Source organism: Candidatus Poriferisodalis sp. (genome assembly GCF_965208895.1).
Lineage (GTDB): Bacteria > Actinomycetota > Acidimicrobiia > Acidimicrobiales > Poriferisodalaceae > Poriferisodalis.
The window spans coordinates 1,370,487-1,428,157 of sequence record NZ_OZ242363.1 but is presented as its reverse complement, the minus strand read 5'-3'; the positions used below and the strand labels follow the sequence as shown (position 1 = coordinate 1,428,157).

Annotated in this window: 42 protein-coding genes (2 of these 42 cut by a window edge); 28 read left to right on the top strand and 14 right to left on the bottom strand. The window is 66.9% G+C overall.

The window, feature by feature from the left end; genetic code table 11:
- On the top strand, positions 1-1,079 hold the 3' portion of the coding sequence (locus tag ACOGJB_RS06390) for a leucyl aminopeptidase (protein ID WP_419839978.1). The gene continues 418 nt to the left of window position 1, outside the view; only the last 1,079 of its 1,497 coding nucleotides appear in the window; its start codon lies off the left edge, out of view; the stop codon is at positions 1,077-1,079.
- Between the two features lie 52 nt (positions 1,080-1,131).
- Here ACOGJB_RS06390 and ACOGJB_RS06385 read toward each other — a convergent pair whose 3' ends face one another.
- Positions 1,132-1,707 carry a hypothetical protein gene (locus ACOGJB_RS06385; RefSeq protein WP_419839977.1) on the bottom strand — a complete coding sequence of 192 codons (576 nt, stop codon included), beginning with the start codon at positions 1,705-1,707 and terminating at the stop codon, positions 1,132-1,134.
- A gap of 489 nt (positions 1,708-2,196) precedes the next feature.
- On the opposite strand from ACOGJB_RS06385, the gene ACOGJB_RS06380 reads away from it, so the two are divergent.
- The 7 genes from ACOGJB_RS06380 (at position 2,197) to ACOGJB_RS06350 (ending at position 13,000) form a co-directional block, all read left to right on the top strand.
- On the top strand, positions 2,197-3,015 hold the full coding sequence (locus ACOGJB_RS06380) for an SIR2 family NAD-dependent protein deacylase (protein WP_419839976.1): 819 nt from the start codon (positions 2,197-2,199) through the stop codon (positions 3,013-3,015).
- A gap of 2,151 nt (positions 3,016-5,166) precedes the next feature.
- Entirely contained in the window at positions 5,167-6,330 is a 1,164-nt protein-coding gene (moeB, locus tag ACOGJB_RS06375) for a molybdopterin-synthase adenylyltransferase MoeB (RefSeq protein ID WP_419839975.1), read from the top strand.
- 145 nt (positions 6,331-6,475) lie between these two features.
- Complete coding sequence (locus tag ACOGJB_RS06370; RefSeq protein ID WP_419839974.1) at positions 6,476-7,843, top strand: FAD-dependent oxidoreductase; 1,368 nt, start codon at positions 6,476-6,478, stop codon at positions 7,841-7,843.
- A complete protein-coding gene (locus ACOGJB_RS06365; RefSeq protein ID WP_419839973.1) occupies positions 7,840-9,441 on the top strand; it encodes an LCP family protein in 1,602 nt (533 codons plus the stop codon). The genes ACOGJB_RS06370 and ACOGJB_RS06365 overlap by 4 nt, the downstream gene beginning before the upstream one ends.
- Complete coding sequence (locus ACOGJB_RS06360; protein ID WP_419839972.1) at positions 9,438-10,811, top strand: UDP-glucose dehydrogenase family protein; 1,374 nt, start codon at positions 9,438-9,440, stop codon at positions 10,809-10,811. The genes ACOGJB_RS06365 and ACOGJB_RS06360 overlap by 4 nt, the downstream gene beginning before the upstream one ends.
- A 241-nt stretch (positions 10,812-11,052) precedes the next feature.
- The gene (locus tag ACOGJB_RS06355; RefSeq protein ID WP_419839971.1) at positions 11,053-11,934 is read left to right on the top strand and encodes a hypothetical protein; all 882 of its coding nucleotides are present in this window, start codon (positions 11,053-11,055) and stop codon (positions 11,932-11,934) included.
- A 22-nt stretch (positions 11,935-11,956) separates the two neighbouring features.
- The gene (locus ACOGJB_RS06350) at positions 11,957-13,000 is read left to right on the top strand and encodes a sugar phosphate nucleotidyltransferase (protein ID WP_419839970.1); all 1,044 of its coding nucleotides are present in this window, start codon (positions 11,957-11,959) and stop codon (positions 12,998-13,000) included.
- Positions 13,001-13,185: 185 nt separating this feature from the next.
- On the opposite strand, the gene cofE is transcribed toward ACOGJB_RS06350, so the two are convergent.
- From cofE to ACOGJB_RS06335, 3 genes are read right to left on the bottom strand one after another with little or no spacing between them, the layout of a single operon-like run.
- A complete protein-coding gene (gene cofE / locus ACOGJB_RS06345) occupies positions 13,186-13,896 on the bottom strand; it encodes a coenzyme F420-0:L-glutamate ligase (RefSeq protein ID WP_419839969.1) in 711 nt (236 codons plus the stop codon).
- Positions 13,893-14,864 carry a 2-phospho-L-lactate transferase gene (gene cofD / locus ACOGJB_RS06340; RefSeq protein WP_419839968.1) on the bottom strand — a complete coding sequence of 324 codons (972 nt, stop codon included), beginning with the start codon at positions 14,862-14,864 and terminating at the stop codon, positions 13,893-13,895. Before cofD ends, cofE begins: the two co-directional genes overlap by 4 nt.
- Positions 14,865-14,896: 32 nt before the next feature.
- Positions 14,897-15,877 (bottom strand): GDP-mannose 4,6-dehydratase, encoded by a 981-nt coding sequence (locus ACOGJB_RS06335; protein ID WP_419839967.1) that lies wholly within the window; start codon positions 15,875-15,877, stop codon positions 14,897-14,899.
- A gap of 206 nt (positions 15,878-16,083) precedes the next feature.
- Here ACOGJB_RS06335 and ACOGJB_RS06330 point away from each other — a divergent pair, with 206 nt between their 5' ends.
- The 4 genes from ACOGJB_RS06330 to ACOGJB_RS06315 are packed head-to-tail and all read left to right on the top strand — an operon-like array spanning position 16,084 to position 24,746.
- On the top strand, positions 16,084-19,341 hold the full coding sequence (locus ACOGJB_RS06330; RefSeq protein WP_419839966.1) for a cell wall-binding repeat-containing protein: 3,258 nt from the start codon (positions 16,084-16,086) through the stop codon (positions 19,339-19,341).
- A gap of 26 nt (positions 19,342-19,367) precedes the next feature.
- Positions 19,368-22,619: a hypothetical protein gene (locus ACOGJB_RS06325; RefSeq protein WP_419839965.1), complete on the top strand. Its 3,252-nt coding sequence runs from the start codon at positions 19,368-19,370 to the stop codon at positions 22,617-22,619.
- Positions 22,616-24,307, top strand: a complete 1,692-nt coding sequence (locus ACOGJB_RS06320) for a hypothetical protein (RefSeq protein WP_419839964.1) — start codon at positions 22,616-22,618, stop codon at positions 24,305-24,307. Before ACOGJB_RS06325 ends, ACOGJB_RS06320 begins: the two co-directional genes overlap by 4 nt.
- Before the next feature lie 7 nt (positions 24,308-24,314).
- Positions 24,315-24,746, top strand: coding sequence for a hypothetical protein (locus ACOGJB_RS06315; protein ID WP_419839963.1), 432 nt, complete (start codon positions 24,315-24,317; stop codon positions 24,744-24,746).
- Here ACOGJB_RS06315 and ftsH read toward each other — a convergent pair.
- Positions 24,743-26,824: an ATP-dependent zinc metalloprotease FtsH gene (ftsH, locus tag ACOGJB_RS06310; protein ID WP_419839962.1), complete on the bottom strand. Its 2,082-nt coding sequence runs from the start codon at positions 26,822-26,824 to the stop codon at positions 24,743-24,745. The two genes, ACOGJB_RS06315 and ftsH, sit on opposite strands and share 4 nt — an antisense overlap.
- 185 nt (positions 26,825-27,009) lie before the next feature.
- Between ftsH and ACOGJB_RS06305 the strand changes: the two genes are divergently transcribed.
- Positions 27,010-30,363, top strand: a complete 3,354-nt coding sequence (locus ACOGJB_RS06305) for a glycosyltransferase (RefSeq protein ID WP_419839961.1) — start codon at positions 27,010-27,012, stop codon at positions 30,361-30,363.
- Here ACOGJB_RS06305 and ACOGJB_RS06300 read toward each other — a convergent pair.
- Positions 30,360-31,934 carry a KamA family radical SAM protein gene (locus tag ACOGJB_RS06300; RefSeq protein ID WP_419839960.1) on the bottom strand — a complete coding sequence of 525 codons (1,575 nt, stop codon included), beginning with the start codon at positions 31,932-31,934 and terminating at the stop codon, positions 30,360-30,362. The two genes, ACOGJB_RS06305 and ACOGJB_RS06300, sit on opposite strands and share 4 nt — an antisense overlap.
- A 137-nt stretch (positions 31,935-32,071) precedes the next feature.
- Between ACOGJB_RS06300 and manB the strand changes: the two genes are divergently transcribed.
- From manB to ACOGJB_RS06245, 11 genes are all read left to right on the top strand, one after another.
- Complete coding sequence (gene manB, locus ACOGJB_RS06295; RefSeq protein ID WP_419839959.1) at positions 32,072-33,430, top strand: phosphomannomutase/phosphoglucomutase; 1,359 nt, start codon at positions 32,072-32,074, stop codon at positions 33,428-33,430.
- Between the two features lie 62 nt (positions 33,431-33,492).
- Positions 33,493-33,729: a Trm112 family protein gene (locus tag ACOGJB_RS06290; protein WP_419839958.1), complete on the top strand. Its 237-nt coding sequence runs from the start codon at positions 33,493-33,495 to the stop codon at positions 33,727-33,729.
- Positions 33,726-34,787 carry an SIS domain-containing protein gene (locus ACOGJB_RS06285; RefSeq protein WP_419839957.1) on the top strand — a complete coding sequence of 354 codons (1,062 nt, stop codon included), beginning with the start codon at positions 33,726-33,728 and terminating at the stop codon, positions 34,785-34,787. Before ACOGJB_RS06290 ends, ACOGJB_RS06285 begins: the two co-directional genes overlap by 4 nt.
- On the top strand, positions 34,774-36,225 hold the full coding sequence (ahcY, locus tag ACOGJB_RS06280) for an adenosylhomocysteinase (protein ID WP_419839956.1): 1,452 nt from the start codon (positions 34,774-34,776) through the stop codon (positions 36,223-36,225). The genes ACOGJB_RS06285 and ahcY overlap by 14 nt, the downstream gene beginning before the upstream one ends.
- A 265-nt stretch (positions 36,226-36,490) precedes the next feature.
- On the top strand, positions 36,491-37,135 hold the full coding sequence (locus ACOGJB_RS06275) for a ComF family protein (protein ID WP_419839955.1): 645 nt from the start codon (positions 36,491-36,493) through the stop codon (positions 37,133-37,135).
- 65 nt (positions 37,136-37,200) lie between these two features.
- A complete protein-coding gene (gene hpf / locus ACOGJB_RS06270) occupies positions 37,201-37,800 on the top strand; it encodes a ribosome hibernation-promoting factor, HPF/YfiA family (RefSeq protein WP_419839954.1) in 600 nt (199 codons plus the stop codon).
- Positions 37,801-37,862: 62 nt separating this feature from the next.
- On the top strand, positions 37,863-40,685 hold the full coding sequence (gene secA, locus ACOGJB_RS06265) for a preprotein translocase subunit SecA (RefSeq protein ID WP_419839953.1): 2,823 nt from the start codon (positions 37,863-37,865) through the stop codon (positions 40,683-40,685).
- A gap of 29 nt (positions 40,686-40,714) precedes the next feature.
- Positions 40,715-41,836 (top strand): peptide chain release factor 2, encoded by a 1,122-nt coding sequence (gene prfB, locus ACOGJB_RS06260; protein ID WP_419840692.1) that lies wholly within the window; start codon positions 40,715-40,717, stop codon positions 41,834-41,836.
- A gap of 147 nt (positions 41,837-41,983) precedes the next feature.
- Positions 41,984-42,718 (top strand): cell division ATP-binding protein FtsE, encoded by a 735-nt coding sequence (gene ftsE, locus ACOGJB_RS06255; RefSeq protein WP_419840691.1) that lies wholly within the window; start codon positions 41,984-41,986, stop codon positions 42,716-42,718.
- A complete protein-coding gene (locus tag ACOGJB_RS06250; protein ID WP_419839952.1) occupies positions 42,715-43,608 on the top strand; it encodes a cell division protein FtsX in 894 nt (297 codons plus the stop codon). The genes ftsE and ACOGJB_RS06250 overlap by 4 nt, the downstream gene beginning before the upstream one ends.
- Positions 43,609-43,716: 108 nt before the next feature.
- Positions 43,717-44,616 carry a crotonase/enoyl-CoA hydratase family protein gene (locus ACOGJB_RS06245; RefSeq protein ID WP_419839951.1) on the top strand — a complete coding sequence of 300 codons (900 nt, stop codon included), beginning with the start codon at positions 43,717-43,719 and terminating at the stop codon, positions 44,614-44,616.
- Between the two features lie 92 nt (positions 44,617-44,708).
- On the opposite strand, the gene ACOGJB_RS06240 is transcribed toward ACOGJB_RS06245, so the two are convergent.
- Both ACOGJB_RS06240 and ACOGJB_RS06235 read right to left on the bottom strand, forming a co-directional pair.
- On the bottom strand, positions 44,709-45,983 hold the full coding sequence (locus ACOGJB_RS06240; protein WP_419839950.1) for an MFS transporter: 1,275 nt from the start codon (positions 45,981-45,983) through the stop codon (positions 44,709-44,711).
- A gap of 64 nt (positions 45,984-46,047) precedes the next feature.
- Positions 46,048-46,659, bottom strand: coding sequence for an EthD domain-containing protein (locus ACOGJB_RS06235; RefSeq protein WP_419839949.1), 612 nt, complete (start codon positions 46,657-46,659; stop codon positions 46,048-46,050).
- Between the two features lie 104 nt (positions 46,660-46,763).
- Between ACOGJB_RS06235 and ACOGJB_RS06230 the strand changes: the two genes are divergently transcribed.
- Positions 46,764-47,108, top strand: a complete 345-nt coding sequence (locus ACOGJB_RS06230; RefSeq protein WP_419839948.1) for a metallopeptidase family protein — start codon at positions 46,764-46,766, stop codon at positions 47,106-47,108.
- A 19-nt stretch (positions 47,109-47,127) separates the two neighbouring features.
- On the opposite strand, the gene ACOGJB_RS06225 is transcribed toward ACOGJB_RS06230, so the two are convergent.
- The 4 genes from ACOGJB_RS06225 to ACOGJB_RS06210 all read right to left on the bottom strand — a co-directional run bounded on the left by ACOGJB_RS06225 (position 47,128) and on the right by ACOGJB_RS06210 (position 50,563).
- On the bottom strand, positions 47,128-48,252 hold the full coding sequence (locus ACOGJB_RS06225; protein ID WP_419839947.1) for an acyl-CoA dehydrogenase family protein: 1,125 nt from the start codon (positions 48,250-48,252) through the stop codon (positions 47,128-47,130).
- An 11-nt stretch (positions 48,253-48,263) separates the two neighbouring features.
- A complete protein-coding gene (locus tag ACOGJB_RS06220) occupies positions 48,264-49,388 on the bottom strand; it encodes an alpha/beta hydrolase family protein (RefSeq protein ID WP_419839946.1) in 1,125 nt (374 codons plus the stop codon).
- A 19-nt stretch (positions 49,389-49,407) separates the two neighbouring features.
- Positions 49,408-49,908, bottom strand: coding sequence for a VOC family protein (locus ACOGJB_RS06215; protein ID WP_419839945.1), 501 nt, complete (start codon positions 49,906-49,908; stop codon positions 49,408-49,410).
- Positions 49,909-50,080: 172 nt separating this feature from the next.
- The gene (locus tag ACOGJB_RS06210) at positions 50,081-50,563 is read right to left on the bottom strand and encodes a 2'-5' RNA ligase family protein (protein ID WP_419839944.1); all 483 of its coding nucleotides are present in this window, start codon (positions 50,561-50,563) and stop codon (positions 50,081-50,083) included.
- Positions 50,564-50,600: 37 nt separating this feature from the next.
- Here ACOGJB_RS06210 and ACOGJB_RS06205 point away from each other — a divergent pair, with 37 nt between their 5' ends.
- The 3 genes from ACOGJB_RS06205 (at position 50,601) to ACOGJB_RS06195 (ending at position 53,484) form a co-directional block, all read left to right on the top strand.
- A complete protein-coding gene (locus ACOGJB_RS06205; protein WP_419839943.1) occupies positions 50,601-51,488 on the top strand; it encodes a hypothetical protein in 888 nt (295 codons plus the stop codon).
- A 63-nt stretch (positions 51,489-51,551) separates the two neighbouring features.
- Positions 51,552-51,782 (top strand): TlpA family protein disulfide reductase, encoded by a 231-nt coding sequence (locus ACOGJB_RS06200; RefSeq protein ID WP_419839942.1) that lies wholly within the window; start codon positions 51,552-51,554, stop codon positions 51,780-51,782.
- A 325-nt stretch (positions 51,783-52,107) separates the two neighbouring features.
- Complete coding sequence (locus tag ACOGJB_RS06195) at positions 52,108-53,484, top strand: ABC transporter substrate-binding protein (protein ID WP_419839941.1); 1,377 nt, start codon at positions 52,108-52,110, stop codon at positions 53,482-53,484.
- 82 nt (positions 53,485-53,566) lie between these two features.
- Here the strand turns inward: ACOGJB_RS06195 and ACOGJB_RS06190 are convergent, their stop codons facing one another.
- Positions 53,567-56,830, bottom strand: coding sequence for a Calx-beta domain-containing protein (locus ACOGJB_RS06190; RefSeq protein ID WP_419839940.1), 3,264 nt, complete (start codon positions 56,828-56,830; stop codon positions 53,567-53,569).
- 110 nt (positions 56,831-56,940) lie between these two features.
- Positions 56,941-57,671 carry the 3' portion of a hypothetical protein gene (locus tag ACOGJB_RS06185; RefSeq protein ID WP_419839939.1) on the bottom strand. The gene runs 322 nt beyond the window's last position, so the window shows 731 of its 1,053 coding nt (coding positions 323-1,053); its start codon lies beyond the right edge, outside the window; it ends in the stop codon at positions 56,941-56,943.

Sequence of the window (57,671 nt, the reverse complement as noted above, 5' to 3'; positions counted from 1 at the left end):
GCGACCCTCCCGAAGCTGACGCGCTCGGCCGCGTCGTGCTCGCCGTGCCTGACGGCACCGACACAGCGGCTGCCCTCGCTCGTGCCGCGGCGGTGGCCGGCGGCATCGCCCTGGCCCGCGACTTGGTCAACCAACCGGCCGGAGCGCTCACGGCGAGCGGGCTCGCCGATGCTGCCGCCGAGGCCATCGAGTCGGCTTCTGCCGCCACTGATCCGGCGGCGGGCACTGCTTCAGTCGAGGTGTGGGACCGCGAGCGGTTGGCCTCGGAGCGATGCGGCGGGCTGCTGGGCGTCAATGCGGGTTCGACGGAGCCGCCGGCGCTCATCCGCATGCGCTGGCAGCCGACCGCCACGCCGCGCGCCACGGTTCACCTGGTCGGCAAAGGCATCACATTCGACACCGGCGGGCTCAACCTCAAGTCCTTCGAAGGCATGGAGTGGATGAAGATCGACATGGGGGGCGCCGCGGCGGTCATCGGCGCGATGAGTGCCATCGTCCGATTGGCGCCCGACATCGCGGTGACCGGCATCTGCTGTTGCACTGACAACCAGCCCGGCCCTACGGCCACCAAGCCCGGGGATGTGCTCCGCATCCGCAACGGCAAAACGGTCGAGGTGCTCAACACCGACGCCGAAGGCCGGCTCGTCCTCGCTGACGGACTGTCGCTTGCCGTCGAGGAGGAGCCCGACCTGGTCGTGGACCTCGCCACGCTCACGGGTGCCTGCATGGTGGCGCTGGGCGACAAGTACGCCGGGCTCATGGGCAATGACCCGGCGGCGATCGAACGCGCCCAGGCTGCGGCGCGCGCTGCTGGGGAACGTCTCTGGCACCTGCCGCTGCCTCCCGAATACCGCGAGCAGCTCGACTCGCCGATCGCCGACTTGCGCAACATCGGCAAGAACCGCTACGGGGGCACACTCCACGCGGGGCTGTTCTTGTCGGAATTCGTCGGCGAGACGCCATGGGTGCACTTCGACATCGCTGGACCTGTGCGCACCGATGCCGACGCCGGCGAACTGGCCAAGGGGGCATCGGGCTTCGGCGTGCGCACGCTGGTGGAGCTGATCTGCGGCTGGTGACGGGCCCCGCCGTGCCCTCGAGCCGGCGATGGCGCGAACGCAGCCAGAGGGGCTAGGTGTGGCGACGTGTGCGCTGACGCACGCAGCGTTCCGCCCACGCCCATGCGGTCGCCTCGTTAGCGGCGCTCGGCGCCAGCCCGAGCGTCACGAGCCGCTCGGCGGACTCGTGCAGACCGTGACCGAGCGTCAGCATGCAGATCGCGAGCAGCCGCGTCTCGCCGACGGAGAAATCCGCATGACCGTCGATCCGTGACCAGTGGCCGACTTCCGCGCGCAATTCCGGCGGCATCCGCATCTGCAGCCGGCGGGGCACCGGTGGCACCCGCGTGCGGACGATCAGCACCGCGTCGTCGTCGAAGTGCGCCAGGTCGAACATGCCGCAGCGTTCGATGGTTCTCATGAAGGTGCTCTGACGGCCGCCGCGGTGCTGCAGTCCCAATCGCCGGGCGGTGGAGTCGAGGTCCAGGCGGAGCTCCTCGCCGGGCGCCAGCTCGTCGAATTCGCGCGCGAGCAGCCGCAACAGCCATACGGCGCTCGGGCCGAGAATCGCAACCCAGAATCGCTCCACGTAAATCGAGCGCGGATCGTGGCCGCGGCGCCGCAGATTGGGATCGTCCCACGGCCGCACCCGAAGGACATGCACTGGATCACCCGACGAATCGTTGAACGCTGTGGGGCTTAGCTCGGTCTCGGCGCCGCCAACCAGCCGCAACGCGGCCGCAGCGGGCGGATCAGGCACCGTTCGACTTTGGGGGACGTCGTGTATCTCATCAGCTCGCACGGGTGCTCTCCTTCTCGACGGCGTGCCACGTTGGGCCGCGGTTGTTGTTCGTTGCCGAACACATTTTTGTATATCAAAAAATACTAATACAACATGAAACATACTGAGAGCTGCACATCGCTCGTCAGATCAGGCCGCTTGCCACGAGAGTCCGCGTCGATGGGTGAACCGTCTCGCTGCCGCACCAGTTGTTTCCCGCTCTTGTTCCCGATTTCCATTGACTCGGCGCTCACGGGCCGCTCGGGCCACGGCTTCGCCCTGTGCTTACCGCTCCAGCTCGCTTCGCTCGCGGGCCGCTCGGGCCCGGGGCTCAGCCTCTAGGCCAGACTGTGACCGATGAGCCCAGCCGAGAAAGTCCCAGCGTCCGATTCGAGCACCGACGTCGATGACGATGTCCGAACGGTGGCGCGATGGATCGACGAGGCGAGCGCCATCACGGTGCTCACCGGCGCCGGGATCTCCACGGACTCGGGAATCCCAGACTTCCGCGGTCCCAATGGCGTGTGGACCAAGAACCCGGCCGCCGAGAAGCAGGCGACGCTGCAGAACTATCTGGCCGATCGTGAGGTGCGGGTGCTGGCCTGGCGGGCCCGTATGGATCACCGAGCGTGGGGCGCAGAGCCCAACGACGGTCACCGAGCCCTCGTGCAGTTGGAGCGTCGCCGCAAGCTGGTGTCGCTGCTGACGCAGAACGTGGACGGTCTGCATCACGACGCCGGGTCCGATCCAGACAAGATTGTGGAGGTGCACGGCACGATCCGCGAGGTTGCGTGCTTGGAGTGCGACTACCGCGACGAGATGGGCACCGTGCTCGATCGGGTTCGGCTCGGCTCCGACGACCCGCCCTGTCCCGACTGCGGGGGGATTCTCAAGAGCGCCACGATCAGCTTCGGCCAGCAGCTCGTGGCGCGAGATCTCTTGCGAGCCCAGATCGCAGCCGAGAATTGCGATCTGATGCTGGCCGTGGGAACCACGCTGGCCGTCTATCCGATCGCTGCGGTGGTACCGACGGCAAAGTCCGCAGGCGCGCGAGTGGTGATCGTCAACGCCGAACCCACCGAGATGGACCACCTTGCCGACATGGTCCTGCGCAAGTCCATCTCGGAGGTCCTCCCCCGAATCTGCGGCGGCACCCCCCGCCAGCGTTCGGTGTGACCAATTCCTGACCAACTGGCTGGCGCGTAGGGGCGGCGCGTGTGGGAGATCACACCGCACGTAACTAAAACCTGACCAACTGGCTGGCGCGTAGGGGCTGAGAATCGCGGCGCGTGTGGGAGATCACACCGCACGTAACTAAAACCTGACCAACTGGCTGGCGCGTAGGGGCTGAGAATCGCGGCGCGTGTGGGAGATCACACCGCACGTAACTAAAACCTGACCAACTGGCTGGCGCGTAGGGGCTGAGAATCGCGGCGCGTGTGGGAGATCACACCGCACGTAACTAAAACCTGACCAACTGGCTGGCGCGTAGGGGCTGAGAATCGCGGCGCGTGTGGGAGATCACACCGCACGTAACTAAAACCTGACCAACTGGCTGGCGCGTAGGGGCTGAGAATCGCGGCGCGTGTGGGAGATCACACCGCACGTAACTAAAACCTGACCAACTGGCTGGCGCGTAGGGGCTGAGAATCGCGGCGCGTGTGGGAGATCACACCGCACGTAACTAAAACCTGACCAACTGGCTGGCGCGTAGGGGCTGAGAATCGCGGCGCGTGTGGGAGATCACACCGCACGTAACTAAAACCTGACCAACTGGCTGGCGCGTAGGGGCTGAGAATCGCGGCGCGTGTGGGAGATCACACCGCACGTAACTAAAACCTGACCAACTGGCTGGCGCGTAGGGGCTGAGAATCGCGGCGCGTGTGGGAGATCACACCGCACGTAACTAAAACCTGACCAACTGGCTGGCGCGTAGGGGCTGAGAATCGCGGCGCGTGTGGGAGATCACACCGCACGTAACTAAAACCTGACCAACTGGCTGGCGCGTAGGGGCTGAGAATCGCGGCGCGTGTGGGAGATCACACCGCACGTAACTAAAACCTGACCAACTGGCTGGCGCGTAGGGGCTGAGAATCGCGGCGCGTGTGGGAGATCACACCGCACGTAACTAAAACCTGACCAACTGGCTGGCGCGTAGGGGCTGAGAATCGCGGCGCGTGTGGGAGATCACACCGCACGTAACTAAAACCTGACCAACTGGCTGGCGCGTAGGGGCTGAGAATCGCGGCGCGTGTGGGAGATCACACCGCACGTAACTAAAACCTGACCAACTGGCTGGCGCGTAGGGGCTGAGAATCGCGGCGCGTGTGGGAGATCACACCGCACGTAACTAAAACCTGACCAACTGGCTGGCGCGTAGGGGCTGAGAATCGCGGCGCGTGTGGGAGATCACACCGCACGTAACTAAAACCTGACCAACTGGCTGGCGCGTAGGGGCTGAGAATCGCGGCGCGTGTGGGAGATCACACCGCACGTAACTAAAACCTGACCAACTGGCTGGCGCGTAGGGGCTGAGAATCGCGGCGCGTGTGGGAGATCACACCGCACGTAACTAAAACCTGACCAACTGGCTGGCGCGTAGGGGCTGAGAATCGCGGCGCGTGTGGGAGATCACACCGCACGTAACTAAAACCTGACCAACTGGCTGGCGCGTAGGGGCTGAGAATCGCGGCGCGTGTGGGAGATCACACCGCACGTAACTAAAACCTGACCAACTGGCTGGCGCGTAGGGGCTGAGAATCGCGGCGCGTGTGGGAGATCACACCGCACGTAACTAAAACCTGACCAACTGGCTGGCGCGTAGGGGCTGAGAATCGCGGCGCGTGTGGGAGATCACACCGCACGTAACTAAAACCTGACCAACTGGCTGGCGCGTAGGGGCTGAGAATCGCGGCGCGTGTGGGAGATCACACCGCACGTAACTAAAACCTGACCAACTGGCTGGCGCGTAGGGGCTGAGAATCGCGGCGCGTGTGGGAGATCACACCGCACGTAACTAAAACCTGACCAACTGGCTGGCGCGTAGGGGCTGAGAATCGCGGCGCGTGTGGGAGATCACACCGCACGTAACTAAAACCTGACCAACTGGCTGGCGCGTAGGGGCTGAGAATCGCGGCGCGTGTGGGAGATCACACCGCACGTAACTAAAACCTGACCAACTGGCTGGCGCGTAGGGGCTGAGAATCGCGGCGCGTGTGGGAGATCACACCGCACGTAACTAAAACCTGACCTGATAGGTAGGATTTAGGTCCTGAGCCTGGTCTGATGACTGGGCGCTCCCGAAAGCGACGGCTTGGGAGGCCTCTGATGCCCTCGTTCCGCGAACTGCTGACAGCGACAAAGCGCGAGATCACCGAGATCGACACCGCCACAGCGGCGCAGTGGATCACGGACCGCGAGCCCGTCGTGCTCGACGTGCGCGAGCCCGACGAGTACGAGCAAGGTGCTCTCGCCGACGCGATCCACATTCCGCGCGGGCACCTCGAGGCTCAGATCGAGAACCGGCTGCCCGACCACGATGCGGAGATCATCATCTATTGCGCCGGCGGCGTGCGTTCAGCGTTCGCTGCGAAGACCCTTGCGGAGCTGGGCTATCCCAACTCCGTCTCCATGGATGGCGGTTTCGGCCGCTGGAAGGACGAGGGCCGCCCATGGTCGACGCCCGCCTCGCTTGGTGCCGAGCAGCGAAACCGGTACCAGCGTCACTTGCTGCTGCCCGAAGTGGGCGAGGCCGGGCAGCTCAAGCTGCTTGACGCCAAGGTGCTCATGCTCGGCGCAGGCGGCCTCGGCTCGCCCGCCGCGCTGTATCTGGCTGCCGCCGGAGTCGGCACCCTCGGCATCATCGACATGGACGTGGTGGACGAGTCCAACCTGCAGCGCCAGATTCTCCACAACGTCGACCGTGTCGGCGATCGCAAGGTCGACTCGGCCAAGAAGACCCTGACCGCGTTGAATCCCGACGTGAACGTGGTCACCTACGACACGCGGCTCGGCGCCGACAATGTGCTCGAGATTCTCTCGGGCTGGGATGTGATCGTGGACGGCGCGGACAACTTCCCGAGTCGCTACCTGCTCAACGACGCATCGGTGAAGCTGGGCATTCCCGTGGTGCACGGCTCGATCTTCCGCTTCGAGGGTCAGGTCACTGTGTTCGACCCAAAGAACGGCCCGACCTACCGCGATTACCTGCCCGAGCCCCCGCCGGCGGAGCTTGCCCCGTCGTGCGCCGAGGCCGGCGTGCTCGGCGTGCTGCCGGGAATCGTGGGCTCAATTCAGGCGCTCGAGACCATCAAGCTGATTCTCGGCACCGGCGATTCGCTGTCGGGCCGCATCGTCGCCTTCGACTCGCTCGAGATGACCTTCCGCGAATTCCGGTTGCGGCCCGACCCCAACAATGAGGTCACCTTCGCCAATCGCGAGCGCATCACCGTGGGCGAGCTGGACGGCCTCTGCAGCCCCACGCTGAGCTGACCCCAAGGGCTGTGCCCCGGGCCCGCGCGGCTCGTGGGCCCAATCGCACAAAGACCCCAATCGCACAAGGACACAGGATCAGAGCGGAAAGCACTGGGCGCCGCGACGACAGTGAGGCCGGGGGGCACCGGTACGCTGCGGATCCATGGCCCAGAAGCGCTTCGTCGTGATCGGCGGCGGCCCGGCGGGCCACTCCGCAGCCACCTACGCGGCGCGCTACGGCGCCGACGTCACGCTTATCGAGCGCGACATCGTGGGCGGCTCCGCGCACCTTCGCGACTGCGTGCCGTCCAAGACCATGATCGCAACCGGCTCGGCGCTCAGCTTCGCTGGCCATCTTGACGAGTTGGGGCTCGCCAATGTGTCCACGTCGGTCGACACCCCGCACCTTCGCCAGCGCATCGGCGACATAGAGGACCGCCTCGCAGACGTCGCCCGGCAGATGCTGGTCAGCCAGGGCGTACGCATCCTGTCGGGTTCAGGCCGCCTGCTCGGGCCCAACGAGGTCTGCGCTGACACGGCGGACGGCGCGATCGAGCTGTCGGCCGACGTCGTCGTGCTGTCGACCGGCAGCCGCCCCCGCATCCCCGAATGGGCAACGGTCGACGGGGAGCGGATTCTCACCACCCGCGACGCGTACCCGCCCGCCGAGCTTCCAGAGCACCTCGTCGTCGTCGGCTCTGGGGTGACCGGCGTGGAGTTCGTGCACATGTTCACCTCGCTGGGCTCGCAGGTCACGCTGATCGTGAGTCGTCAGCAGGTGCTGCCGCACAAGGACCCCGAAGCCGCTGCAGTGCTCGAGCAGACCTTCAGCGACCTCGGCGTGGCCATGCTCAAAGGGGCGCGTGCGGTGAGCATCGAGCGCGAAGGCGACGCTGTCGAAGTCGTCTGCAGCGATGGGCGGACTGTGCAGGCGTCGCATGCGCTGATTGCGATCGGATCGATCCCCAACAGCGACGGCTTGGGGCTGGAGAACACCGACGTGCGAGTCGACGACGAGGGGTACGTCGAGGTCGATCACAACCTGTGCTCGTCGGTGCCCAGCATCTACGCGGCGGGCGACCTGTCAGGCAAGCTGCCGCTCTCGTCGGTCGCCGCCATGCAGGGCCGCAAGATCGTGGAGCACGCGGTGGGTCTGCACGAGTCCCGTCCGCACCGCCATCTCGACTACGACAAGGCGGCATCGGCAATCTTCACCGAGCCCGAGATCGCCGACGTCGGGCTCGCGGAAGCCGAAGCATTTGCCACGGGCCGCAAGATCCGCGTCACCAAGGTGCCCTTCGGCGCAAATGCCAAGGCGCTGATCGAGGAGAATCCCCGCGGCTTCGTCAAGATCGTCTCGGACCCGCTGACCGGTCAGGTGCTGGGCGGCTCCATCGTGGGCCGCCACGCAGCCGAGCTGATCTCGGTGGTGGCTCTCGCCGTCAGCGCAAACCTGCGGGTCCAGGACATCGCCGAGAGCCTGTTCGTGTATCCGTCCCTGAGCGAGGCCCTCTCCGAGGCAGCTGAGTGAGCCACCGCAGTCGGCGCACTCGCCTCGTCCTTGTCGCGCTGGCAGTGCTGACCCTCATCGGGGCAGTCGCGACTGGTGCATCTGCATTTGTGCTGCTGCAGCTCGGACGGATCGAGCGGCACGAGTTGGCCGACGTGCTGACCTCTGCCCCCCGCCAGCCCGTGACTGCGGCCGACGTGGTGATCGACCAGCCAACCTCGATCGCTGCGAATCCTGACAGCGAGACAGATGCGGGCGCTGACCGCAGCAGCGAGGGCACGCCCGGCGACGGCGTCACCTCGGTTGTCGACCCGGATTCACAAGCGGAGTCAGCTGGCGGCGTCGACCTCTCCGCCGGCGAGCCGGTTCTGCCGCGCGGCCCCACTGGGGAGAACTACCTGCTCGTCGGCACCGACAGCACCTTGGGGCTCGCGCCCGACGATCCGCTGCGCAACGGCCACTCGGATATCAGCCGGCTGGCAGACGTGATCATGGTGATCCGCCTGCGAGGCGACGGCACGGCGGCGATGATGTCGATCCCGCGCGACCTGGCGGCGGAGATCGCGGGCACGAGCGATATTGCCGGAACCGGCGTCGTCGCCAAGATCAACAGCGCGTACAACCGTGACGAAACCACCGCAGCGCGCGCTGCTCGCCTGATCGACACGGTCGAGGAGAATCTCGGCATCACCCTGCAGCACTTCATCGAAGTGGACTTCCAGGCGTTCTTGCGGTTGGTCGATGCAGTCGGCGGTGTCCAGATGACCTTCAGCCGAGCGTTGCGCGACCAGCCGAGAGAAAACGCGACGGACCCGACCGACAGCCGAAGCGGGTTCTTCACCAGTGCGGGCACCCATCTCCTCGATGGCCGCCAGGCGCTCGCGTACGTCCGCAGTCGCCATCTCGAAGAGCAAGCGGCCGACGGGACCTGGCAACGGCACGGTGTCTGGAATGATCTCGCCCGCAACGACCGCCAACGCGACTTCATGCGCATCGCCGCCGAGCAGGCTGCGCCCGGTCTGCTGGCCAACCCGATCAACCTGCTCTCGATGCTGGATATCGCGGCTGACCATCTGTCCACGTCAAACACGCTCAGCATCGTGAGCGACGGTCGGAGCCTCGCAGACAAATTTGCGGGGATCGACTTCGATGCCGACATCGAGGAGTACGAGCTGAGGCTGGTGGATGTCCACGAACCTGTGAGATGGTCGCTCGGGCTCGACCCGCAGCGTTCCGAGCACAACCAGCGTGTGCTGGACGTGTTCGGGGGCATCGGCTGGGACGACATCGTCGAGTCGCGCGTGAAAGTGCAGGTCACCGGCACGGGGCGGCATCTGTTGGCTGCGGAGCTGAACGAGCTCGGATTCAAGGCCGCCGCAGCAGGGGAACTGCCCGAGGGCATATCAGACCCTCCGCAGGGTACGGTGGTGTACTTGGCGCCGCAGGGACGGCTCGCGGCCGGCCTGCTGGCCAGTCGCCTGCTGCCTGTGCCAGACTTCGCCGGCCATGCCGAGCTCGAGGCAACCACGGTGATCCTCCACGTCGGCGACGAGTTGCCTCGCGTGGATTCGGGTTACCGGCGGGTCGATGTGCCGCCGGCCGATCAATTGGTGCCATGAGCGATACATCGTCCCAGCACCGCATCCTCGTTGTCGGCGCCGGATACGTCGGCCTCACGACCGCCGCGTGCTTTGCCCACCTCGGTCACGACGTCATCTGCGCCGACATCGACCGGGCCAAGGTGGCGTCGCTGTCGGCGGGTGTCGTGCCGATTCGCGAGGCCGAACTTGATCGACTCGTTGCTGAAGGCATCGCCGAGCGGCGCCTCCGCTTCGTGATCTCGGCCGAGACCGTCGCGGCCACGTGCGACTTCGCGTTCATCTGCGTGCCGACACCGCTGCGAGCTGACGGCGAGACCGAGCTCAGCTACTTGCTGGCAGCGCTCGATTCGGTGGCATCCCGCCTGCAGCCCGGCTCCGTCGTGGTGACCAAGTCGACGGTGCCGGTGGGCACCGCTCCCAAGATTGCTGCGGCGCTGGGGCGAACCGATGTGGCGCTGGCGTCGAATCCCGAGTTTCTGCGAGAGGGGTCGGCAGTCCACGACTTCCTGGCACCTGACCGCATCGTCATCGGGGCCGACGACACCTCAGTGGCACGCCGGGTGGCGGCGCTGTATGCCGACGTGGAGGCGCCGGTGATCCTCAGTGATCCGACATCGGCCGAAACCGTCAAGTACGCGGCAAACGCATTCCTGGCCGCCAAGGTCTCATTCGTGAATGCGCTCGCAGCGGTCTGCGAAGCCGTTGGCGCCGACGTCGACACCGTCCTCGCAGGGGTAGGCACCGATCACCGCATCGGCTCGGCATACCTCCAGCCCGGTCCCGGTTGGGGCGGATCGTGTCTGCCGAAGGACACTCGTGCATTGGTGTCGGTCGCCCATGACGCGGGTTACGTATTCGACCTGCTCGAAGGCGTCATCACGGTCAACGAGCAGCAGCTCGAGCGTGTGGCCGCCAAGGTCGCCCGCATGGTCACCGACGGACCAAGCGGTCGGTCCGATCCGGGTGCTGATGAGGTGGCGCAGCGCTCTTCTGACCTCGACGGAGTCACCGTGGCCGTGCTCGGCCTGACGTTCAAGGCCGGGACCGATGACCTGCGCGGTTCCCCGGCGCTGCGGGTTGCCGAACGGCTCAGTGGTCGGGGAGCGCGCCTCGTGGCGTACGACCCGGCGCTCGCCGATCTCGACAATCGTCCCGACATCGCCGCGCAGCTGCCGCCGACCCTCACCGTGAGCGACTCGCCCTACGACGCCCTCGCGGGTGCCGACGTGGCCGTCGTGCTCACCGAGTGGCCCGAGTTCGCCGACCTCGATTGGGAGCGGGCGGCTTCGGTGATGGATGCAGCTCGCATCGTGGATGCACGCAACCTGCTGGACCCGACCCGGCTACGCGCAGCAGGCTTTGTCTACGAAGGTCTCGGCCGCCGCTAAGCGCCAGAACGAAAGAGCACCCGCGTCATAGCTGCGGGGCGGCAGGGAACTCTGCGACGTTGCGACCGGTGCCGGCCCGTATGTTTGCGACGCACCGACGAGGCGTAACAAGAAATGCGGGCGAGTACGAATCTCTCGCTTGCCGGATCGCGGGAGCAGAGGGTCCTGCCGCCCCGCAGCGGGGGCACCCGCGCGGCGCACTCACTCATCGTCGCCAAGCGCCGGTAGCTTGTCGCCCCGTATGGCGAGATCAGCCGCTGCCAAGAAGGTTGCCAAAGCAGCGAGCGCCGGCGGAAGCGGTAGGAGCTTTCGCCCCCGGCGCGACATCCTGTTTCCAGCGGCGATGCTCCTCGTCGTCGCACTCGGCGTCGTGCTGATTTTGGTGGCCCGCAACGAACGCTCTGCGAATGCTCCCGCGGGCCCGCCGCGCTTGGGAGATCACTGGCACTCGCTCTACGCGATCTACGACTGCGACGACTTCATCCTCGACGTGTACGCCAACGACGTCGATGACCAATCGGGCATCCATACACACGGTGACGGGCTCATCCACATTCATCCGTTCCACACCGGCGTGACGGGCCAGTTCGCCACTCTGGGCGCGTTCATGCGTGAGATTGAGGTCGAGTTGACCGACTCGACGCTTGAGCTGCCCGACGGGACCATTCTCGACGAGTCCGACGACGGCTGTGTTTCACCGGATCCCGAGAGCGACGACGCCGGTGTTGCCGAGCCGGGCGCGGAGCTGCGCATCATGCGCTGGGAGACCCTGCAGGCCGAAAAGGCGCTGGCGTTCACCGATGAACTGCGCGACGTGCGCTTCCTGGGCGACGGCCAGATCTTCGTGTTCGCCTACGTCCACCCGAGCGTCGACAACGCCGACATTCCACGACCCGACGACGACTTCCTGCGCTCCTATCTCAATCTGCCGCCCGAAGATCAACCGTTGATCGACGACTCGAACGAAGAGGGACCGATTCCCGACGGGGGCGAGAACGAGCCAGCCGAGGGTGATCTTCCCGAAACGTCCGAGCCCGCCGAAACGTCCGAGCCGGCCGAACCTCCCGAGCCCACTGTCGAGGAGAACTCGATCGGCAGCGAGCAGTCGGGCACAACATCCTGAGGACCGCACCGCGGATCTCGCGATGAAGGCGATCCTGCTGTTGGGTGGCTTCGGCACCAGACTGCGTCCGCTGACCAACGACACCCCCAAGCAGATGCTGCCTGTGTGCGGGCGTCCGATGATCGAGTGGGTCTGCGAGCACCTGTACCGGCATGACGTCTCCGAGGTGGTGCTCTCGCTGGGCTACCGCGCTGAGGCGTTCACCACCGCCTACCCCCACGGGCGTATCGGCCAGCTCGAATATGAGGTGGCAGTCGAGCCTGAGCCGCTCGGCACGGCGGGCGCCGTGCGATTCGCCGCCGAGGCGAGTGGCATAACGGGACCGTTCTTCGTGCTCAACGGCGACGTCCTGACCGACCTGGACCTGGGTGCCCTCGCGAGCTTTCACCGCAGTTCGGGAGCCGAAGCCACCATCGCGCTGCAGCCAGTCGCCGATGCGACGCCGTACGGCCTCGTGGTGACCGATACGTCAGGGCGGGTGCTGTCGTTCTCCGAAAAACCGGACCAGGGCTCGCTGCCCGCCGCGCAGCCGCATTCCGAACGACCCACGATCAGCGCTGGCAGCTACGTGCTCGACCCAGCGGTGCTCGATCGCATCGCGCCTGACCGGTCCGTCTCCATCGAGCGGGAGATCTTCCCCCAGATCGTCGCGGACGGAGCGCTGGCGGCACTGGTTTCGGACACGTACTGGCTCGATACAGGTACGCCGCAGCAGTACCTGGCTGCAAATCTCGACATCGTTGAGGGCCGGCGCCCTCATGCCCGGGTGCCGAACGGCACGACAGCGGCGTCAGCGGGCATCCATCCAACTTCGCGCATCCAGACGTCGGTCATGGGATCTGGGTGCCAGATCGGACCCGATGCGGTTGTGCAGCGCTCGGTCCTGAGAGAGGGCTGCTACCTCGACGCCGGAGCTGTCGTGGTCGATTCGGTGCTCGGCCCTGACGTCGTCGTGGGTGCTGGAGCCCTGCTCAGTCAATTCTCAGTGGTCGGCAAGGGCGAACAGGTCGCTCCGAGTGCGGTACTGCGCGCCCAGCGCCAACCGCTCCTTGGCCACGAGCGATAACGGACACGAGCAGATGTCATAGCTGCGGAGGCGGCAGGAGACTCTGCGACGTTGCGACCGGTGCCGACCCGTAAGTTGGTGACGTACCGACGAGGCGTATCAAGAAATGCGGGCGGGTATGGATCTCTCGCTTGCTGAATCGCCGGAGCAGAGGGTCATGCCGCCTCCGCAGCGGGCGCGCCTACCTACCGGAACAGGTCTTCGGCAGGCTCGCGGATGATCTCCGAACGCACCGAAGCGCGCCTCAGCCAGCTCGGGTCGACTCCCCGAACGATCGCGACCGGCACACCCCGAGCCTTGCCGCACACCAGATCGGCAGCGGAGGCGATCTCGTCGGCGACGCACACTTCGGTGACCATGAGCTCGCGGCCCAGTGCATCGTTGGTGCCTTTGAGATCGACGACCGCAGCGATGCCCGCGCATCCGATGGCCACGTCGGTGACGCCGCGCCGCCACGGACGCCCGAATGTGTCGGAGATGATCACCCCGACGGTGCAGCCCGACAATGCCTGGATGCGGTCACGGATCTTGTTGGCGGAACGGTCGCTGTCGTCGGGCAGCAATGCGGCGTAGCCCCGCTCGACGTTGGACAGGTCGATTCCTGCGTTGGCGCAGATGAATCCGTGCTTGGTCTCGCTGATGATGAGGTCGCCACGCCGTCGCAGGATGCGAACCGACTCGCGCTCGACGAGGGGCTTGTGCGACAGCGGGTCGTCGGGATCGATCTGTTCCATTGCTCCCTCGGCTTTGGAGACGATCTTCTGGGTCACGACGAGCACGTCGCCATCAGCCAGACCGGCGGGTGTCGTCTCGCAGGCACTTGCAATGACCGCTCCGAGATCGGCGCCGAGTGTGATCTCGCCGATGCCTTCGACGGGGTGCAATTCGATGGTCACGTGATTCCTCTCGCGCTTGCGGCCTCCAGCGTCGTCCGGGCCAGCGAGGCTGCACGTTTGGGGTCGGCCATGATGGTGTCGGTGACGACCGGCGTCATCCCGGCTTGCGCCACTTCGCCAGCGAGTACGGCATCAGCGTGGTCGATCACCAGGGTGCTGGCGAAGCCGGCGTAGAGCCGTGCGACCCCGACGACGCTGGGTTCGTGGCCCAGTTCACTCATCATCGCGCCCGCTGGTCCCTTGATCGATGCGCCGCTCACGATGGGCGATACGGCGACGACGTGCTCACGACGGCTGGCGAGCATCTCGCGCACCTGTGGCACGCCGACGACCGGGCTGATCGAGACGAAGGGGTTCGACGGCGCCACGACGACGGTCTCTGCGTCTTTCAAAGCATCGAGCACACTTGGCGCTGGCTTAGCGGTGTCGATGCCGGCGAATCGAATCGAGCTCACAGCGATGCCGTGCTGGTGGGCGACGAAGTACTCCTGAAAGTCGATCTCGGCGGCCCCGTCGGGCTCGGCGGGGGTGATTCGGGTTGCGATGGCGTCGTCGCTGACCGGCAGCAGTGTCAGCTCGAGGCCGAAGCTGGCAGCGATCTCAGCGGTCACCTGTGACAGAGATGCGCCCTCGCTGCGGCGCTGTGTGCGGAAGAGGTGCAGCGCAAGGTCCAAATCGCCGAGCTTGAACCAGTCCTGCCCTCCCAGGCGCCCCAATTCGGTGAGCACTCGCCACGTTTCGCCAGCCCGCCCCCAGCCGGTCTCGGGATTGATCTGGTCGGCGAGCGTGTAGGTGACGGTGTCGAGGTCGGGGCTGATATTCAGACCATGCAGCGTGAAGTCGTCGCCGACGTTGACAATCGCCGTGACGTCGGTCGCTTTGCGGACGCGCAGCAGCCCGCGCAAGAACCGCGCCGCCCCCACCCCGCCGGCGAGCACGGCGATCGTCGCGCTCTCGCCGGATGTCATCGGGTGTCGCGACTGCATTCCGCGCGATTCGGTCATCGCAGCTTGCGCCGTTCGACTTCGAGATCGTGGGCAACCATCGCGGCCACCAGGTTCTCGAATGGCATCTCGGGTGCCCAGCCGAGCACCCGGCGCGCCTTCGTGGCGTCGCCGACCAGCAGGTCTACTTCTGCGGGCCGGAAGAACCGGGGGTCGATGCGCACATGCCGTTCCCAGTTGTCGATGCCGGCGGCGCAGAAGGCGAGTTGTACGAATTCCCGGACAGAGCGCGCCTCGCCGGTGGCAATGACGTAGTCGTCGGGTTCGTCCTGCTGGAGCATCAGATGCATCGCTTGCACGTAGTCGCCCGCGAATCCCCAGTCGCGCTTGGCATCGAGGTTGCCTAGGGCGACCTCGTCTTGGAGGCCAAGGGCGATGCGCGCAGCCGCGTTCGTGACCTTTCGAGTCACGAACTCGAGGCCGCGGCGGGGTGATTCGTGGTTGAACAAGATGCCGCTGCATGCATAGAGCCCATAGCTCTCGCGGTAATTCACCGTGGTGTGATGACCGAACACCTTCGCCGAGCCGTAGGGGCTGCGCGGATGCAGCGGCGTCAGCTCGTTCTGCGGTGTCTCTCGCACCTTGCCGAACATCTCGCTCGACGAGGCCTGATAGAAGCGGATCGGATTGTCCGGCCCGCCGACGAGGCGGATCGCCTCGAGCAGGCGCAGCACGCCCAGGCCGTTGACGTTGGCGGTCAGCTCGGCCTGCTTGAACGAGAGCGCCACGTAGCTGATCGCGCCGAGGTTGTACACCTCGTCGGGCTGGGAGTACTCCAGCGCGGCGATGAGCGACGGCAGATCGGCCAAGTCGCCTCCCACCAGTTCTACGAAGGGCAGGCCGCTGGCCAGCGTCTCCGCGTGAGGATTGCGCTGCCCGGTGACGACGCCCACTACCCGGTAGCCCTTGGCGTGCAGCGCTTCAGCGAGATACTGGCCGTCCTGACCGGTGATGCCAGTGATGAGCGCCGTAGGCACGGGAGCGGCTCCGTGGTCTGGTGTCGTTGTCGGTGATGCGCGTGTCGGCTCGGCGCGGCCATCGTCGCAGCAGCCGTGAATCTCGCCTGCCATGCCGCGCCGACGCACGGCACCGCCGTAGGGTACGTCGCCCCGACGGCGTGCGACCCGACCCGGCGTGGGTAGGTGCCCTTGCCTGGGGCGCAGTGGCCGGTACCTTGCCATAGGTGGCCGTTCGCGTTTTTCTGAGTCGTTGCGCGCGTCGGCACAAGGGCAGGCGGCGTCTCGGCGCCTGCTCCTCAGCAGCGCTGCTGATCAGCGCCATGCTCGCAGTGATCGTCCCCGTGCCGACCGCTGCTGCCACGAGTGCATCTGCTGAACGCCTGTGGGGGCCCGACCGCTACGCCACCGCAGCGGCGATTGCACGGGCCTATGTGAGCGAGGCCGGCGCCGTCGACACGGTGATCGTCGTGAGCGGACTGGGGTTTTCGGATGCGCTGGCCGCCACACCGCTGGCGCGGGTGCTCCACGCTCCGATCCTGTTGACAACTCCCGAAGAGCTGGCCGCGCCCGCCCGCAAGTTCATCGGCGGCCTCAGCCTGTCCAAGGTGGTCATCATCGGCGGATCCGAGGCGGTGTCGTTCGCCACCGAGACCGAGTTGGCCGCCCTCACCGGTGTCGTCCCGCAGCGCCACGCCGGGGCGAACAGTCTCGCGACGGTTGCAGCAGCCGCTCGAGCCATGGGCCGCGAGCGCGTCGGCGACTACTGCGGCGACGGCAGGCGCACGGCGCTGCTGGCCACCTCGTCTACGTTCGCCGACGCTTTGGCGCTGTCACCGCTGGCCTATGCAGGTCCTCATCCAGTGCTGCTGACCGAGCCCGAAGCGCTCTCCGATGAGGTGCGCGAGGTGCTGATCGAGTTCGGCATTGCCCAGGTGATCATCGCCGGCGGCACGGCTGCTGTCTCTCAGCAGGTCGAGGACACGCTGCGCTACGACTTGGGCCTGAGGATTGTGCGACTGGGGGGCGCCGACCGGTTCGAGACAGCCGTCGAGGTTGCCGAGGCGCTGACACCGGGCTGCTTCGACACCGACCAGTTCGGCCTAGCGGACGCTTGGAATTTTCCTGATGCGCTCGTGGCCGGACCGTTGCTGGGCCATCGCGAGGCGCCATTGCTGCTGGCGGCCGGCGACGGTGCCACGAGCACGCACCGCTTCCTCGCCGGACCGACACCGCATCGCGATGCAGTGAAGGTGACGGTCCTGGGCGGCCAGGCGGCAGTCTCAGAGGCATCGGCGCGGGCGGCGCTCGCCGCGCTGGGGCCCTCTGCAACGCAGACGTCGGCCACATGCCTGATCGTCGACGCGCCCGCAGGCGGCACGAGCGCCGGGCAGAATGTCCAGATTCCGCCGTCGGATGCCGCTCCCGGCGATGCTGTCGCACCCGGCCTGATCGTGGTGGAGGGGCGCGGCTTCGGCCACGGCAACGGCTTGAGCCAATGGGGGGCGTTCGGCTACGCCACCGAGTACGGCTGCAACGGCGAGCAGATCGCACTCCACTACTACGGCAACACCCGACTCGTTGATGCGAGCAACAGCGAGATCACCGTTCATCTTGCGCGCAATGCGCGCAAGGACATGGTGGTGACGTCGGGTGCGCCGTTCAGCGTGGCGTCGCAGTCGTTCGCGGCCGGCGAGACTGCCCGTGTCAGCGTCCGAGACAACGCCTTTGCTGTCCACCGCACCACTGGCTGTGAGCCCGAAGGCGATGTGGAGATGGCCGCAGGCATCGCCGGCAGCGTCGGACGCAACGGCGACCGCTACGTCGAGGTGCTGCCGGCCAACGACGATCCTGCGGCGGACGATCTCGTGCAGATGCTCACGATGATCTACTGCTCTTCGGGGCGCGGCGGCAGCGAGAACATGCGCATCGCGTACCGGGGCGTCCTGGGCATTGTCAAGCAGTCCGGTCGGGCGTACTCGTTCAACCGGCTGCCGCTCGAGCAGTACCTGCGCGGCGTGGTGCCCCAGGAGTCCCGCCCGGAGTGGGGAGCAGCGCAAGGGCCTGCGGGCACGGGCCTCGCGGCGCTCGAAGCCCAAGCGATCGCTGCGCGCACCTACGCGCTCTACTGGTCCGACTACCAGGTCGGGCGTGGCCGTTTCACTGACATCTGCGATTGGCCCAACTGCCAGCTCTACAACGGCGCGGCCGACGGCCGCGGCAGCGTGCTGCAGGCCAACGACTTCGGGGCGAAGCTGGCGTACTCGAACGAAGCGATCCGCAACACCGCCGGCGAGGCATTGGTCAACACTGCCGGTGACTATGCCTTCACGGAGTTCAGCAGCGCCAGCGGCGGCTGGACTGCGGGACCCCCGGCCTCGACGTTTCCTGCGGTCGAAGATCTCGGCGACGCGGTGTACGCGGAGCGCGGCAACGGGGGCCACGCGTGGACGATTTCGCTGCGACGCGTCGATGTTGAGCGCGCCTTCGCGCCGCTGTTTCGATCGGCAGGCAAGGAACTCGGTCAACTGATCAGCGTCGATGTGGTCGAGCGCAATGGATACGGGGAGTGGGGCGGCCGGGTGCGAGGTCTGCGGGTAGTGGGCACAAGCGGCGAGCACACTTTCTCATTCGATCGCTGGGCGCGCGATCCGTTCCGCAAGGCATTCCCGGCGCTCGTGCTGTCGGACTGGTATCGCTTCCCGCAATTCGACGGCGGCCAGGCGCCGCGTGAGCCGGCGCCGTCGATTGCCGAGGCGCCGCTGTGGGTGCTCAAGGCCGACGGTTCTGTGCGGGCCTATGGACTGGCCCGCCACCACGGCGATGCGTCGGAACTCGAGCTTGACGCGGACTTTGTCGACATCGCGACAACGTCGACCGGCAAGGGGTATTGGCTTGTCACCGAGTCGGGATCGGTGCATGCACACGGCGATGCGCGGCACCATGGCGACGCATCGGGGACGGATTTCGCGGGCGATGTCGTCGCCATGACTCGGCACCGGACAGACGCCGGATACTGGCTGGCGACTTCGGGCGGAGAGGTGCTGCACTTCGGCGATGCCGCCCATCACGGCGACGCCGCCGACGCCAGCGGAGCCGTTGCCATCGTTGACATCGAGGCGACCCCTGCAGGCGACGGCTATTGGCTGCTCAGCGCGAGCGGCAACGTGGAGGCGCTGGGAGGCGCATCCGATCTGGGCGATGCGGAGATGGTCGCGGTCGCCATGGCCGCTGCACCTGACGGTGAGGGCTACTGGCTCTTGAGTTCGGCCTCGGAGGTTGCAGCCTTCGGCTCGGCGAGGGGGCTCGGGTCTCGCGGCAACGAGCCGAACCGCCTGAACTCGGTGTCGCTGGTGTCCGCTGGCACCGGTGAGGGTTACTGGCTCGTGTGGAGCGACGGCACCAGCTTCAACTACGGCGACGCTCCGGACTACCCCACGAGTCGCGCCGGTCCAGGAGTCGTAGCCGCTGAATCGGTGCGGTAGAGCACCGTGCGAGATGTGACCGGCCCATGAGCTCGCCGAGCTCTCAGGAGACTCCACCATCGGCTGCGACCGAGCCGGCGGCCCCCGCACCCCAGCCGGCGGTCGCCGCGATCGTCACGGCGGGCGCGCAGTGGTCCGACACCGAGTTCACCTTGGGGGCATTGGCCGCTCAGGACTATCCACGGCTCGCCGTTCTGGTGCTGTGCGACGCGGACGGTGTTCAGGGCGAGCGGGTCCGAGAGCTGTATCCCACCGCCGCAGTCGCCGATGCGGTGTCGTCTCGGGCAGGTCGCGGCCACCGAGCCCAGCACGGGCGAATGGGCGCGGCCAACAATCGGGGGGCATCGCTGGTCCGCGGAGCGGACTACCTCCTGTTCCTCTCCGGTCGCGTCGCGCTCGCGCCCGACGCCGTCAGCCTGCTCATCGAAGATGCCGAGACCGTCCCGGGACGGATCGTCGGCGTCGCCGGCCCCAAGCTGCTCGACGCCGAGGACGGCTTGACGCTGCGCGATCTCGGTGGCACAGCGGACCGCCTCGGGGTCCGGATTCCCGTGGTCGGCCCCGACGAGCTGGATCAGGAACAGCACAACGAGGCCCGTGACCTGTTTGTGGCGCCCACCGAGGCGATGCTCGTGCGCGAAGACATCTTCCGCATCGTCGGCGGATTCGATCCCGCGCTCGAAGGCGACGGCGCCGTGGTCGATCTGTGCTGGCGAATCCAGCTCTCGGGCGCACGGGTCCGGATCGTGCCGTCCGCGACCGGGACTCTGCGGACCGGTCCGACCGCCCCACACCATGGGCCCTCGGCACGTCAGCACGAGCACCGGGCCCGGCTGCGCACCATCTCGAAGTGCTACGGCTGGGTGCACCTGCTGCCAGCGGTGGCGCTCGCAGTCGTGCTCGCGGCAGGCGAGGTGTTGTTCGGGGCGCTGCGTGGACGGTTCGCTCAGGCCTCCGACGTGGCGCTGGCGTGGCTGTGGAACGCGCGGCACATCGGGGGCACCTTCGCGCTGCGAGGCGCCGCCAAGCGGTACCGGCGGGTGCGAGACGTGGATCTGCGGCGACTGCAACAGGGCGGCTCGGTACGGGTCGCCGACTGGTTCCGCTACCGCTTGAGTCCCGAAGGAGGGCTGGCCGCACGGACCACGATCGACGAGAGCATCCTGGGCACCTGGCGACGCAACGCGCATCGAACGGTGTGGGTGGTCTGGCTGGGAGTGATCGGCCTGATCACGTTCGGTTCTCGTCACCTGCTGACCGGCGGGATTCCCGCATACGGCCAGTTCACGGCATTTGCCGACGTCGGCACGATGGCCGGGGCGTACCTGGATGGCTGGCGCGACAGCGGGGTCGGTGCAGCCGGGATCGGTCATCCGGCGATGGGCTTGCTGAGCCTCGGTGGAACCGTCCTCCTGGGCGCAGTCGGTCTGTTGAGGAACATTGCCATCTGGGGTCTGGTGCTCACGGGCCTGATTGGCATGTGGAAGCTCTGTGACACTGGGTCGCCCCGAGACGGACCGAACCGCAATGGCCGATTGGTCGCTCTGGTGCTGTACGCCGCATGCCCCTTGCCGTACAACGCGTTGGCCAGCGGCCGCTGGGACGTGTTGTTGGCCTACGGAACCGCGCCAGCGATCGTGCTGCTCGCGAGCCGGCTGGTCGGCGCTTCGCAAGCTCCGCAATCACGCGACGGAAGCCGGCGCGCCACCGTCGCCAGGGTGGCTTCGCTCGCCTTGCTTCTCGCCGTGGCGGCAGCGTTCGAGCCGTTCATGCTGGTGCTGGCGTTGGCTGCGGGGCTGGCGCTCGCACTCGTCGAGTTGCTGCGGCGCGTGGTACGCCGCGAGCGGCTCGGTGCGCCGGTCGCCGGCTCGCTGCAGGTCGCGGTCGCGGTGGCGCTCGCCGCGATTGCGCACCTTCCCTGGCTGATTGAGTTCGAATCGTTGCGGGCATACCTCGATGTCTCACTCGGCAGCCGCACGCCGTCGACACCGTCGTCGCTGGCCGAGCTGCTGCGTTTCCAGACGGGCCCACTCGGCGATTTGCCGCTCAGTTGGGGTCTGATGGCTGCCGCGGCGATACCTCTGCTGGTTGCGCGCGGCGGGCGGTTGTGGTCGTCGGTCCACGGCTGGGCGGTGGCGCTGGTCGGTTTCGCCTTTGGATGGGTCATCGTGGCCGGTTGGGCGGACACCCTGGCGGACGGTGTGGGGCTGGGACACTCGCTTGGGGAGGTATCGCTGGCGTTCGGCGCCGTCGGCCTGTGCCGGACAGCGGCGACGGGCCCCGCAGCTCTCGCAGCCGCCGGCGGCGACGTACCACCCCGGACGCGCAGCGCGATGGTCTTGCTCAGCGGCATTGCTGTAGGCGCCATGGTGCTCCCGACCGCGTGGGCATCGATCGACGGCAACTGGTCGGCACCGAGTTTCGACCACCGAGTGCCTCTGGGACTCGTCGACGACCGCGGTGTCGGACCTGACTACCGGGTCCTGTGGCTCGGCGCTCCGGAGGTCTTGCCGCTGCGTGGTACCGATCTCGGCGTCTCCGGACTCGCTGCTGCGACGTCAGTGCGGGGCTATCCCGATGTCCGGCATGCGTTTGCGACGCCGCAGACCCCCGGCAGCGAACGCTTGGCAGACGCCGTTCGGGTCGGGCTGGCGGGTGACACGCTGCGACTGGGACGGCTGCTGGGATCATTCGGCATCAGGTATGTCGTGGTGGTGGAACGCTCGGGACCCTCCTATACCGACGGCTGGGACCGGCCGGTGCCGCCTGCGGTGTCCGAGGCGCTCGCTTCCCAGATCGATCTGCGCCCGCTGGCAGCAGACCCGTCGGTCCAGGTGTTTCGCAATGAGGCCTGGTGGTCCTCGCGGTCACAGTTCGAAAGGCCGATCCCGACGGACTTCGCCACCGACCCGGTGGACCTCGTGGTCAGCGACTTGACCGACGGCATCGGTGTGTTCACCGATTACCGGTCCGCCACAAGTCAGCTCGGACCGGTGGGCATCGGCCCGGTGTTGGTAGCCGAGACCTACGACCCCGGCTGGCGCCTCGAAACTTCTGGTGAGCGGACTGAGCCGACCCCGGCTCTGGGCTGGGCGATGCGCTTCGACCCACCCCAGGGCGGCCAGGCCGAATTGCACTTCGAGCGATCGAGCGCCGCGGCCTCCCGGATCACCGCCCAGGTGCTGATCTGGCTGGCGCTGATCTGGGTGGCGATCGGCCAGCCCACCCCGCTCGCAGACCGCTTCTCTGCCCTCGTGCGGGGGTCTAAGCGGCCGTGAGCGTCCTGCGCTGGCTTCCTCGGCTGCTGATCCCGCTGGCAATCGCGGCGGCGCTGGTGATCGACGCGCGCGACGACCGAACGCCGCTGTCAGCCGCCGTCGAAGACCCCGAAGCGCTGACGCAGGTTGTGGTCCCGCCCCCCGATGCGTTGACGTCGAGCTGGTTCTGCCCCGTCGTCGGCATGCGGGCACCCGTGCAGGGCTTTGGAGAGGTCACCTCAGAGGTACTGCTGACGAACATGACCGCCGAGGCGGCATCGGTGTCGGTCGAATTCCGTGGTCGCACGACAGGTCGGCAGTTTGTGACCGCAGACGTGGCACCTCACAGCACCGGGGTGGTCACCACTTCGGATTACGTGCGTGACGAGGTCATCGGGGCCCTGGTGGAAGCCACCTCGGGCGGGCTGGCCGTGACGCGGCGACTGATCTCCCCGCTTGGCGTCGACGAGGCTCGCTGTTCGAGCATTCTGGCCCCGAACTGGTTCGTCCCCGTCGGCGACACCCAGGCCGATGCGTTGGGGGTGTTGGCAATCATGAATCCGCTGCCGCGCGATGCGATCGTCGACGTCACGTTTGCGTCGGAAGCGGAGTTCGGACCGTTCGTAGCGCCCGCGTTGACCGGCGTGGTGGTGCCGGCGTGGAGCACGGTTGCCGTCGATGTCGGCGAGCATGCCCGTCGTCGAGACGTCGTGGCCGCATCTGTCAGGGCCCGTACCGGCCGCATCGCGGTGGATTCGTTCGTGGCCTACGACGGGAGCGTCGGGCGGCGGGGCCTGGCAGCGGAGTTGGCCTCTGTGGCCGCCGGCGACCGGTGGCTCGTGCCCGTGGCCGGCATCGATAACCGGACACATCTGTGGTTGCGGGTCTTCAATCCCTCTGACGGCGTTGCGGAAGTCGCTGCGTCGGTCGCGTCCCACGACGCTCGCAGCGACCGTGTGGCGTTTGCCGTTGCATCGCACGATGTCATGGAGCTGAAGGTCGAACCCCCAGGCGAACTTGCACCCGGACTCGCGACACTGCTCGCGCCGGCCGGTGCCCCCTTCGGAATCGCCGTCGAATCACAGAATGGCGTTCCCATCGTCGTGTGGGCCGAGACACTGGTCGGCAGCGCTGCCAGCCCGCTGACCGACATCGGTGCCGCGTCCGCCAGCGTCTCCGCTGCTGGGGACGCCGCAGTTCCGGATTCCGGCGGCCAGTCCACCACGGTGGTTGCGCAAACGGGCGGTACTGAGGGTGCCGACGCGCCGGTGGGCGATGCTGCATCCGACGAAGGCGATGACGAATCGCCAGTCGAGATTGTGCCCCCGGTGCACCGAGCACAGTCGGGTCTGGCGTTCGTGCCCGGCATCGTTCGCACCAGCGACCGGTGGCTCGTGGTCATCGCTCCCGAATCGGGAGGCGAGGCATTCCTGACGATCATGACCGATCCATTCGCGGCAGCCGACGGGGATGGCTCGCAGGACGGTGATCCGTCGGTTTCGACGAACAGCGATCGCCGCGTGGTGGTCGGAACGCTGGGCCGCGAGACCGTCGCCCTCATCGACGTGCCAGCATCGGGCGTGGTCACGCACTGGCTGGCGAGCGGCACGACCCGTCTGCTCGTCTCCGACACGCCGTTCGCAGTGCTGCTGTGGCAGGCACGGAGCGGGAGCGAGGGGCTGAGCGCGGCTCACCCTCTGGTGTGGTGAGGGGCTGATGGAGCGTCTCATCATCGCTGCGCTGCTGATCGTCGCCGCGATCGCAGTCGCCTGGCTGCTCCAGCGTCGCCGCGGCGCGCATGGCGCAGCGGTGCCACGGTCCGAACTGCCTGCGGCCGTCGACCTCGGTGCGGTGGGCATAGCGGTCGGCCCGGCGTTGGTGGTCTTCACCGAAGAGACCTGCCGCACGTGTTCCGCAGCGCTCGCCGTGGTGCGCGGCCCCGCGGGTGCGGGCCTGCCGGTCGCCGAGGTGCCATACGGCAATGATCGAGAGCTGCATCGTCGCCACGGCATTGACACCGTCCCCACGACAGCGGTGGTCGATGTCGGGGGTCAGGTCATCGACGGCTGGGTCGGCAGCGTGGATCTGTCCGCACTGGCGGCGGCACTCGCACAGGTGGTGCGGGGCCCCGAGCCCTCACAGGGTTAGTCGGCTACGTGAGGCGGGGGAGCCGTTCGCTCGATGAGCGGGACGTCGGGCGCAGCGTCGTCGTCGGTAGCGACCGGATCGCTTGCGTCCGATTTGGCTGGGGTCTCGAGCTTCCCGTTGCTGGCCCCGTCTGACCCATCGGGCGTCGGCTCGGCCACGAGCGCCCCGATCTGGGCGCCCGTGACGGTCTCGTGTTCGAGCAGGGCAGCCGCGATCCGATCCAGCGCAGGGCGGTGATCGACGAGTGCTCGGCGCGCACGATCCTGCTGCGTACGCAGGATCCGTTCGACTTCCTCGTCGATGACCCGGGCGGTCTCGTCGGAGTAGTCACGCCCCGACATGAGGTCCTCGCCGAGGAACACCTGTGCGTGTGATCCCCACGCCATGGGCCCCACACGGTCGCTCATGCCCCACTCTGAGACCATCTTGCGGGCCAGCTCTGTGCCCTGCACCAGGTCATTTGCGGCGCCGGTCGAGGTCACGCCGAACACCGTCTCCTCGGCCATGCGGCCGCCGAACAGCACGGCCAACCGGTCTTCGATGTATTCCTGGCTGTAGGCGTGGCGTTCCTCAGGCAGCTGCATGGTGACGCCCAGCGCCTGGCCGGTCGGCAGGATTGTCACTTTGTGAACGGGATCGGCATGCGGGAACAGCGTGGCGATCAGTGCATGGCCGCCTTCGTGATAGGCGGTGACTTCCCGCTCCCGTTCGGAGAGCGCCACCGACTCGCGTCGCTGGCCCATCAGCACCCTGTCACGCGCCGCCTCGAAGTCCGCCAGGGCGATCGACTCCGAGTCGCGCCGCACGGCGTGCAGTGCCGCCTCGTTGACCAGATTGGCCAGGTCGGCACCGCTCATGCCGGGAGTGCCCTTCGCCAGCGCATCGAACGCCACGTCATCGTCGGTCTTCTTGTCCTTGGAATGCACAGCCAAGATCGCCAGCCGCTCTGAGTACTCGGGCAGCGGCACAACGACCTGGCGGTCGAACCGGCCCGGGCGCAGCAACGCGGGATCCAAGATGTCTGGCCGGTTGGTCGCAGCCATCATCACGATGCCGCCGCTCTCCTCGAATCCGTCCATCTCGGCCAGCATCTGATTGAGCGTCTGCTCGCGCTCGTCATGCCCGCCGCCGAGGCCTGCGCCCCGCTTTCGGCCGATCGAGTCGATCTCGTCGATGAAGATGATCGCTCGGCCCATCTTGCGGGCGCTCTGGAACAGGTCGCGCACGCGGCTGGCGCCGACGCCCACGAACATCTCCATGAAGTCTGAGCCGGTCACCGACAAGAAGGGCACCCCGGCCTCTCCTGCCACCGCCCGGGCAATGAGCGTCTTGCCGGTGCCGGGAGGACCGACCAGCAGCACGCCCTTGGGGACCTTGGCGCCGATCGCCGTGAAGCGCTCCGGAGTCTTGAGGAAGTCGACGACCTCGGTGATCTCCTGCTTGACGCCGTCGTACCCGGCAATGTCGTCGAACTTCGTCGAGGGGCGCTCGGTGGTATAGGTCTTGGCCTTGCTTCGGCCGATCGACATGATCCCCGACATCTGCCCTTGAGCACGTCGCTGCATCCACCAAAAGAGCAGGAAGATCAGGCCGAAGGGCAGCAGGAAGGGCAGCAGGCTGACCAGCAGGTTGGGCCGGTCGGTGTGGAACTCGATGGAAACCCCGCGCTCGCGCAACAGACGGAGATCGTCTTCGGGCAGCTCGACGGGACCCTCTGAGGAGAACTTCGAGCCGTCGATGTACTCGCCGCCGATTTCTCCGGTGCCGTTGGTGATCGTGACGCTGTCGACACGTCCCTCCGACACCTGAGCGATCAGGCCGCTGTAGTCGACGGGGTCGCGATCGTCATTCCGCAGCAGGCCCGGCAGGAACATCACCGACAGCAGCACCATGGCGAGCAACCAGATTGACCAGCGGGGCCAGCGTTCGCTTCGTCGGCGGGGCCCCGTTTCCCCCGACGAGCTTGGCTGCGGCACCTGGTCGCTCGGGCTGTCTTCGGCTGGCGCGTCGGGAGGCGCGGTGGCGCGCGGTTTTCGCGCGCGGGAGTGCCGCTGGCCCGAGGGCACCTCAGATGCCATGTGCTCATGCTATGGCGGCGCCCAGTCGACCAGTAGCCGCGCTGTGCCGCCGGCACGCCAGCGAAGCCCCCGAACGCCAACAGCAGACCGCACCCGAGCCCGCGGCAGACTGACAGTGGCGAACCGCGGCAGTGGGCCTGGGCCGCTCGCCGTAGGGCGCGTGTCGTGATCGTTAGCCTGCGCGCGTGCCGACGGTGACCGTGCGCCTCACTCGCGCGCGGTCGATGCTGCGGGCGTGGCTTGAAGCTGCGGTCGTCGTGGCGAGCTGCGTAGCCGTGGTGGCGTGGCTCGATCCCGGCGGGCTGGTTTCCACGGCCACGCCCACCGGCGGGGATATGGGCGCCCACGTCTGGGGTCCGGCGTTCCTGCGCGACGAGCTGCTGCCGTCGGGCTCGCTGCGCGGCTGGTCGACCGACTGGTACGCGGGCATGCCGGCGGGGCACTTCTACATGGTGGTGCCGTACCTGCTGGTGGTCGTCGCCGACGCGGTGCTCCCCTCCTACAACGTGGCGTTCAAGCTGGTGGCGATCAGCGGGGTCGCCACGATGCCCGCAGCGGCGTGGCTGATGGGCCGACTGGCGGGCTGGCCACGCCTGCTGCGCTCGCTGCTGCCTGCTGCGCTGCTGCTGTTCGTCTTCGACGTGAACTTCACCATCTACGGCGGGAATGCAGCATCGACGCTGGCAGGCGAATTCGCGTTCTCGATCGCGCTGTCGGCGACGCTCGTGTATCTGGGCATGTTCTGGCGCTCGCTGGAGCGGGGGACAGGGCGCGCGCGCGCGAGCTTGCTGCTGGCGTTCGTGGCCCTGTGCCATCCCATCCCGCTGATGTTCGCCGTCACGGCCAGCATCTTGATGGTGGCCGTGCGCGGCCTGCATGCGCTGCCTGAACGCATCGGCCGGCTGCCGGCGATGGGCGCGGCGGTCGCCGCGATCGTGCTGTGGGCGGCTGTGTGGAACGTCTCTGAGGCGCCGTCGGCCCGGCTCGCTGTGCCCGTCGCCGCGGTCGCGGCCCTGCTGGCCACGCAATGGCGCCGGTCTGCTCATGCGCTCGTCATCGGCATCATCGGCGGGGCGCTGTCGGCGTTCTGGACCGTGCCGTTCGTCGTCCGGCGGGCATACCTCAACGACATGGGCTGGGAACGGCTCGCCTCCGTGCGCGAGCACCTGTTCTTCACCGACGAGATCAGCGGCGACGGGGCGCACCACAGCATCACCTGGCTGCTCGTACTGGCAGGTGTCGGCGCCGTGGTCGGCCTTGCGCGCTGGTATCGCCCAGCGCTGACGTGGTCGGCCATCGCCCTCACGATGGCCATGGGTTTTATCCACTGGCCGCAGCACCGGCTGTGGAACGCGCGCATCCTGCCCTTCTGGTACCTGGCGGTGTACGTGCTGGCGGCGATGGGCCTGTGGCTCGTCATCGATGCGCTGACCCGCCGTGATTCGAGTCGCCCTGACACGAGCGGAATCGGGCTCGCTGCGGCGGCGCGCTGGGTGCGCACGCTGGTTCCGGTTGCTGCCCTGGTGGCGGCGGCAGGCTTGTTGGCAGTGCAGCTCGGCGATGCGCCCGGCACCAGGCTCGATGCCGACGGCGCGTATCGCTGGGGTCCGTTCACCGTTTCGCCTGATGATCGCAATTTCGTCGGAGGCTGGGCGCGCTGGAACTTCCGCGGCTATGAGCAACGCCCGGACTATCCCGAGTACCACTCTTTCGTCACCGCGATGAGCGACATCGGCGACACGCCCGGCTACGGCTGCGGGCGCCTGCTGTGGGAATACGACCGAGACATCGTGGGCGCGTACGGCACCCCGATGGCCCCGATGCTGCTGCCGCACTGGACCGACGGCTGCATCTCCTCCTTGGAGGGCCTCTACTTCGAATCGTCGCCGACGGTGCCGTTCCATTTCCTCATGCAGTCGGAGCTGTCGGCAGCGCCGTCGCGTCCGATGCGCGGCCTTCCCTACAACTCCTTGAACTTCGCCCTCGGCGTTCCTCACCTGCAGATGTCCGGCGTTCGCTACTACGCCGCCTTCAGCCCCGAGGCCACTGCGGCGGCGGACGATTCGGCTGACTTGCAGATCATCGCCTCGGCGGGGCCTTGGTCGATCTACCTGGTTGCAGGCAGCGACGTGGTGTCACCGCTGCACTTCGAACCCGCGGTGGCACCCGAAGTGTCACAAGCCGGACGGGCCTGGACCGATCCGGCCGCGATCTGGTGGAACGACCCCGCAGCATGGGATGTGCCGATTGCGGCAGAGGGGCCGCAAGACTGGTCACGGGTGTCGCTGCTGTCGGCCCCGAATCCTCACGCAGCGCCGCCCGCTTCACTGACTCGCTTCAGCGCAGCACCGCTGCGAGCACTGCCACCGGTGCAGATCGGCGACTTCGAGTCGGGACGGGACTGGCTGTCGTTCTCGGTGGACCGGACCGAGGTGCCGGTGCTGGTGAAGGTGTCGTACTTCCCGAACTGGTCGGTGAGCGGCGCCGACGGACCCTACCGGGTGACTCCCAACTGGATGGTGGTGGTTCCCACCGACGAACACGTCAAGCTCACCTATGGCGCCACGGCGGTCGAGTACCTCGCCTGGCTGGCAACGCTGCTCGGCGCGGTCGCGCTCGCGCTGGTCGCGGTGCGGCCCCCGGTTCGGTTTGAACAGCGTCGGAGGCCCCGATTGCTCGGCCCCCGAGCATCGCTGCTCCCGGCGCAGGAGTCGGCGGCAGCCGTCAGCGTGGCGGAGCCCAGCGTCGCGGCAGCGCCCGGCGTCGGTGATGCCGCCGGCCTCGAAGACCCCCTCCCCGCGGTCTCAGTGGTGCTGCCGGCCTTCCAGGCGGAGCACCTCGTCGGCGCCGCAGTGTCGCAGATCAGTGCCGCCCTGGGTCGAAATGAGGCTCCGGACGACCGACTCGAGATCGTGGTCGTCGACGACGGTTCGACCGATGGCACCGCCGAGGCCGCCCGGAGAGCCGGTGCTGATGTCGTGCTGTCGTCGGAAGCCAATCTCGGCAAGGGAGCCGCGGTGCGCACGGGAATGCTCGCGGCGAGCGGCCGCTTGCGTCTGTTCACCGACGTGGACCTGGCCTATCCGCCCGGCCAGCTCACCGAGCTCGTCGATGCACTCGACCGCGGGGCGGATGTAGCGCTCGGGAACCGGCGCCATGCGCAAGCGCGCACCATCAGCCCTGCGGCGCCCGCTCGCGCGATCGCGAGCCGGATGTTCAACGTATTCACCCGCCTCGTGCTGCTCCGCCGCTACCGCGACACGCAGTGTGGCTTCAAGGGTTTCACCGCTGAGGCTGCGCAGGAGATCTTCAGCCGTGCCGTCATCGACGGCTTCACCTTCGACGTGGAGGTGCTCTACCTTGTCGAGCACCTCGACCTGACATCGGTCGAGGTTCCCGTCGCCGTCGACCATTCAGCGGACACCACCGTCCGGCTGGTCGCCCAGTCGCTCAAGGTCGTGACCGATATCTGGCGTATCCGTCACCGCGCCGCAGCAGGTGCCTACGACACACCCCTAGGGCCAGCAGAGGCCCCTTAGGCCTGGGCGTCTTGAACCTCAGCCGCCGGACTGCTGGGCGGGCTCTTCGGGTGCGGCCTTCGCTCGTTGCTCGCGACCACGGCCATGAGCGGAGCGGGCCGTGACGAGCCCGGCGTCCGCTCCTTCGGCGCCGCACGGTGCCGAGAGCGAGATCGCGGAACCGTCACGCCGCTGGGGCGCTGCTGAGAGAACAGGCCCGCTTCATCTAACAGCACCCGGTCCTCGTATTCGTCGAACCACAGTGCTTCGGGGTTCCGGCCGACGATGGTGACTTTGCCCCGGTCTGGGGCATGGGCCGGATTGCGCAGGACCTTGAAGATCACCACGCCGTCCTCGGCACCCCGCAGGCCGGCGATCGGCCCATCGGTCACGGCGGAGACTTCCGTCTTGCCCTTGTAGTGCACGATGGTCAGACGGGCGTGCGACTCCACGCCCGACAGCCCGCGTTGCGAGTCGTTGAGAAGCTGCCATGCGGTCTCGATGGGCACGTTGAACGCCTTGTAGGCGACGATGTTCCTTCCGCAGAAGAAGTAGTGGTTCTCGACACCGACGCTCTTGAGCGTGCGCTGGAGGATCCGCAAAGCGTCGGCGTCGTCGTTCACGCCTGCGATGATCGGAGTCTGGTTCTCGACGCTGATCCAGCCGCGTTCAACCAGCGAGTCGACCGCTTGCCGGGTGTTCTGACGCCACTGAAGGAATCCCTTGTCATCGGCAATGTACTGACCGTCGGAATCTTTCAGCAGGAATTCGTCTGGATGGTTGAAGTGGATCATGAACCGCAGCGAAACATCCGGATAGATCTCGTGAAAGCGATCGATCATCGCAAAGAAGGCTTCGTCGAAGCGGTCCGGGTAGAAGGCCAGCTCCTTGGTGCCCACGCGGACGGCTTCGGCGCCCGCCTCCGCCAAGGCCGTGAACCATGCTGCCAGCTTGGAGTTCGGCAGCACCATAGGGTCGCCGCCAGACAAGAGAACCTCACGCAGCTTCGGCCTGCCGGTCTCGGGATGAGTTCCCCCGTTTGCCGCAACGGCGTCATTGTGCGACCGGATGTACTCGGTGATCTCGCCGACTTGCGCAAGGCCCTTCTTCTTGACTGTGCCGTCGGAGCGTTCAATCTCTTTGCGCCCAATCAGTTCCTCGCGATAACAGAATCTGCAATGAGCTGAGCAAGTAGAAATAACGTAGAGCAGCGCCATTTCATACTTGTGTAGCAGTCCTTCGATTGGGCTGTAGTCAAGCTGGTTCGCCGGGTCCGGGTCGCCTTCGAGATCGGTCGTTTCGTCTGGTGAAGCCTTTACCAGTTTTTGTATCGCTGAACTTGACGTAGCCATTTCGAAATAGTGGCGGGTCAGCTTGACGGGCATCCTTGCTTCAACATCGCGTTCGGTTCCGCGTAATTTGCCTAAGTCGTTGAGTTCTTCCTTGCTATAGAAGTTGCGGAATTCCTCAGGCGCGGACCCACTCATGAAGGGTTCGAGACCATTGACGATCTGACGGTCGTACCTAGGGTTCTCGACCTCGTCAAGTACCAATTGTTCTCGTTCTGTTGGCTGATATTTCCTCATGATCATCGCCTCGCTCGCTCGCTTCAGGCAGGTTCGCATCCCACTCTCTGAAGCCACCCTAGGGAAACGTGGGTGCAAATTGCAAGGGCGTTGCCTGAAGACGCCGCGCACCGCTGCGCGGTCACTTAGGCTCTGCAAGCGTTATGGCGGGACGTATTGACGCAGTGCCGACCGAGATTTTGGACGGCATCTTTGGGGCATATGACATACGTGGCATTTGTCCTGACGAGCTCAGCCCGTCAGTGGCGCGTGGCGTCGGTTACGCCTTCGCGGAGTGGTCCGCTATGTCGCAGCTCGTGCTCGGGAGGGACATGCGCTCGAGCGGCGTCGCGCTGGCCACGGCGTTCGCCGACGGCGCGCGGGCCGCAGGGGTTGACGTCATCGACATCGGGCTGGCATCAACCGACTTGCTGTATTTCGCGTCGGGCCACCTGAACCTGCCGGGGGCGATGCTGACGGCCTCGCACAACCCGGCGTCCTACAACGGCATCAAGCTGTGCAGGCCGGGCGCCGCACCGGTGGGTGCCGGCAGCGGGCTCGATGAGATCGCCCGACGGGCGGCACAGGGCGCGCCGGCATCTCAGGGCGGCGGCGGGCACAGCACCCTCGATCTGCTGGACACGTTTGCAGCCCACGTCCGTTCGTTCGTCGACGTCGCCGCGCTCGAGCCCTTGCGTGTCGTGGCAGACACGGCGAACGGCATGGGAGGCCTCGTGGTGCCGGCGGTCTTCGAGCCGCTTCCATTCGAGTGGGAGCTGATGTACGGCGAGCTCGACGGCACGTTCCCCAACCATCCGGCCGACCCGATCCAGCCCGAGAACCTGGTTGATCTGAGCGAGCGCGTGCGCGGAACCGGTGCCGACGTGGGGCTTGCGTTCGACGGCGATGCAGACCGGGTGTTCCTAGTCGACGAGCACGGCCGGGCTGTCAGCGGATCGCTGCTCACAGCCCTGGTGGCCCAAGCCATGCTGCGCCGCTGTGGACCGGGTCCGATTCTGCACAACCTGATCTGCTCACGTGCAGTGCCGGAGGCGATCACCGAAGCGGGCGGCCAGCCGATCCGCACGCGCGTGGGGCACAGCTTCATCAAGGCAGAGATGGCGCGAACTGGCGCCGTCTTCGGCGGCGAGCACAGCGGTCACTACTACTTCGCCGATAACTACCGGGCAGACTCGGGCCTGATCGCCGGGCTGATCGCGCTGGAGCAGCTGAGTGCCGCGGCGGTGCCGCTGTCGGAGCTGCTGGCACCTCTTGATCGTTATGCATCCTCGGGCGAGATCAACATGCGCGTTGCAGATGTGGACGAGGTGATGCGCCGGGTGGCAGCACACTTTGCGAGTCACCCCCACGACCGCCTCGACGGTCTGACAGTCGACGGCGGCGAGTGGTGGTTCAACCTGCGACCGTCTAATACCGAGCCCCTGCTGCGACTGAATCTCGAAGCGCCGGACGCTGCGGCAGTAGCGGCGCGAGCGAGCGAGATCATGACGTTGCTGGCATGATCGCCGCATGGATCAGCGGACGTCGCCGCACAACGGGTTCGCACCGCGCCCGGGAGGCACACGTGGGGCTTGACCCGGTCTTGGCTGAAGTCTTGGCGTGTCCCGAGGACAAGGGGCCGCTCTACTTCGTGCTCGAGCAGAGCCTGTTGTACAACCCGCGTCTCGGGCGGGCCTATGCGGTCACTGATGGCATTCCGGCACTGCTGATGGACGAGGCGATCGATGCCGACCCCACCCTTGCTGCAGCGCTCAACGAGCGGATTGCAAGCGGCGAACTCCGACCTACATTTCAACGGTGACCGGCATCGACTCGATGGGAATGGCAGCGGCTGTGCAATCGCTGCCCTCCCAGCTCGAAGCTGCGCTCGCGGCGGCCGAGAACGTGGCGAGCCCTGATCACTCCACATCGGTCGGCAATGTGCCGATATCTGCGGTGATCGTGATGGGCATGGGCGGTTCGGGAGTCGCGGGCGACATCGTCTCGGCGTTAGCGGCTCCGCTGATGCGCGTCCCGGTTACCGTCGCCAAGGGCTACGAGTGTCCGGCGTTCGTCGGACCATCCGCCCTGGCCATCGCGGTCTCGTTCAGCGGCAACACCGAGGAGACGCTCGAAGCGGCTGTTGCGGCGCATGACGCCGGCGCCTCGGTCGTTGCGGTGACCTCAGGCGGGCGCCTGGCCGAGCTGGCCCGTGAGTGGGGCGCGCCGCTCTACGAGGTGGACGGTGCCATTCCAATGCCGCGAGCGGCCGTCGGCGCCATTTCGGTCGCACCGCTGGTGGCGCTGGAGCGTGCTGGTCTGCTGTCGAGCGTTGGGGAATGGGTCAGCGCGACGGTGGCGCAGCTGCGCGCACGTCAATCCGACCCCGCAGCCGGCCCGGTAAATCTCGACAGGCTCGTTAATGCGATCGGCAACGGTGAGATGCTGCCGGTCTTCTACGGCGGTGGCGGGCTCGGGGCGGTGGCGGCTGGCCGTGCCAAGGCCCAGATCAACGAGAACGTCAAGATCCCTTCCTACGCCAGCGCGATGCCCGAGCTCTGCCACAACGAGCTCGCAGGATGGGATCTGGCAGGCCCGCCGGACGACGGCTCGCCACTGGCGGTGATCGCGCTGCGGCACGGCTTCGAACACCCCCAGACCCGGCGACGCTACGACTTTGCCCGTCGCGTCCTGGAAGGAGCCCGCACAGCGGTGCCGTACTGCGAGTTGCACGCGAACGGCGACGGCGAGATGGCGCAGCTGTTCGACCTCATTTTCCAGGTCGACGTCCTTAGCCTTCGCATTGCCGCAGCAGCCCAGCGCGACCCTGGGCCCATCGGCGTGCTCACCGACCTCAAGGAATACCTTGCTCAACAATGATTTTGAGATAGCCGATCTCAGCTTGGCGCCGGCAGGACGGCTTCAGATCGAGCTAGCCGAGACGGAGATGCCCGGGCTCATGGCGCTGCGTGCGCAGCACGCCGATTCCCGGCCCTTAGCCGGCGCGCGGATCACCGGCTCACTGCACATGACGGTGCAGACCGCCGTGCTGATCGAGACGCTGACAGATCTGGGCGCGCAGGTGCGCTGGGCGTCGTGCAACATCTTCTCCACCCAGGACGAGGCGGCGGCAGCAGTCGTGGTGGGGCGCGACGGGACGGTGGACAGCCCACGGGGCGTGCCCGTGTTCGCCTGGAAGGGCGAAACGCTCGCTGAGTACTGGCGCTGCAACTACCGGGCGCTTCGCTGGCCGGAGGGCCCTGGTCCCACGCTGATCGTGGACGACGGCGGGGACGCCACGCTGATGGTGCACCTCGGGGCTCGCTACGAGTCCGAAGGGTGCGTGCCGGCACTGCTTGGCGATGGACCGAACGCGGCGTCGCCCGACGAGGTGGCGGTGCACGAGCTGCTCGATGAGCTCCAGCGCACCGAGCCCGGACTGTGGGCGGAGATCTCGGCGGGCCTTCGGGGCGTCTCTGAGGAAACCACGACCGGCGTGAACCGGCTCTATGAGATGGCAGCGCGCGGGGAGCTGACCTTCCCCGCCTACAGCGTCAACGACTCGGTGACGAAGTCCAAATTCGACAACCTCTACGGCTGCCGACACTCGCTGCTCGACGGCATCAACCGAGCGACCGACGTGATGCTGGGCGGAAAAGTGGCCTTCGTGGCGGGCTACGGCGATGTCGGCAAGGGGTGCGCCCAGGCGCTGCGTGGTCAGGGCTGTCGGGTCATCGTCTCCGAGATCGATCCCATCACGGCTTTGCAGGCCGCCATGGAAGGCTTCGAAGTCGATCGGCTTGAGAACGTGCTCGACATCGCCGACATCTACGTGACCGCCACGGGCAACCGCGACATCGTCTCGGCCGAGCACATGTCAGCCATGAAACACCAGGCAATTGTGGCCAACATCGGTCACTTCGACAATGAGATCGACATGGCGGGCCTGGCTGCGATGTCCGATGTCCAGCGACGTTCGATCAAGCCGCAGGTCGACGAGTTCGTGTTCCCGGGCGGGAACTCGGTGATCGTGCTGGCCGAAGGCCGATTGGTGAATCTTGGCTGTGCTACCGGGCATCCGAGCTTCGTGATGTCGATGAGCTTCACGAACCAAGTGCTCGCCCAGCTCGAATTGCATGCACGCGCGGAAGAGCTTTCCACCGATGTTCATGTGCTTCCGAAGCGCCTGGATGAGGAAGTGGCCCGCTTGCACCTCGACAAGCTCGGGGCCAAGCTCACCCGGCTGACGTCCGGACAGGCCTCTTACCTCGGTCTGGACGTCGACGGTCCGTACAAAGCAGACCGTTACCGCTACTGAGTTGCCGCTACAGCCGAGAGAGCGTCGTCGCGCCCGCGGCGAGGGCGGCAGTGGCCTCTGCTCCCGCGATCCGGCAGGCGAGAGATCAGCACCTCACCGCATCTCTTGGCCGGCGTCGTTGGCGCACTACCCATGTACCGGTTAGGGAACCGGTCGCAACGTCGCAGAGTCCCCTGCCGCCCTCGCCGCTTGGTGTGCTGTTCGTTCACCTCGTCGCCTCTTAATTCTCTTGGAGGGCGATGTCCGCAGCCGTATGGTCCAGCGGGTGCTGTTTGAGGTGCGGTGTCCTGGGTGCGAGGCACTCGGGTGGTGTCCCTGCGCCGGGTGCATCGCAGCGCTCGCCGATCCTGAGCCGGCGTGGATTGCGGGTGCGCAATCGGTCGCGCTGCTGTTCTCCCACGACGATGTCGGGCGCGAGTTCGTTCATGCGCTCAAGTACCGGGGCGAACGGGCCATTGCCCGCTGGCTGGGCGATTCGCTGGCTTTGGCACATCTTGCCGCGCGGGACGCCCCCGCAGCGATCGACCCCGCAGCGATCGACCACGCAGCGATTGACACAGTCACCTGGGCGCCGACGACCGCAGCACATCGCCGCGCGCGCGGCTTCGACCAAGCCGAGACACTGGCCCGCAGCACGGCTCGGGCGTTGGGAGTGCGTCCGGCGAAGCTGCTCCGGCGCGTCGGTTCGGCAGCGCAGTCGGGCGCCAGCCGCGAAGTGCGATTGGCAGGTCCTCGCTTTGAAGGCCGCTCGCGCGCCGGCGGATGCCGGGTCCTGCTCGTGGACGACGTGGTCACCACCGGCGCCACGCTGCGAGCGGCAACGGCTGCGCTGGTGGGTGCGGGGGCACAGGCCGTCCATGTGGCAGCGTGTGCTCGACGGGGTCGTGACCGCGTCCCCGCTGCTGCCTAACATGGCACTCCCTTCAGTTCGAGCAGGGCGACAACCGCCGTGCGCCTGCTCAGAAAGCCGAGGCGATGCAAATCACCATCACGGGTCGCAAAGTTCAGGTGCCCGACGATGTTCGGGCTGCGGTAGAGCGGAAGATCGGGGCACTGGATCGATTCGTCGCTGGGCTGGATCGTGCCGAAGTGGTATTCCGGGAGGAGAAGAATCCGCGCATCGCTGAGCGGGAGCAGGTGGAGGTGACGCTGCTCGGCCACGGTCACCATGTGCGCGCCTCGGTCGCTGGTGTCGATCAGCACCAGGCGGTCGATCTCGCAGTGGGCAAGCTCGGCAAGCAGCTGCGCAAGCTCAAGACCCGCGTCGTGCGCCGGCACCGTCCCAATCTGCACCGCGACGAGGCCCATCATCCGCTCGCCCGGCTCGAGAACGACCTCGTCAACGGTGCTGCGGCGCCCGAGGCGGCGCCAGCGCCTGATGATCCCGAGTGGGTGCCCCGCATCGTCCGCCGCAAGACGTTCGACTTGGAGCTGATGGATCCCGCCGAAGCCGTGACCCGTATGCAGCTGCTGGACCACGATTTCTTCCTCTTCGTGAACGCGGAGACCGGCAAGCCCGGTGTGGTGTACCTGCGCTCAGACGGCGACGCGGGCCTCATCGAGATCGACGACTGAGGGCCGGGCCGCGACAGAAAATTCTCGGCTCTGGTGTCGGGGGGCAGCGGTAGCCTGCGCTCGTGGCTCTGTTTCAGCGCGTGCTCCGTGCCGGGGAAGGCAAGAAACTGCGCTTGTTGGAGCAGTTGGCCCCCGAGATCAACGCTGTCGAGCCGGAAGTCGAGCGCCTCTCCGACGAAGGGCTGAGGGCTCGCACGGGCGAGTTTCGAGCTGAACTCGACCGCGGCGCCGATCTCAACGACATCTTGGTGGATGCCTTCGCGGTCACCCGCGAGGCGGCGCGACGGGTCATCGGCCAGCGCCACTACGACGTGCAGCTCATCGGCGGCGCGGCGCTGCACTTCGGCTGGGTGGCCGAGATGCGCACCGGTGAGGGCAAGACGCTCGTGTCGACTTTGCCGGTGTATCTCAATGCGCTTGCCGGTAAGGGCGTCCACGTCGTCACCGTCAACGACTACTTGGCCGCCCGCGACGCCGAGTGGATGGGGCGCATCCACCGCTTCCTGGGTCTCGATGTGGGGCTCGTGGTGCCCGGCCCCTACGACGCTGCGCACAAGCGTCGCCAGTACGGCGCAGACATCACCTACGGCACCAACAACGAGTTCGGATTCGACTACCTGCGCGACAACATGGCTCCGTCACGGGACGCTCAGGTCCAGCGGGGGCACAACTACTGCATCGTGGACGAGGTCGACTCGATCCTCATCGACGAAGCCCGCACACCGCTCATCATCAGCGGCCGGGTTGCCGACGCCGCCAAGCTGTACCAGCAGTTCGCACGCATCGCCTCGACGATGACCCGCGACGTCGACTACGAAGTCGAGGAAGACAAGCGCAACGTGGCCGTGCTCGAGCCGGGCATCTCCAAGGTCGAGCGGGCGCTCAACATCGACAACCTCTACGACGAGGTCTCGGCCAATCTCGTTCACCAGATGAACGCGGCGCTGCGGGCCAAGGAGCTCTACCGCCGCGACAAGGATTACGTCGTCTCGCACGGCGAGGTCAAGATCGTCGACGAGTTCACCGGCCGCATCCTCGAAGGGCGCCGCTGGAGCGAGGGACTGCACCAGGCGGTCGAAGCCAAGGAGGGGGTGCCGATCAAGGAAGAGAACCAGACTCTCGCCACCATCACCCTGCAGAACTACTTCCGCCTCTACGACAAGCTCGCCGGCATGACCGGCACCGCCACCACCGAGGCCGCGGAGTTCAATGGCACCTACGGGCTTGACGTGGTGCCGGTGCCGACCCACCTGCCCGTCGCACGGGACGACCAGGGCGATCTCATCTACAAGACCGAGGCGGCCAAGCTCGAAGCCGTCGTCGACGACATTTCCGAGCGCATCGGCTCCGGGCAGCCGACGCTGGTCGGCACGGTCAGCGTCGAGAATTCCGAGAAGCTGTCAGCCGCGCTGGAGCGCCGGGGAATCGACCACAACGTGCTCAACGCCAAAGAGCACACGCGCGAGGCCGAGATCATCGCGCAAGCCGGCCGGTTGGGCTCGGTCACCGTGGCCACCAACATGGCCGGCCGCGGCGTCGACATCCTGCTCGGCGGCAACCCCGAGGGGATGGCGCGCCGAGACCTGCTGCGCGAGAAGATCGATCCCGACGATCCAGCCAACGCAGCAGATCTGGCGGCGCGCGCCGAGCGCTACGAGCCCGAGTGCAAGGTCGAGGGAGACGCCGTGCGCAAGCTGGGCGGCCTCTACGTGCTGGGCACCGAGCGCCACGAGTCGCGACGCATCGACAACCAGCTTCGTGGACGTGCCGGTCGCCAGGGCGATCCCGGGGCGAGCCGCTTCTACCTCTCGCTGGAAGACGACCTGATGCGCCTGTTCGCGACAGGCGCCGTGAATTGGGTGATGGACCGCACGCTGCCCGATGACGTGCCGCTCGAGGCGAAGATGGTCACCAAGGCCATCGAGCGGGCTCAGAACACTGTCGAGCAGAAGAACGCCGAAGTTCGCAAGAACGTTCTCAAGTACGACGAGGTGATGAACGAGCAGCGCAAGGTCATCTATACGCGGCGCGAGCAGATCCTCGGCGGCGACGACCTGCGCACCGAATCGCTGGGCTATCTGCGAGATGCCGCCGAGGCAGCGGTGCTGGATCACTGTGCGAGCGAGGTCCCCGCCGAATGGGACATCGACGGGCTGCTGGCCACCATCGGCACCTATTGGCCCACCGAGCTCACGGCCGCTGAGCTCTCAGGCGACGGGCTGTCGGGAAAGGGCCAGCGCGACTGGAGCGTGGACGACGCGGTCGAGCTGGTGTGCGCCGACGGTGAGCACCACTACGAGGCGCGTGAGGCCGAGATCGGGCCCGAGGCGATGCGCGAGGTGGAGCGCCAGGTGATGCTGCGTCTCATCGACCAGCGCTGGCGGGAGCATCTCGCCGACATGGATCATCTGCGCGAGGGCATCCACCTGCGCGGCATCGGCCAGAAGGACCCCGTGGCGGAATGGCAGCGCGAGGGCTTCGACATGTTCGGTGCAATGCTCGAACGTGTCTACCGCGACTTCGTGACCTACGTGATGCACGTGCAGATTGCGCCATCGCCAGTTGACGGTGCAGCAGCTTCCGGCGCTGCGTCGCCGACGGCCGGACCTTCGGCTTCGACACCAGCAGGCGGCACAAGCCGGACAACCGACGTGCAGTACACGGCGCCAGACCTCACTCCTTCGACGGTTGGCGCCGGCAACGGGGCATCCGAGGCCGGTCCCGCACCGTCGGCGCCACGGGGCCCCAGCGGTCCGTCGCAGTCACGCCGGATTGCCGCTGGGTCGGCTGGCACCGTGGTCAAGACGGCCCAGGAAAAGCTGGGTCGCAACGATCCCTGCCATTGCGGATCGGGCCGCAAGTTCAAGCACTGCCACGGCCGCTGAGAGGCTGAGCCGTCACGATGAGCCGAACCTTGAGCGACCTTGCCGACGCGTTGGCCGACCTCGATCGGCGCGTGGCCGAGGCACATCAATACCTGGGGATCGACGAGGCGCGCACCACCGCAGACGGACTGGAGGCTGAAGCCTCCGAGCCGTCGCTGTGGGACGACCCCGACCGCGCCCGTGCGGTCACGACTCGGCTGTCGCGTGTGCGCGACGACATCGAGCGATGGGAACGGGCGCGCGCAGACGTCGAAGACGCTGCGGCGCTGGCCGAGCTGGCAACCGAGGAGGGCGACGCCGACCTGCTTCCCGAGATCGACGAGGTCGTCGAAGCGGTCGAGCGCCGGCTTGCTGACATCGAGCTGATGGCACTGTTCAGCGGCGAGCACGATGACAACGACGCGGTGTGCGAGATCAACTCGGGTGCTGGGGGCACCGACGCGTGCGACTGGGCCGAGATGCTGCTGCGCATGTACCAGCGCTGGGCCGAGCGCAACGACTTCAGCGTCGAGCTGACCGAGGCAACCGACGGGGGGGAGGCCGGCATCAGCTCCGCGACCTTTCTCGTGAGGGGGCGACACGCCTTCGGATTCCTCGCAGCCGAACGGGGTGTTCACCGATTGGTGCGCATCTCGCCATTCGATGCGCAGTCCCGCCGGCACACGGCGTTTGCCTCCCTGAAGGTCGTCCCGTTCTTCGACGAGGTCTCCGACGAGGTGCCGATCGACGAGAGCGAATTGCGCATCGACACGTACCGCTCCTCTGGGGCGGGCGGTCAGCACGTGAACGTCACCGATTCCGCCGTGCGCATCACGCACCTGCCGACGGGCATCGTCGTGGCGTGCCAGAACGAGCGCAGCCAGCACCAGAACAAGGATCGGGCCATGCAGATGCTGGCAGCGAAACTCGCCGATCTGCAGAGGACCGAACGCGAGGCCGAGGTAGCCGCGCTGGCAGGCGAGCAGCGCGATGTGGCGTGGGGCAGCCAGATCCGTTCCTACGTGCTGCACCCGTACCAGCAGGTCAAGGACCTGAGAACCGGATTGGAAATCGGCAACGTGGATGCCGTGCTTGACGGTGAGCTGAACGGTTTGATGGAGGCGTGCCTGCGCTGGCAGCGCTCTCAGCAGGGAACGGACGGACCTGTCTGAGTTCTAGGGGTGCCTGAGTTTCGGCGGATTGCTGGCGTACCGTTGGATTCAGCTTGTTCTCACACGGCCCTGCTGAAATTCGACTCGCCGGCATCCAGTGCAGCGATGCCGGTGGGCACAAACCGGCTGCACTACCTGAAGGCGCGCATGATCCGCTTCGACAACGTCACGAAGATCTACAAGGGCGAGACGCGGGCGGTCAACGCCGTGACGCTCAACATCGAGAAGGGCGAGTTCGTCTTCCTCGTCGGGCCGTCCGGCTCGGGCAAGTCCACGATGCTGCGCCTGATGACGTGTGAGGAGAAGGTCACCGACGGCAACATTCACGTGGCAGGCAAAGACTTGTCCAAGCTGAACAGCTGGCGCGTGCCCTATCTGCGACGAAACATCGGCTCGGTCTTCCAGGACTTCAAGCTGCTGCCGAACAAGACCGTCTACCAGAACGTGGCCTTCGCCCTCGAAGTCATCGGTCGCCCCGAGAATGTCATCCGCACGCAAGTTCCCGCCATCTTGGAGCTGGTCGGCCTCGAGGACAAGCACCGGCGCTTTCCCGATGAGCTCTCGGGCGGCGAGCAGCAGCGGGTCAGCGTTGCCCGGGCGTTCGTGAACCGGCCGCTCATCTTGCTGGCCGACGAGCCCACCGGAAACCTCGACCCTGACACCTCAGAGGAACTCACGTCGCTGCTGGACCGGATCAATCGCACCGGCACCACCGTGGTCATGGCCACGCACGATCAAACGATTGTGAACCGCATGCGGCGCCGCGTGGTGGCGCTGCGGCACGGCGCACTTGTGCGTGATGAGCAGCGTGGCGCCTACGGCGGCGAGACCGGGCCTGCCGAGGCTGCCGCGACCGGGCCTGCCGATGGGGACAATCCGTGAGCCGGATCCGCTACTTCGCGCGGGAGACCTGGACCAACATCCGGCGCAATCTCACGCTGACGTTCGCCGCGATTCTCACCGTGGCTGTCGGCGTGATGCTGGTCGGCATGGGGCTGATGGCGGGCTATGCCAGCGGCAACGCGCTTGACCGCTGGGAGGGCGGCGTCCAATTCGAGGTGTTCCTGAACCCCCAGATCGATCCCAGCCAGATCGATGCGCTCGGCATCGAGCTGCAGAATCATCCCGAGATCGACCGCATCGAGTTCTTCAGCTCTGAAGAGGCCTACGCGCTGGTGTCCCAGCAGATGGCCGACCAGCCCGAGCTGCTCGCGCAGGTGTCGCCTGAGGCGTTGCCCGCGTCTTACCGCGTCGTGCCCCGCTCGGTCGAGTCGGAGCTGATCGAGTCGCTGGCTGCACAATTCCGCCAGCGGCCAGGCGTGATGTCGGTCCAGACCGGTCGGGAAGAAGTGGACGCCATCCGGACGTGGTTCACCTCGTTCCAAGGCATCGTGCTGCTGCTGTCGATCGTGCTGTCGGGGGCCAGCGTCATGCTCATCTTCAACTCGATCCGGGTGGCGATGTTCGCCCGGCGGCGCGAGATCGAGGTCATGAAGCTGGTCGGTGCCACGAACAGCTTCATCCGATTCCCGTTCATGCTCGAGGGCATGCTGCACGGACTCATCGGAGGCATCATCGGCGCGATTGCTGCGGGCGCGCTGCGAGGCCACGTCGAGGGGTTGTTCTCGCGTTCGGAGATCTTGGCGTTCTTCCGGTCGTTCGTGGTCACGTCCAGTCAGTTCACGACCGTGGTGTTCGTCACCGTGATCGCCGGCGTCGTCGTCGGGATTCTCGGCTCAGCGTTCGCAGCAAGTCGCTTCCTCGACGTGTAGAGCGGCACGGCATCGAAGTCCGTTCGACGCACGCAACGGTGGGGCGTGTAGAAAAGCCGCCGACACCGCCGTCCGCCTCGAAGGGCGGTAGCTAGGTGAGGAGACGAAGTGCCGGAGTTCGAGACGATCCTGTACGAGGTTGACGATCGCGTCGCGACCGTCACGCTCAACCGGCCGGAACGACTGAACGCGTTCAACAGCCAGATGCTGCGTGACGTCATGGACGCCATCGACCTGGTCGATGCCGACGACAATGTGCGCGCCGTGATATTCACCGGCGAGGGTCGCGGGTACTGCGCTGGGGCGGACCTCAGCGGCGGTTCAAACACCTTCGACTTCGAGAGACAGACCGACGAGCAGAAGGCCGCGCGGGCGTCGGAACGCAGCTCCAGCGGCGACATGGAATGGATGCGCGACGGCGGGGGATTGCTGACGCTACGCCTCTATGAGTGCAACAAGCCGCTGATCGCTGCGATCAATGGGCCTGCGGTCGGCGTGGGCGTCACGATGACGCTGCCGATGGACATCCGGCTGGCGTCGACGAAGGCCCGCATCGGCTTTGTGTTCGCCCGGCGCGGCGTGGTGCCCGAGGCCTGCTCGTCGTATTTCTTGCCACGCGTGGTCGGGCTGTCGAAAGCGCTGGAGTGGTGCTTCAGCGGCCGCGTCTTCGATGCAGACGAAGCCCTCGAAGGCGGCCTCGTGCGCAGCCTGCACGAGCCTGACGATCTGCTGCCCGCGGCCCGGGCGATTGCGGCCGAGATCGCCGAGAACACCTCAGCGGTCTCCGTGTCGGTGATCCGCCACATGCTGTGGCGAATGCAGGCCGCCGAACATCCGATGGAGGCGCACAAGATCGACTCCCGGGGGATCTATCACCTCGGACGCGGCGCCGACGCGCATGAAGGCGTGGCCTCGTTCCTCGAGAAGCGACCGCCTGATTTCACGCTGCGCCCGACCCAGGATCTGCCCGACTACTTCCCCTGGTGGGACGAGCCCGAATTCAGTTAGCGGAGGCTGAGCCGCAGGCGAAGCCGTGGCCCGAGCGGCCCGTGAGCGCAGTGAACAAGAGCGGGCAACAACTGGAGACGGGTGCAGATTGTTCAATTCCACGCGTCGCCGCCCGGAGGGGGATCGTCGCCCCAGCCGGTGAGCGCGATGCCCGCGACGCAGGCGCCGACTGCGAGCCCGAAGGCGGGACCGAAGCTGTCGAACCAGTCGGCTGTTGCGCCGCCGAGCTGCGGCCCTGCCGCCAAGCCGAGGCCGAACACGATTGTGGCAACCCCGTAGGCGGAGCCGAATTCGTCGCCCGAGAGGTTGTCGCTGACCCGGGCTGCGATCGAGGCGATGATGCCGGTGAACGCCGTGCCGAAGATGAACGCCGACCCCCACGCCAGTGCCTGCCCGCCCACGGCGAGCAGGGGATACGCCGTCATGAACACGACGGCGACCAACGACACCGCGAACCCGATGGTGACGGTGCGCCGCCTGCCGAGACGGTCGGCTGAGCGCCCGAAGATCGGACCGCCGGCGATGCTGCCGATGCCGATCGACGAGAAGGCAATTGCAGCGTCCCGAGCTTCGAAGAGATCCGCGTAGCTCTCGAGGTGGTCCACGATGAACGTGAGCACCGTCGTGACCACGAAGGCGTGCAGCGTGTAGGCGGTGATCAGCCGCCCGGCCTGTGGGACTTTGGCGAGTGCCGCGCGGGCGCCGCCGAATCCCGTGCGACCCGGTGTGCGTGACCATCTGCGCACAGCGACGGCGAGGGCGACCAAGACCGCTGCGCCGATGATGAACTCAATCCGGTACACGTTGCGCACGTGGCTGAGATCCGCTGCGGCGAGCGCGGCCTCCCCGGGTTCAGCGCTGTCGGGACGGTTCAGAAATCCGTCGATGGCGGCTGCCGCGACCATGCCGCTGCCGACGCCGCCCGTCATCCAGCCGGCCGCAGCGCCTCGGCGCTCGGGCCCCAGCAGCTCGGCGGCGAGCCCGGGGGTTCCTACCCACACGCCGGCCGCACAGAAGCCCGTCAGCGCCAGCGCGAAGGCCGCGACACCCACGTTCGGGCTCCATGCCAGCAGGGCCAGGCCGGCCACATTCCCGGCGACGCCGATGCGCACAGCGCCGCTCAGGCCGGTGCGGCCCACGGTCAGCGCTACGACCAGCGAGCCCAGGACATACAGCAGCAGATTCAGCGAGCCGAGTGCGCCGGCGACCGTGTTGGACAAGCTGAACCCGTCTCGCAGGTCGGCGAAGAGCAGCGAGTAGGTAAAGCGGCCGAATGACTGCGACACTCCCGCTGCCGCTGCCAGCGTCAGCAGGGTGCCGATCCGCCGTGCGCGACTGAACGCGTCGGTATGGGCCGCAGAGGTCACGACGATCTCGTTCGCTGGCTCATGGCGCTCGACTTCGAGTCTCGCTTGCGGGGATGCGAGCGACTTAGTCGTGCGGCCAGGTGACGGCGGGAACCGGGGGGCGCTGGTGGTGGATCGTCTCGGTGGTAATCACCCGGCGGGGCGAGCGCTGCATGTCCGCGAACTTCGCGACGTCGGCGCGGATGACTTCTCGGTCGTGGTCGTCGCCGAAGAACCGTTCTCGCATGTCCTCCAGCGAGGCGAACGAGACCATGGCGAAGCCGTCGAAGGGCGGCCCGTTGAGCGTGGCGACGACGCTGAGCTGGGTGTAGTCCCACATGCCTGGGTGGTGCCTCAGTGCAAGCGGGGCGTGGGTGTCGCGCCAGTGGCTGTCGCCCTGCGCGTGGGTCAAGTCGGGGTGATGGACCATCGGGAAGATCGCGGTCACGCCCGGTGACGCCTCGCCGGGGTCGGCCCCCAGGGGGCGCTCGCGGATGATGCGTGAGAACGCCAGGTAGGTGCCGACGGTTGCGGCGCGGGTGAGCGCGTCGGCGGAGTCGGTCATGGCGCGCACCAGCGTGCGAAACGGCAGTTCGCGGCCGTCGTCGGGGTCGGCCGCATAGCACACGCCGCCCACGCTGGCTGCTACCTCGGCGGCGGCCTCCGGATCGTTCCCCGTGACGACGAGCTCGTGCATGCCTGAAACCTAGTGCTGGCCTTGGGGCACCGCTGAGACCTGTCACCGGCTTCGAGGGGTGCCCTGCGGGTTGGGTGGACCGATCTGGGGGGCAGGATGGGGGCGTGCTCGAGATGGATGAGACCCCGTTCGCCGAATTGGTGGAGCAGGCGCTCGAAGAGATTCCCGATGCGCTGCGCTCGTTGATGGACAACGTCGCCATCTTCGTGGAGGACAGGGGCGACGAACCGGACCTGCTCGGCGTCTACGAGGGAATCCCGCTGACCGAGCGCCACGACTACGGCGGGCTGGTGATGCCCGACAGCATCATCATCTACCGGCTGCCGATCCTGGAAATGTGCGAGACGCCCGACGATGTCGTCGAAGAAGTGCTGGTGACGGTCGTGCACGAGATAGCGCACCATTTCGGCATCGACGACGATCGTCTGCACGAGCTGGGGTGGGACTGACGCCGACGGCCTCGCGTTGTCAGATCCGGCCGAGGCCGAGGTCGAGCCGGCCGCGTGCCACGTTGGTGGCGAGTACCTCGGTGGGTCCTTCCGCGAGCCGCAGCGCCCGCACTCGTCGCAGGATGCCGGCGAGCGGATGTCCCTCGACCAACGCCGTTCCGCCGACGAGTTGAATCGCGTCGTCGCAGATCCGGCTGAGCGTCTCGGTCGCCAGAGACTTGGCGGCCATCACCTCGTTGACAGCGTTTTCGCCGGCGTCGAGCAGGCGTGCTGTGCGGTAGAGCGCGCTTCGAGCTGCATAGGCAGCGATCCGCATGTCGCCGAGCGCCACCCGCTCGAGGTCGGTCCCAACCTGTGTCAGGCCGTCGGCATCGGCCCGGAGGTTTGCTCGCTCGACGAGCGACTGCTCCACAAGATCGATGGCGAAGCGACACTGGCCGATGCAGTCGGCTGCGATGGCCATCCGGGTGGCGCTGATCTGGCTGAGCGCTCTTCGCAGACCGCGCCCTGCCTCGCCGATGAGGTGGGTGGCCGGTACTCGAACGTCGGCGAACGTGAAGACGGCGTGGTGGCTGCCGTCGAGCGTGCCGAATCGCCTCTCGAGCGTCACGCCTGGTCGGCTGGCCTCGATGAGCACCATCGCTGGGCCGATCCCGTCGACCTCGACCAGCGTGTTGATGAAGTCGGCATCGGCACCGCCGGTCACATACGACTTCTGGCCATTGATCACCAGCTCGTCGCCGTCGAACCGTGCCCAAGTGTGACGTGGCGCGTCCCCGGGTTCGGTGAATCCGAAGCCGCTGCGCATCTCTCCGGCCAGGTACGGCAGCAAGAACTGCGAACGCAACGGTTCCTCGACGTTGGCGAGTACTCCCGGTGAGGGACCGAAGATTCCCGGCAGGTGGCCGACATTGCGGCTGCCGAGCGTGTCGCGCACGATGGCCAGCGCCTGCGAGCCGGCTCCGCTGCCGCCGAACGCCTTCGGCTGCGTCATGCCGAACACGCCTGCCGCTTTGGATGCCTGCCGGACAGCTGGTTCACGGTCCTCCGGCAACACCCGAGCAAGGAGTGCCACAAGTTCTTGGGCAAGGCGCTCAGCCGTGCTCAGCACCTCCGCGTGCTCCGAGTCGAGAAAGTCGGGCATGGCCGGGGACTCTAAGCGGTATGGGTGCGGACCCAGTCGGTGATGAGATCAGCGGCCTCGGCCCTCGCGCCGGAGGGTTCAGCTAGGTAGTGGTCGCCGGCGATGGTGTGCGCCGGCACATCGGGCGATCCGGGTCGGCTGCGTAACGCGTCAACGATCTTGGCGGTGTCGGAGGAGAAGATGCCCGCGTCGGCATCGGCGTCGATGACCATCGCGGGGAGGTCGATGTGCCGCGCCTGCTCGGTGCTGCACGGCGAGTCGCTGAGGCTCCACATTGACAGCCAGGTCCGCAAAGAGCTCACCGTTCCGACGCCGAAGATCCCGTAGTTCGCCCGTCGTGGATCGCCGAGATAGCAACCGGGGACCTCTCGCCGGCTCGGGTCGATCGAGCTGTCGAGCATGCGCAGGTCCGCCCACAGCCGAGGCACCACGAACAGGCGCTCGCGGTGTCCCGTCGCCGCCAGCCGATCCAGCTCGTCCTTGCACCAGGCAGTGATGCGCTCGTTGCGCGCACGTTGAGCGCTCCGATACGCGGCAATGAACTCGTCATCGAACGGGGGCTGCCGATCCGCGGCGAAGGGGTCGAGTTCGGGGTCGACGCTGAGCGGATCGTTCTCGTCGGTGACCGACGGGTCCATCCAATTCGTCAGCACCTCGGCGCGCCCGGTATGCGCCACGATCGAGACGTAGAGGTCGCCGCCTGCCAGATCATCGATCGCCGGGCTCAGACTTCGCCGGCTGTATTCGGGCACCAGGTTGGGTGCTGTGGCCTGTGCCTGGTAGGTGGCCATGAGCGAGCCCCCGCCGCTGTTGCCCAGCAGCACAACGCAGTCGACGCCCTGGCTGCGCAGCCATCGGACCCCGACATCGATGTCCGCAAGCGCCAAGTCGGCCAAGAAGTACGGCTCGGCACCCCGAAAGCGGGTATTCCAGCCGAGGAAGCCCATGCCGCGCTCGGCGATGTAGGAGGCGAGGTAGTGCTCGCTGAAGTCGATGTTGTAGTGGGTGGCGATCAGTGCGGTGCGGGGCTGATGGCCCTCGGGCCGGTGGTACACGCCCTGACAGGGGTGCCCGCCGACGCCGGATCGCGGGGCGCTCGCGCTCGGCAGCGCGACGAATTCTCGGGTGATGCTCATCTGTCGTCAGGCTCGGCGGTCAGGCCGAGGCGTCGGTGGGCACTGGTGCGCGCATAACTGCCAGAGCCCCGTCGGGGTCGGGCTCGAAGCCGCTTGTGTCAGCGCAGAGCTCGACCATGATGCCGTTCGGGTCGACGAAATAGAGCGAGTGACACCAGCCGTGGTCGATCTCCATGAGCGGCTTCACCCCGGCCTCGGTCACGCGGGCGCGGACGGTGTCCTGCTGTTCGGGCGTGGCCCGCACCGCGACGTGGTTGACCCACACCGGCAGACCCACCGAGGCGCTGAGGTCCGTGTTGAAGTCGGGCTGCTCGCCCATGTTCGCGATCTGGAAGAACGCAATGCACTCGCCGTCGCCGATGTCGTAGAAGACGTGCTTGATCCAGCCCGTCGGGCCGCCGTCGGGGGAGCGGCGCTCGTCCTGCTCGGCGTGGACCAGCGGGAAACCCATCAACTCCTCATAGAAGCGGTGCGTCGCCTCCAAGTCCTTGGTTGCGTATGCGACGTGGTGAAGTCCCATGGCTCCCCTGGTGTCCCTTGCCGTTGTTCGTTTGGCGGTTGCCAGTCTCGCTGTTTGCGGGCTGTCTGTGTGCAGGCCTGCCTGATCGGCGACTGCGGCCACCTCAGGCTGTCACATCCCGACTGACAGCTGTGGCCGCTGCGGAGGAGGCAGGGCCTCTGCGCTCGTGCACTCAGCGGAGCGGGAACGTCGCGACGTCGGCGTACTCGCCCCACGGTGTTGACTCCACCAAGCTGATCTGGGATACGTCGAACGTGTCGTTTAGCTGCGGCCAGTCCGCCGACGGCTGCCGCCTGCGGAATCGGGCCACCGTCATGTGGCCGACGAAGGGATGGTCGGGGAGCGGATCGCCGATGAAGCGCGTGGCTTCCCCGACGGAAGCCGCCAGTTCGTCGACTCCTTCGGCGGGCAGCATGAGCACGCCTCGACCGAGTCGCTGCGGGGTTGGGCCCAGCGTCACGCGAGCGTTGGGGAACGAGCTGGACGTCAGCGCGCCGAGGACCTCGTCCTGATCGCATTCGCCGAGGAAGCGCAGTGTGATGTGCAGCCGGTGCGCTTTCGTCCAGCTGACGCCTGGTGCGGCTTGTCGTGGCAGTTGCGCCAAATCCTCCACGACAGAATCGGGTGGCCACACGGCGACGAACAGACGCGGCACGGCGTGAAACTAATGGCCAGTTGCGGCATCGAAGTCCATGCCGAGGCGGATTACGCTCGCCACCGTGGCCCGATTCCTGCAGCGTTCGACGGTGCTCTTCGCCTGCGGTCTCGCCGGTGCAGCTCTTGTGGCCAGTTGCAGCAGTGACAGCGACGAGACGCCGCAGACGCTGGTCCAGGATTCGGCGACAACCACCGCCGCGATCACGCCGACGACGGATGTCACGACCAGCGATGATGCGGCTCGTAGCTCGCAAGACGATCGTGACGACGACAGCCGCGACGATGCAGTCGACAACCGTGAGCTGGGCGATGTCGATGGAGACGATCGTCACCCCGACGATGACGATGCCGACGGTGGTCATGAAGGCCGCGACGGCGATGGTGGCGACGGCCGTGAATCCCGCGATGACGGTGACGACGGCGACGAGAGCGACGAGAGCGACGGCGAGTCGGGTGGCAAGGACGAAAGCCGGGACGACGACAGCGACGACGATGCCGACGACGGCCACGAATCGGGCGATGACGACAGCGACGACGGCAACGGCGACGACGACGGCGAATCAGGCGATGACGACAGCGACGACGGCAACGAATCGGGCGATGACGACAGCGACGACGACGGCGAATCGGGCGATGACGGCAACGGCGACGACGACGGCGAATCAGGCGATGACGACAGCGACGACGACGACGGCGAGAGTGGCCAAGTAGAGGAAGCCGACCAAGAGAAAGACGAGTCCGACGACGACGAGGCTAGCGACGAAGCCAGCAAGGAAGAAGAAAGCACCGCCACGCAAGCCGAGCCGACCGAAGATCGCCCTCGAGTGCTGGCGCTGGCCGTCCCCCAACTGAACGGAGCGACCCTCGATGTCGGCGCATTGGCCGGCAGGGATGTGCTGCTGTGGTTCTGGGCGCCGTGGTGACCGACGTGCCAGAGGGAAGCGCCTGCGGTCGCAGCGCTGAAGACACAGCACGGAGACAACCTGGTGCTCATCGGCATCCCCGGGCGTGACTCCCAGTCCGCAATGAACGGTTTCGTGAGCACCTACGGGGTCGGCAACATGCCGCACCTGCCCGATGAGCAGGGCGATCTGTGGACGAGGTACGGCGTGAGCTACCAGCCTCGCTGGCTGCTGATCCGCACCGATGGCACCGAGCAAGCCGGCGGCGGCGAAATCCCCGCTTCAGTCGTGACCGACGCCCTCACTCCCGGCTGATGCCCCCTGGCTATCAACTTGGTACGGGTGACCTCGACACACCTGCTCCGTTCCTTGAGGGAGTGTCAGGGCGATTGGAGCGCCATGAAGGGGTGGCGAACGTGATCGCCGAGAGAATCGAAGCGCTCGATGTGGCCGCGTCGGTAGCGAGCCGCGACTTCCGGTGACAGCGACCTGAGGCCGGACATCCGGGGTCAGCGCCGACACCGGCGACGGCGCGCGGGTGCGATCCTCGACGGCGGGCAGTATTGACGCGAGAGCTTTGCGGCCGGCGGCGTTCAGTCCACGCCGATGAGCCGGACACGGGATAAACAGATGCCCCGACATGAAGCCATACCCAGTGAGGCGCTTTGCCATTGTGATGGCACTTGGCATCGTGGTCGCAGCGTGCGGCGGCGATGGCGGCACCAGCAACGAGACCGATGACGGGTCGACGAGCGCGGCAGCGGCCGGCGAGGCCGAGATCGCAGAGACCGAGATCACAGACAAGGCCGCCGAGCAATCCGACGCAGCGGGCGCGGTGATGATCACCATCGAGAGTTGGCGATCAGATGACGCTGCAATCTGGGATGAGCAGATCATCCCGGCATTCGAAGCGCAGTTCCCTCACATCGATGTGGCGTTCACGCCGACCGCCCCCATCGGGTACGACGCAGCGCTCGACGCTCGGCTCGCCGCAGGCACCGCAGGCGACGTGATTGCCTGTCGCCCGTTCGACACCTCGCTGGCACTGTTCGAGCGCGGCGATCTGGCATCGCTGATCGACTTGCCGGGCATGGAGAACTTCAGCCCGGTCGCCAAGATCGCCTGGTCCACCGACGACACAAGCACACCGTTCTGCGTTCCGGTGGCGTCGGTGATCCACGGCTTCATCTACAACAAGACAGCGTTCGACGAACTCGGGCTTGTCGAACCCCGCACTGAGGAGGAGTTCTTCGAGTTGCTGGAGGCCATCTCCGACGACGGAAGCTACGTTCCCCTGCTGATGGGCACCGCCGATCGGTGGGAAGCGGCGACCATGGGCTTTGAGAACATCGGCCCCAACTACTGGAAGGGCGAGCAGGGCCGGCGAGCGCTCATCGGCGGCACCGCCAAGCTGACCGATCAGGCCTACGTCGACACCTTGACGACGCTGCAGCGATGGTCGGAATATCTGCCCGACGGTGCATCCGCACTGACCTACGCCGATGCTCAGAATCTGTTCACTCGGGGCGGCGCAGCGGTGTATCCGGCGGGTTCGTGGGAGATAGCGGGCTTCACTGCCGAGTCCGATTTCGAGCTCGGTGCGTTCCCCCCGCCTCCTCGCGCCGGCCAGGACACCTGCTACATCAGCGACCATACCGACATCGGCTTGGGACTGAATGCGGCATCGGGCGCCCCGGAGGCTGCACGGACGTTCTTGGCGTGGGTGGCGTCGAGCGAGTTCGCCCGAGTGCTGGTGAACGCGCTGCCGGGGTTCTTCAGTCTTCAGGACTCGCCGGTGGCTTCGCCAGATTTGCTCGCGCAGGAGTTCGCGTCATGGCGCGACGACTGCGAATCGACCATCCGCATCTCGTCTCACATGCTCTCCCGAGGCGAGCCGAGGCTCGAGGACGAACTGCGGGCAGTCAGCGTCGGCGTGCTAACCGCAGGCATGGATCCCCTCGACGGCGCACGGCGCCTCGGGGCGGCACTCGACGCCTGGCACACACCGGCCCGTTAGGCGACCCTTCGCAGCTGTTTGGCGAACGACGACGCGTCGTGGCCGCGGACAGGTGCCACGGCGGGGTCCGCCGGCTCAGCCCTCATGCACCGCCGAGAGGAATCCGCAGCAGCCAGCCGGGGCGGATCATGTCGCCGTGGGCGAACACGCTGCCGTCGGCTTGGCGCAGCCCTCGATTGGCGAGCACGATCCGGTTGTAGAGATCCGAGTCGCCGTAGAAGCGCCGTGCGATTCCGGCGAGCGTGTCGCCGATCGTCACGCAGTAGGTGACGTACGCGGCATCGGCGGCGTCGGCAGCGCTGGGTGCCGCGATCGGCGTGGGGACACACAGCGTCCAGCCGGCCCGGATCATGTCCGAGCTGTCGAAGATGGCGCCGTCGGCCTGGCGAAGCCCCCGATTGGCCTCGTAGATGCGCTGCCATGCTGTGGCGTCGCGGTAGAACGCGAGCGCCATGCCGCTCAGCGAGTCGCCCGCCTTCACCGTGTAGCTCACGCAGAACCCGTTGTCGGTCTGCCCGGCCGAACCGACCGATGGCGGCTGCCCATCTGGGTCCACCGGTGCGGTGTCGCCGCGAGTCGCATCGGCGCTGCTGTGGGGGTCGGCGTCCGGTTGGTCGTCGCTGTCGCCGCCGTCGGTCCCATCCATGCCGCCGGGGCTGTCGCTGTTGGGGTCGTCGACGTTGTCCGTGTCGCTGTCGTCGGGGCTGTTGCTGTCCTTGTCGCCGTCGCCGTCGGGGTCGGGGTCGGCTTCGTCGCCAACCGTGTCGTCGTCCTCGCTGCGCGTGTTGCCGCGATTGGCGACCAATGCGATTTCGGTGCTTCCCACAGGTTCGATGGTTGCCACCGACCCGGCAGCGAACGTGCGCTCGCCGATAGTGACCCGGAGGGTCTTGGCGGCGTCAGCGGTGCTGGTGCGAGTCGAGGTCACCCGGACCTTGGCGTCGGTGTCGTTCGCGGGCAGGTCGAACACCATCCGGCGTCGGTTCTCGCCGAGCGATTCCCAGCCGTCGCCAGTGTCGGCTTCCACGATGTAGTCGACGGACAGGTCGGCCGTGCCGTCGGTCTCGATGAACACACGCACGAAGTTCTCCACCCGCCGCGCCAGCTGCACCGTCATCTCCGTCGACTCGCCCGGCGAGATGACCGCAGGGTCGGCCGCGCCGAGGCGAATCCGCACTTGGGCTTGCGCGGCCTGCACCGGGGCGCCTCCCGTGCTCGAACCGATGCTGCTGCGGCCTGGGCTGGGGTCTACGGTCGGCGTGGGGTCGAGGGTCGGCGTCGTGTCACCCGTCAGCTTCGGCTGCTGCGGCGGGTCGTCGTTGTGGATAGTGAGCGTGTGCCGGTTCTGTGAGCCGACGGTGTAGCCGGTGCCGCCCGCGAGTTGCACGACGACGGTCTCGCCGGAGTCCATGACGCTGTCGTCTATGAGGGTGACGCGAATGGCGACGCTGGTCGCGCCGGGGTTCACGCTGACAGTGCCGGAGGACCCGCTTGCGCCGATGATGGAGTAGTCGGTGCCGAGGGTCGCTGTGCCCGAGAGGCTGTAGCCCAGCGTGATGGCCGATGCGGGCGCAGGCGACAGGCTGACGGTGATGTCGTGGGTGCCGCCGTCTTCGTCCGCGCTTGACGATGCGGCCCCGAACTGTGCCGATGGCACGTCATTGTCCGCAAGGCTCACGGTGACGCGTGACGGCGAGCCGGCAGTCACCTCAGCGGGCAGGACGCCGAGTTCGACGATGACGGTCTCGATCACCTCATCGTGGCTGTCGTCGGTCGCGGTGAGCGTCGCGGTCCCGTCCAGCTGGCCTGCGGAGATGACGATGCTGGCGCCCAGGCTGTAGTCGGCAGCTTGTGCTGTGGAAGTCGACGCCGCCCCGATGGGGATGGTCACCGACTGGCTCAGCCTCGAGCTCAGCGTGGCAGTCACCGACACCGAACTGCCTTCGGTCACCGACAATGGCGCCGACAGGCTCACCGAAGGCGTCGGCGGCGGCTGAGCAGTGTCGTCGTCGACGACTGTCACCGAGACTGCGCCGATGCTCAGGCTGGTGGGATATCCGCCGGCTGTGTCGGCGGAGGCGACGGCGTGGGTGATGGCGGCGATGCGCTGGTTGCCGGGGTTGACGATGCTGTCGTCGACGCCTTTGACGGCAACGGTCTGCGCCACTGACCAGTTCATCGGTGTGAAGGTGAGCGTCACGTTCGGGGCAGAGGCGCCGCCGTTCGTGCTGACCTGCGCGCCGGGCGCGGCCGAGGCCGTGACTGCGACGTCGGTCGTGGGCTCGGTGTCCAGCACGACGGAGTACGAATCGGTCAAGGTGGTGCCGTCCTCGCTGACCGTCGTCGATCCGTCCGATTCGGTGACGGTGACTCCTGCGGTGTCGTCGTCGTGAACAGTCACGCTGACGCTTCCGCCACTTTGGCCGTGGTAGCTCGAGTCGGCGGAAGTGAGCGTGTGCGAGATGCTTGCGGTTCGGCGGTTGCCCGGGTTGTCGATGTAGTCGTTCTGGCCGGAGACCGTGACGCTGCGGGCCGTCGACCAGTCCGACGGAGTGAACGTCAGCGACACATTCGGCAAGGCGGCGCCGCCGGCCAGTTGAACTTTGGCGGCTGAGGGAGTTCCCGACGTGACGGTGACGGTCACGTCGGCGGACGGTCGCCGCGTGAGCGCGATGGTGTAGGTGTCCGTGCCGCCGTTCTCGCTCACCGACGTGCTTCCGCTTGATTCGCTGACGGACAGACGACCCCTGTCGACCGTCTTGTCGTAGACGTCGGTTGAGCCGCTGGAACCGCTGCCGAGGGTGTACTTGGCAGCGTTCGGTACCAGGGACAGCCCGATCGTTCCCGGACTTGACGCCAAGCGCCCCCTGGTGCTCGAACACAGATCGCTCCCGTCGCTCTCCGGATTCTCGCTCGGACCGGGCCTTCCGTTGTTGCCATTGGGGCAATAGCGGATGTTGCCGTTGCTGTCGCGATACTGGAAGTTGATCTCAGCCCTCGTTTGCAGGCTGACCCGTGCTGTGGGCTGGTTGGCCGAGATGGTGATCGCCGTGGTCGTCCCGTTCGTGGGGTCGCCGGTGTGGGTGTCGTGATTCTCGCTGATCGAGTAGCGCAGCGTGAGGTCCGCAGACGGCGCTGGGTCGGCGCGGATCGTGAAGTGGGCGACGCTGCCCTCGTAGATCCAGTCGTGCTCGGCGGTGACGGTGACGATCGGCTTGGTGACGGCGGCCGCAGCGGTACCGCTCAGGGGCACGAGCACCAGCAGCGGGGCCGCGAGCGCAGCCGCAGCAGCGGCACACGCGGCTCGACAGCTTCCGCGGACGCGTGGCGGGCGATGAGAGGTCATTCGGCGATCTCCACGGAAGCCACGAGGGGGGCTGCCAGCCGTCGCGACGAGTACCGCGCACAGCGGCGTATGTCAATCGTCGATTTCGATGCGACAGGCGCGAGTCGTGTTCAGCCCAGCGGGCGGCCGAAGGGCAATTCGTCTTGCCATGTGCGCAGGAAGGCCTCGGCTCGGTAGCACGCCGCCATGAACGGGCCGTCGGGGTGGCCGGCGGTCTCGGACATGACAGCGTTCACGGTGTCCGATGTCGCCGAACGCAGGTCGTCGTGAGTGAGCACCGGATCGGCCCACCAGCCCAATGCCGGACCGACGGCGGTCACGAAGTCAGCCGCGACTGCGGTGCCCGCAGCGCGCAGCACGGCCAGTGCCTTGGACGACACTGCGGCCGGCGAGAACGCCACGACCGGTGTGGCACCGGCCATCGAAGCGCCGTCACCAGACATGGCGCCGGGCTTCGAGCCGCAGAACAGCACGTCGACGTCGTCTCTCCAGACCGTCCACGGTTTCGCCGGTTCGCCGTCGCCTGACAGCGTGGCCACGCACATGTCGCCGTCAGCGAGCCACGCTTCGGTGAGCGCCACGGGGTCCAGCATGCCGCCGTCAATCCGGTCGCCAGTGCAGCCCTTCGCGGTCGCGACGCGGACGACGGCGGCGCCGGCCGCCGCTGCCTCGCGTGCGATGCCCATGCCCGCAGGGCCGAATCCCTCGACGGCGATGCGCTTGCCATCGAGGCCGCCGACGAGGCTGGAAGCCGCTGCGGTAGCGCCGACGCCGATGAGCTCGTGGTTGAACGAGATTCCGTCGCGGTCGTCGTTGCCGATGAGGTTGCGCTGATCGTGGG

Excerpts from the sequence above, each read along its gene's own strand:
- ACOGJB_RS06380 (WP_419839976.1), top strand. The coding sequence starts at position 2,197 with ATGAGCCCAGCCGAGAAAGTCCCAGCGTCCGATTCGAGCACCGACGTC.
- moeB (WP_419839975.1), top strand. The coding sequence starts at position 5,167 with ATGCCCTCGTTCCGCGAACTGCTGACAGCGACAAAGCGCGAGATCACC.
- ACOGJB_RS06370 (WP_419839974.1), top strand. The coding sequence starts at position 6,476 with ATGGCCCAGAAGCGCTTCGTCGTGATCGGCGGCGGCCCGGCGGGCCAC.
- ACOGJB_RS06360 (WP_419839972.1), top strand. The coding sequence starts at position 9,438 with ATGAGCGATACATCGTCCCAGCACCGCATCCTCGTTGTCGGCGCCGGA.
- ACOGJB_RS06355 (WP_419839971.1), top strand. The coding sequence starts at position 11,053 with ATGGCGAGATCAGCCGCTGCCAAGAAGGTTGCCAAAGCAGCGAGCGCC.
- ACOGJB_RS06350 (WP_419839970.1), top strand. The coding sequence starts at position 11,957 with ATGAAGGCGATCCTGCTGTTGGGTGGCTTCGGCACCAGACTGCGTCCG.
- cofD (WP_419839968.1), bottom strand. The coding sequence starts at position 14,864 with ATGACATCCGGCGAGAGCGCGACGATCGCCGTGCTCGCCGGCGGGGTG.
- ACOGJB_RS06325 (WP_419839965.1), top strand. The coding sequence starts at position 19,368 with ATGAGCTCGCCGAGCTCTCAGGAGACTCCACCATCGGCTGCGACCGAG.
- ACOGJB_RS06315 (WP_419839963.1), top strand. The coding sequence starts at position 24,315 with ATGGAGCGTCTCATCATCGCTGCGCTGCTGATCGTCGCCGCGATCGCA.
- ftsH (WP_419839962.1), bottom strand. The coding sequence starts at position 26,824 with ATGGCATCTGAGGTGCCCTCGGGCCAGCGGCACTCCCGCGCGCGAAAA.
- ACOGJB_RS06300 (WP_419839960.1), bottom strand. The coding sequence starts at position 31,934 with ATGATCATGAGGAAATATCAGCCAACAGAACGAGAACAATTGGTACTT.
- manB (WP_419839959.1), top strand. The coding sequence starts at position 32,072 with ATGGCGGGACGTATTGACGCAGTGCCGACCGAGATTTTGGACGGCATC.
- hpf (WP_419839954.1), top strand. The coding sequence starts at position 37,201 with ATGCAAATCACCATCACGGGTCGCAAAGTTCAGGTGCCCGACGATGTT.
- ftsE (WP_419840691.1), top strand. The coding sequence starts at position 41,984 with ATGATCCGCTTCGACAACGTCACGAAGATCTACAAGGGCGAGACGCGG.
- ACOGJB_RS06235 (WP_419839949.1), bottom strand. The coding sequence starts at position 46,659 with ATGCACGAGCTCGTCGTCACGGGGAACGATCCGGAGGCCGCCGCCGAG.
- ACOGJB_RS06225 (WP_419839947.1), bottom strand. The coding sequence starts at position 48,252 with ATGCCCGACTTTCTCGACTCGGAGCACGCGGAGGTGCTGAGCACGGCT.
- ACOGJB_RS06220 (WP_419839946.1), bottom strand. The coding sequence starts at position 49,388 with ATGAGCATCACCCGAGAATTCGTCGCGCTGCCGAGCGCGAGCGCCCCG.
- ACOGJB_RS06215 (WP_419839945.1), bottom strand. The coding sequence starts at position 49,908 with ATGGGACTTCACCACGTCGCATACGCAACCAAGGACTTGGAGGCGACG.
- ACOGJB_RS06205 (WP_419839943.1), top strand. The coding sequence starts at position 50,601 with ATGCCGAGGCGGATTACGCTCGCCACCGTGGCCCGATTCCTGCAGCGT.
- ACOGJB_RS06195 (WP_419839941.1), top strand. The coding sequence starts at position 52,108 with ATGAAGCCATACCCAGTGAGGCGCTTTGCCATTGTGATGGCACTTGGC.
- ACOGJB_RS06190 (WP_419839940.1), bottom strand. The coding sequence starts at position 56,830 with ATGACCTCTCATCGCCCGCCACGCGTCCGCGGAAGCTGTCGAGCCGCG.